The 55,167-nt window shown below is 70.5% G+C and carries 53 protein-coding genes and 3 pseudogenes (2 of these 56 only partly in view); 31 read left to right on the forward strand and 25 right to left on the reverse strand.

From position 1 onward, the window contains the following. Nucleotides 1-1,003, forward strand: the 3' portion of a protein-coding gene (locus ACZ69M_RS25765) for a pirin family protein (RefSeq protein ID WP_470053289.1). It extends 275 nt beyond the left edge of the window; only the last 1,003 of its 1,278 coding nucleotides appear in the window; its start codon lies off the left edge, out of view; it ends in the stop codon at nucleotides 1,001-1,003. 267 nt (nucleotides 1,004-1,270) lie between these two features. After that, a pseudogene (locus tag ACZ69M_RS25770) lies at nucleotides 1,271-1,653 on the forward strand (maleylpyruvate isomerase N-terminal domain-containing protein); the annotation flags it as partial. Between the two features lie 51 nt (nucleotides 1,654-1,704). On the opposite strand, the gene ACZ69M_RS25775 reads toward ACZ69M_RS25770, so the two are convergent. Continuing rightward, complete coding sequence (locus tag ACZ69M_RS25775) at nucleotides 1,705-2,841, reverse strand: FAD-dependent oxidoreductase (RefSeq protein WP_470053291.1); 1,137 nt, start codon at nucleotides 2,839-2,841, stop codon at nucleotides 1,705-1,707. A gap of 139 nt (nucleotides 2,842-2,980) precedes the next feature. Between ACZ69M_RS25775 and ACZ69M_RS25780 the strand changes: the two genes are divergently transcribed. Beyond that, nucleotides 2,981-3,694, forward strand: coding sequence for a TetR/AcrR family transcriptional regulator (locus ACZ69M_RS25780; RefSeq protein ID WP_470053293.1), 714 nt, complete (start codon nucleotides 2,981-2,983; stop codon nucleotides 3,692-3,694). 33 nt (nucleotides 3,695-3,727) lie between these two features. Here the strand turns inward: ACZ69M_RS25780 and ACZ69M_RS25785 are convergent, their stop codons facing one another. Continuing rightward, nucleotides 3,728-5,338 carry an FAD-dependent monooxygenase gene (locus tag ACZ69M_RS25785; RefSeq protein ID WP_470053295.1) on the reverse strand — a complete coding sequence of 537 codons (1,611 nt, stop codon included), beginning with the start codon at nucleotides 5,336-5,338 and terminating at the stop codon, nucleotides 3,728-3,730. A 50-nt stretch (nucleotides 5,339-5,388) separates the two neighbouring features. Here ACZ69M_RS25785 and ACZ69M_RS25790 point away from each other — a divergent pair, with 50 nt between their 5' ends. Next, the gene (locus ACZ69M_RS25790; RefSeq protein WP_470053297.1) at nucleotides 5,389-6,111 is read left to right on the forward strand and encodes a TetR/AcrR family transcriptional regulator; all 723 of its coding nucleotides are present in this window, start codon (nucleotides 5,389-5,391) and stop codon (nucleotides 6,109-6,111) included. A 32-nt stretch (nucleotides 6,112-6,143) separates the two neighbouring features. Here ACZ69M_RS25790 and ACZ69M_RS25795 read toward each other — a convergent pair whose 3' ends face one another. Next, nucleotides 6,144-6,494, reverse strand: a complete 351-nt coding sequence (locus ACZ69M_RS25795; protein ID WP_470053866.1) for an oxidoreductase C-terminal domain-containing protein — start codon at nucleotides 6,492-6,494, stop codon at nucleotides 6,144-6,146. Nucleotides 6,495-6,515: 21 nt separating this feature from the next. After that, nucleotides 6,516-7,346, reverse strand: a pseudogene (locus ACZ69M_RS25800) (FAD-dependent oxidoreductase); the annotation flags it as partial. A 53-nt stretch (nucleotides 7,347-7,399) separates the two neighbouring features. On the opposite strand from ACZ69M_RS25800, the pseudogene ACZ69M_RS25805 reads away from it, so the two are divergent. After that, nucleotides 7,400-7,549, forward strand: a pseudogene (locus ACZ69M_RS25805) (ATP-binding protein); the annotation flags it as partial. A gap of 137 nt (nucleotides 7,550-7,686) precedes the next feature. Here the strand turns inward: ACZ69M_RS25805 and ACZ69M_RS25810 are convergent. Next, the gene (locus ACZ69M_RS25810) at nucleotides 7,687-8,139 is read right to left on the reverse strand and encodes a MarR family winged helix-turn-helix transcriptional regulator (RefSeq protein WP_470053299.1); all 453 of its coding nucleotides are present in this window, start codon (nucleotides 8,137-8,139) and stop codon (nucleotides 7,687-7,689) included. A 99-nt stretch (nucleotides 8,140-8,238) separates the two neighbouring features. Here ACZ69M_RS25810 and ACZ69M_RS25815 point away from each other — a divergent pair, with 99 nt between their 5' ends. Continuing rightward, the gene (locus ACZ69M_RS25815) at nucleotides 8,239-9,150 is read left to right on the forward strand and encodes an alpha/beta hydrolase (protein WP_470053301.1); all 912 of its coding nucleotides are present in this window, start codon (nucleotides 8,239-8,241) and stop codon (nucleotides 9,148-9,150) included. A gap of 19 nt (nucleotides 9,151-9,169) precedes the next feature. Here the strand turns inward: ACZ69M_RS25815 and ACZ69M_RS25820 are convergent, their stop codons facing one another. Continuing rightward, entirely contained in the window at nucleotides 9,170-9,622 is a 453-nt protein-coding gene (locus ACZ69M_RS25820) for an Lrp/AsnC family transcriptional regulator (protein ID WP_054233896.1), read from the reverse strand. Between the two features lie 112 nt (nucleotides 9,623-9,734). On the opposite strand from ACZ69M_RS25820, the gene ACZ69M_RS25825 reads away from it, so the two are divergent. Genes ACZ69M_RS25825 through ACZ69M_RS25835 form a run of 3 tightly spaced genes read left to right on the forward strand, consistent with a single transcriptional unit; the run spans nucleotide 9,735 to nucleotide 11,830 of the window. Continuing rightward, nucleotides 9,735-10,352: a LysE family translocator gene (locus ACZ69M_RS25825; RefSeq protein WP_470053303.1), complete on the forward strand. Its 618-nt coding sequence runs from the start codon at nucleotides 9,735-9,737 to the stop codon at nucleotides 10,350-10,352. Between the two features lie 51 nt (nucleotides 10,353-10,403). Continuing rightward, nucleotides 10,404-10,859 (forward strand): PaaI family thioesterase, encoded by a 456-nt coding sequence (locus tag ACZ69M_RS25830; RefSeq protein WP_470053305.1) that lies wholly within the window; start codon nucleotides 10,404-10,406, stop codon nucleotides 10,857-10,859. Then, the gene (locus ACZ69M_RS25835; protein WP_470053307.1) at nucleotides 10,856-11,830 is read left to right on the forward strand and encodes an MBL fold metallo-hydrolase; all 975 of its coding nucleotides are present in this window, start codon (nucleotides 10,856-10,858) and stop codon (nucleotides 11,828-11,830) included. Before ACZ69M_RS25830 ends, ACZ69M_RS25835 begins: the two co-directional genes overlap by 4 nt. An 87-nt stretch (nucleotides 11,831-11,917) precedes the next feature. Here ACZ69M_RS25835 and ACZ69M_RS25840 read toward each other — a convergent pair whose 3' ends face one another. Continuing rightward, a complete protein-coding gene (locus ACZ69M_RS25840) occupies nucleotides 11,918-12,820 on the reverse strand; it encodes a polysaccharide deacetylase family protein (protein ID WP_470053309.1) in 903 nt (300 codons plus the stop codon). 191 nt (nucleotides 12,821-13,011) lie between these two features. Continuing rightward, a complete protein-coding gene (locus ACZ69M_RS25845) occupies nucleotides 13,012-14,391 on the reverse strand; it encodes an ADP-ribosylglycohydrolase family protein (protein WP_470053311.1) in 1,380 nt (459 codons plus the stop codon). A 282-nt stretch (nucleotides 14,392-14,673) separates the two neighbouring features. Here ACZ69M_RS25845 and ACZ69M_RS25850 point away from each other — a divergent pair, with 282 nt between their 5' ends. Continuing rightward, nucleotides 14,674-15,138 (forward strand): DUF5709 domain-containing protein, encoded by a 465-nt coding sequence (locus ACZ69M_RS25850; protein WP_470053313.1) that lies wholly within the window; start codon nucleotides 14,674-14,676, stop codon nucleotides 15,136-15,138. Between the two features lie 121 nt (nucleotides 15,139-15,259). On the opposite strand, the gene ACZ69M_RS25855 is transcribed toward ACZ69M_RS25850, so the two are convergent. Then, nucleotides 15,260-16,645, reverse strand: a complete 1,386-nt coding sequence (locus tag ACZ69M_RS25855) for an FG-GAP-like repeat-containing protein (protein ID WP_470053315.1) — start codon at nucleotides 16,643-16,645, stop codon at nucleotides 15,260-15,262. Between the two features lie 221 nt (nucleotides 16,646-16,866). On the opposite strand from ACZ69M_RS25855, the gene ACZ69M_RS25860 reads away from it, so the two are divergent. The 3 genes from ACZ69M_RS25860 (at nucleotide 16,867) to ACZ69M_RS25870 (ending at nucleotide 20,810) form a co-directional block, all read left to right on the forward strand. Further along, the gene (locus ACZ69M_RS25860) at nucleotides 16,867-18,606 is read left to right on the forward strand and encodes a hypothetical protein (RefSeq protein ID WP_470053317.1); all 1,740 of its coding nucleotides are present in this window, start codon (nucleotides 16,867-16,869) and stop codon (nucleotides 18,604-18,606) included. A 158-nt stretch (nucleotides 18,607-18,764) separates the two neighbouring features. Next, nucleotides 18,765-18,983, forward strand: a complete 219-nt coding sequence (locus ACZ69M_RS25865) for a hypothetical protein (RefSeq protein WP_470053319.1) — start codon at nucleotides 18,765-18,767, stop codon at nucleotides 18,981-18,983. 354 nt (nucleotides 18,984-19,337) lie between these two features. Then, the gene (locus ACZ69M_RS25870) at nucleotides 19,338-20,810 is read left to right on the forward strand and encodes a dihydrolipoyl dehydrogenase family protein (RefSeq protein ID WP_470053321.1); all 1,473 of its coding nucleotides are present in this window, start codon (nucleotides 19,338-19,340) and stop codon (nucleotides 20,808-20,810) included. 198 nt (nucleotides 20,811-21,008) lie between these two features. On the opposite strand, the gene ACZ69M_RS25875 is transcribed toward ACZ69M_RS25870, so the two are convergent. Then, nucleotides 21,009-21,722: an SDR family NAD(P)-dependent oxidoreductase gene (locus tag ACZ69M_RS25875; RefSeq protein ID WP_470053323.1), complete on the reverse strand. Its 714-nt coding sequence runs from the start codon at nucleotides 21,720-21,722 to the stop codon at nucleotides 21,009-21,011. A gap of 295 nt (nucleotides 21,723-22,017) precedes the next feature. On the opposite strand from ACZ69M_RS25875, the gene ACZ69M_RS25880 reads away from it, so the two are divergent. From ACZ69M_RS25880 to ACZ69M_RS25895, 4 genes are all read left to right on the forward strand, one after another. Further along, nucleotides 22,018-24,879: a SpoIIE family protein phosphatase gene (locus tag ACZ69M_RS25880; protein WP_470053325.1), complete on the forward strand. Its 2,862-nt coding sequence runs from the start codon at nucleotides 22,018-22,020 to the stop codon at nucleotides 24,877-24,879. A gap of 199 nt (nucleotides 24,880-25,078) precedes the next feature. Continuing rightward, nucleotides 25,079-26,626 (forward strand): sugar ABC transporter ATP-binding protein, encoded by a 1,548-nt coding sequence (locus ACZ69M_RS25885; protein WP_470053868.1) that lies wholly within the window; start codon nucleotides 25,079-25,081, stop codon nucleotides 26,624-26,626. Continuing rightward, nucleotides 26,623-27,759, forward strand: a complete 1,137-nt coding sequence (locus tag ACZ69M_RS25890) for an ABC transporter permease (protein WP_470053327.1) — start codon at nucleotides 26,623-26,625, stop codon at nucleotides 27,757-27,759. The genes ACZ69M_RS25885 and ACZ69M_RS25890 overlap by 4 nt, the downstream gene beginning before the upstream one ends. A 70-nt stretch (nucleotides 27,760-27,829) precedes the next feature. Further along, nucleotides 27,830-28,993: a substrate-binding domain-containing protein gene (locus tag ACZ69M_RS25895; RefSeq protein ID WP_470053329.1), complete on the forward strand. Its 1,164-nt coding sequence runs from the start codon at nucleotides 27,830-27,832 to the stop codon at nucleotides 28,991-28,993. Between the two features lie 13 nt (nucleotides 28,994-29,006). Here the strand turns inward: ACZ69M_RS25895 and ACZ69M_RS25900 are convergent, their stop codons facing one another. Continuing rightward, a complete protein-coding gene (locus ACZ69M_RS25900; RefSeq protein WP_470053331.1) occupies nucleotides 29,007-31,097 on the reverse strand; it encodes a SpoIIE family protein phosphatase in 2,091 nt (696 codons plus the stop codon). Between the two features lie 177 nt (nucleotides 31,098-31,274). After that, nucleotides 31,275-32,321 (reverse strand): NAD(P)-dependent alcohol dehydrogenase, encoded by a 1,047-nt coding sequence (locus ACZ69M_RS25905; RefSeq protein WP_470053333.1) that lies wholly within the window; start codon nucleotides 32,319-32,321, stop codon nucleotides 31,275-31,277. Nucleotides 32,322-32,417: 96 nt separating this feature from the next. On the opposite strand from ACZ69M_RS25905, the gene ACZ69M_RS25910 reads away from it, so the two are divergent. Next, nucleotides 32,418-33,017, forward strand: a complete 600-nt coding sequence (locus ACZ69M_RS25910; protein WP_470053335.1) for a TetR/AcrR family transcriptional regulator — start codon at nucleotides 32,418-32,420, stop codon at nucleotides 33,015-33,017. A gap of 201 nt (nucleotides 33,018-33,218) precedes the next feature. Further along, on the forward strand, nucleotides 33,219-34,391 hold the full coding sequence (locus ACZ69M_RS25915; protein ID WP_470053337.1) for an FAD-dependent oxidoreductase: 1,173 nt from the start codon (nucleotides 33,219-33,221) through the stop codon (nucleotides 34,389-34,391). Between the two features lie 91 nt (nucleotides 34,392-34,482). Here the strand turns inward: ACZ69M_RS25915 and pgm are convergent, their stop codons facing one another. Further along, nucleotides 34,483-36,123 carry a phosphoglucomutase (alpha-D-glucose-1,6-bisphosphate-dependent) gene (pgm, locus tag ACZ69M_RS25920; protein ID WP_470053339.1) on the reverse strand — a complete coding sequence of 547 codons (1,641 nt, stop codon included), beginning with the start codon at nucleotides 36,121-36,123 and terminating at the stop codon, nucleotides 34,483-34,485. A 232-nt stretch (nucleotides 36,124-36,355) separates the two neighbouring features. Here pgm and ACZ69M_RS25925 point away from each other — a divergent pair, with 232 nt between their 5' ends. Further along, nucleotides 36,356-37,174, forward strand: coding sequence for an SAM-dependent methyltransferase (locus ACZ69M_RS25925; protein ID WP_095850350.1), 819 nt, complete (start codon nucleotides 36,356-36,358; stop codon nucleotides 37,172-37,174). An 81-nt stretch (nucleotides 37,175-37,255) separates the two neighbouring features. On the opposite strand, the gene ACZ69M_RS25930 is transcribed toward ACZ69M_RS25925, so the two are convergent. Both ACZ69M_RS25930 and ACZ69M_RS25935 read right to left on the reverse strand, forming a co-directional pair. Further along, entirely contained in the window at nucleotides 37,256-38,176 is a 921-nt protein-coding gene (locus ACZ69M_RS25930; protein WP_470053342.1) for a helix-turn-helix domain-containing protein, read from the reverse strand. 98 nt (nucleotides 38,177-38,274) lie between these two features. Beyond that, nucleotides 38,275-38,484, reverse strand: coding sequence for a DUF397 domain-containing protein (locus ACZ69M_RS25935; protein ID WP_470053870.1), 210 nt, complete (start codon nucleotides 38,482-38,484; stop codon nucleotides 38,275-38,277). Nucleotides 38,485-38,851: 367 nt separating this feature from the next. Here ACZ69M_RS25935 and ACZ69M_RS25940 point away from each other — a divergent pair, with 367 nt between their 5' ends. From ACZ69M_RS25940 to ACZ69M_RS25960, 5 genes are all read left to right on the forward strand, one after another. Beyond that, nucleotides 38,852-39,298 carry an ATP-binding protein gene (locus ACZ69M_RS25940; RefSeq protein ID WP_470053344.1) on the forward strand — a complete coding sequence of 149 codons (447 nt, stop codon included), beginning with the start codon at nucleotides 38,852-38,854 and terminating at the stop codon, nucleotides 39,296-39,298. Beyond that, on the forward strand, nucleotides 39,295-39,837 hold the full coding sequence (locus tag ACZ69M_RS25945) for a hypothetical protein (protein ID WP_470053346.1): 543 nt from the start codon (nucleotides 39,295-39,297) through the stop codon (nucleotides 39,835-39,837). Before ACZ69M_RS25940 ends, ACZ69M_RS25945 begins: the two co-directional genes overlap by 4 nt. 120 nt (nucleotides 39,838-39,957) lie before the next feature. Continuing rightward, the gene (locus ACZ69M_RS25950) at nucleotides 39,958-40,593 is read left to right on the forward strand and encodes a nucleotide-binding protein (protein WP_470053348.1); all 636 of its coding nucleotides are present in this window, start codon (nucleotides 39,958-39,960) and stop codon (nucleotides 40,591-40,593) included. Beyond that, nucleotides 40,590-40,814, forward strand: coding sequence for a hypothetical protein (locus ACZ69M_RS25955; RefSeq protein ID WP_470053350.1), 225 nt, complete (start codon nucleotides 40,590-40,592; stop codon nucleotides 40,812-40,814). Before ACZ69M_RS25950 ends, ACZ69M_RS25955 begins: the two co-directional genes overlap by 4 nt. 87 nt (nucleotides 40,815-40,901) lie before the next feature. Beyond that, entirely contained in the window at nucleotides 40,902-41,342 is a 441-nt protein-coding gene (locus tag ACZ69M_RS25960; protein ID WP_470053352.1) for an OsmC family protein, read from the forward strand. On the opposite strand, the gene ACZ69M_RS25965 is transcribed toward ACZ69M_RS25960, so the two are convergent. The 6 genes from ACZ69M_RS25965 to ACZ69M_RS25990 form a co-directional block, all read right to left on the reverse strand. Beyond that, nucleotides 41,317-41,790 carry a (2Fe-2S)-binding protein gene (locus tag ACZ69M_RS25965; protein ID WP_470053354.1) on the reverse strand — a complete coding sequence of 158 codons (474 nt, stop codon included), beginning with the start codon at nucleotides 41,788-41,790 and terminating at the stop codon, nucleotides 41,317-41,319. The genes ACZ69M_RS25960 and ACZ69M_RS25965 overlap by 26 nt on opposite strands. 21 nt (nucleotides 41,791-41,811) lie before the next feature. Beyond that, on the reverse strand, nucleotides 41,812-43,899 hold the full coding sequence (locus tag ACZ69M_RS25970; protein ID WP_470053871.1) for a xanthine dehydrogenase family protein molybdopterin-binding subunit: 2,088 nt from the start codon (nucleotides 43,897-43,899) through the stop codon (nucleotides 41,812-41,814). A gap of 116 nt (nucleotides 43,900-44,015) precedes the next feature. Continuing rightward, nucleotides 44,016-44,996: a LysR family transcriptional regulator gene (locus ACZ69M_RS25975; RefSeq protein WP_470053356.1), complete on the reverse strand. Its 981-nt coding sequence runs from the start codon at nucleotides 44,994-44,996 to the stop codon at nucleotides 44,016-44,018. Beyond that, entirely contained in the window at nucleotides 44,989-45,918 is a 930-nt protein-coding gene (locus tag ACZ69M_RS25980; protein WP_470053358.1) for a DMT family transporter, read from the reverse strand. Before ACZ69M_RS25980 ends, ACZ69M_RS25975 begins: the two co-directional genes overlap by 8 nt. A 117-nt stretch (nucleotides 45,919-46,035) precedes the next feature. Next, a complete protein-coding gene (locus tag ACZ69M_RS25985) occupies nucleotides 46,036-46,521 on the reverse strand; it encodes a hypothetical protein (RefSeq protein ID WP_470053360.1) in 486 nt (161 codons plus the stop codon). An 83-nt stretch (nucleotides 46,522-46,604) separates the two neighbouring features. Then, nucleotides 46,605-47,393 (reverse strand): ArsR/SmtB family transcription factor, encoded by a 789-nt coding sequence (locus ACZ69M_RS25990; RefSeq protein WP_470053362.1) that lies wholly within the window; start codon nucleotides 47,391-47,393, stop codon nucleotides 46,605-46,607. A gap of 317 nt (nucleotides 47,394-47,710) precedes the next feature. Between ACZ69M_RS25990 and ACZ69M_RS25995 the strand changes: the two genes are divergently transcribed. Both ACZ69M_RS25995 and ACZ69M_RS26000 read left to right on the forward strand, forming a co-directional pair. After that, nucleotides 47,711-48,139, forward strand: coding sequence for a VOC family protein (locus ACZ69M_RS25995; RefSeq protein WP_470053364.1), 429 nt, complete (start codon nucleotides 47,711-47,713; stop codon nucleotides 48,137-48,139). Between the two features lie 60 nt (nucleotides 48,140-48,199). Then, nucleotides 48,200-48,547: a VOC family protein gene (locus ACZ69M_RS26000; protein WP_470053366.1), complete on the forward strand. Its 348-nt coding sequence runs from the start codon at nucleotides 48,200-48,202 to the stop codon at nucleotides 48,545-48,547. Nucleotides 48,548-48,594: 47 nt separating this feature from the next. Here ACZ69M_RS26000 and ACZ69M_RS26005 read toward each other — a convergent pair whose 3' ends face one another. Genes ACZ69M_RS26005 through ACZ69M_RS26015 form a run of 3 tightly spaced genes read right to left on the reverse strand, consistent with a single transcriptional unit; the run spans nucleotide 48,595 to nucleotide 51,298 of the window. Beyond that, nucleotides 48,595-49,119 (reverse strand): hypothetical protein, encoded by a 525-nt coding sequence (locus tag ACZ69M_RS26005; RefSeq protein ID WP_470053368.1) that lies wholly within the window; start codon nucleotides 49,117-49,119, stop codon nucleotides 48,595-48,597. Further along, a complete protein-coding gene (locus ACZ69M_RS26010) occupies nucleotides 49,116-50,603 on the reverse strand; it encodes a sensor histidine kinase (protein WP_470053370.1) in 1,488 nt (495 codons plus the stop codon). Before ACZ69M_RS26010 ends, ACZ69M_RS26005 begins: the two co-directional genes overlap by 4 nt. Continuing rightward, entirely contained in the window at nucleotides 50,600-51,298 is a 699-nt protein-coding gene (locus ACZ69M_RS26015; RefSeq protein WP_351537154.1) for a response regulator transcription factor, read from the reverse strand. Before ACZ69M_RS26015 ends, ACZ69M_RS26010 begins: the two co-directional genes overlap by 4 nt. Before the next feature lie 160 nt (nucleotides 51,299-51,458). On the opposite strand from ACZ69M_RS26015, the gene ACZ69M_RS26020 reads away from it, so the two are divergent. After that, nucleotides 51,459-52,412 (forward strand): DUF3152 domain-containing protein, encoded by a 954-nt coding sequence (locus ACZ69M_RS26020; protein ID WP_470053372.1) that lies wholly within the window; start codon nucleotides 51,459-51,461, stop codon nucleotides 52,410-52,412. Between the two features lie 73 nt (nucleotides 52,413-52,485). Here the strand turns inward: ACZ69M_RS26020 and ACZ69M_RS26025 are convergent, their stop codons facing one another. Beyond that, entirely contained in the window at nucleotides 52,486-53,391 is a 906-nt protein-coding gene (locus ACZ69M_RS26025; protein ID WP_470053374.1) for an AraC family transcriptional regulator, read from the reverse strand. Nucleotides 53,392-53,589: 198 nt separating this feature from the next. On the opposite strand from ACZ69M_RS26025, the gene ACZ69M_RS26030 reads away from it, so the two are divergent. From ACZ69M_RS26030 to ACZ69M_RS26040, 3 genes are all read left to right on the forward strand, one after another. Then, nucleotides 53,590-53,907, forward strand: coding sequence for a putative quinol monooxygenase (locus ACZ69M_RS26030; RefSeq protein ID WP_470053376.1), 318 nt, complete (start codon nucleotides 53,590-53,592; stop codon nucleotides 53,905-53,907). 94 nt (nucleotides 53,908-54,001) lie between these two features. Continuing rightward, a complete protein-coding gene (locus tag ACZ69M_RS26035) occupies nucleotides 54,002-54,970 on the forward strand; it encodes an alpha/beta hydrolase (protein ID WP_470053378.1) in 969 nt (322 codons plus the stop codon). 40 nt (nucleotides 54,971-55,010) lie between these two features. Continuing rightward, nucleotides 55,011-55,167: the start of an SDR family NAD(P)-dependent oxidoreductase gene (locus ACZ69M_RS26040; RefSeq protein ID WP_470053380.1), read on the forward strand. The gene runs 602 nt beyond the window's last position; only the first 157 of its 759 coding nucleotides appear in the window; its start codon is at nucleotides 55,011-55,013; its stop codon lies beyond the right edge, outside the window.

Genomic DNA, 55,167 nt, shown 5'->3' on the forward strand with positions numbered 1-55,167 from the left:
GAACCTCATGACGGGCGGGCACGGCATCAGCCACTCGGAGGTGTCCACGCCGGGCACCACGGTCCTGCACGGCGTCCAGCTGTGGGTGGCGCTGCCCGAGGAACACCGGCACACCGAGCGGGACTTCCAGCACTACGTCCCCGAGCCCCTGCGCATCGACGGGGCCGAGATCAGGGTCTTCCTGGGTTCCCTCGCCGGTCAGGAGTCCCCGGTGCGCACCTTCACACCCCTGCTCGGCGCCGAGGTCGTCCTCGAGCCGCGCGCGACGATCACATTCGCCGTGGACCCCGGCTTCGAGCACGGGCTGCTCGTCGACCACGGAGACGTCCGCATGGCCGGCACCTTGCTGCGTCCGGCGGAGCTCGGCTATGCCCAGGCCGGAACCGCGGCCCTGACGTTGGTGAACGAGTCGGACGACCCCGCTCGCACCGTACTGCTCGGCGGAACCCCGTTCGAGGAGGAGATCGTCATGTGGTGGAACTTCATCGGCCGTAGCCATGAGGACATCGTCCGCGCCCGGGAGGACTGGGCGAACGCCTCCGATCGCTTCGGCGCCGTCGAGGGGTACCCGGGGGACCGACTTCCCGCTCCCGTTCTTCCGCATGCCACCATCTCGCCGCGCGGCAACCCGCCGCGTCGCCGACCCACATCCGAAAGGCACCTCATGACCGAGTCTCCCGCCGCTCCGACCGTCGAGCGGAACGACGCCAGGCATCGCTACGAAATCCTGGTCGACGGCAAGCGCGCCGGTCTCACCGCCTACCGCGACCGCGGTGAACAGCGCGTCTTCTTCCACACGGAGATCGACGACGCCTTCGCCGGGCAGGGCCTGGCCGCGCGGTTGGTCGAGTACGCGCTCAACGACGTGCGCGACATCGGTATGCGGATAGTGCCCGTGTGCCCCTACGTCGCGAAGTTCCTGAAGAAGCACGACGAGTTCGCCGACATCACCGACCCCGTGACCCCCGAGGTCCTGGCGTGGCTGGACACGGAACTGGGCTGACCCACGCCCCCTGTGGTGCCCCGGGCGGACAACGTCGACAGCACCGCCTGGACGAGCCACCGCTCCCCGGCCGAGCCGCCGCGCAGGCGCGAGGCGGGGGGCGGAAGCCGGCACGACCGGGGTGCTGCCGGCATCCGGCGTGGCCACCTCCAGCTCGTCTTCCAGAACCCGCACGCCTCCTCGACCCGCGCCAGACGGTCGGCGACGGTGTCGTACCGACCTCGCCGGAGCACCCGTACACCCACCACGTGCTCGCGTCCGTCCCCTGTGGCTCTCTTCTCACTCTCGTGGCAAGCGTTGCGCACAGCGGTGGCCGAGCTCCGGGACGAGGATTTCACCCAGCCGTCCGGCTGTACCGGCCGGCTCGTACGGGCCCTGATCTGCCACCTGCTCGTCGACGCACAGAACGGGGACGTCGCCGAACGCCAGCGACCGGTGGCGCGGAGCCGCGGCTGCTCAAGTTCCACCTGGACGAAGTCGGTTCCGCCGCCGGTCGCGCCGCCGAACTCGCCGACCCGGGCCTCCGGGTCAGCACCTGCGCCGAGGTCCTCACCGCAGGCGATCACCTCTCCGCGTACGTACTGGCGTTCCCTCCGTCGTTGTCCGACAAGGACGCGCTACTGGTCGGCACCGGACGGCGCGCCCCGACCGTGACTGCCCGCAGGCCCCGCCTGCCGCAGGACCGCTGGAGCGGCCGAAGTTCACCCGACGTGCTCGTGGTGGGTGAAGAGGCCGAGGAGGCTGTGTGGGGCGTTGTCGTCGAAGCACAGCTCGTGGTTCTGGGCAGCCTCGGTGGCGGCAGCGGCGCTCCGTGGGAAGAGGGCTTCCTCGTACGCGGTGAGTGCGGCCTCGATGTTGTCCGGGTGCGCGGCGAGGGCCTTGCCGAGTTCGGCGCCGTCGTACATGGCGAGGTTCGCGCCCTCGCCGGCGAACGGTGACATCAGGTGGGCGGCGTCGCCGAGCAGGGTCACACCGGGCACGCGGTCCCACCGGTGCCCGATCGGCAGGGCGTTGATGGTCCGCGGAACCGGTGCGGTCTCGCCGTCGGTGATCAGCGCGGTGAGTTCCGGGGCCCAGCCGTCGAACTCCTCGGCGACCCGGGCCGTAGCCGCGCCCGCGTGGGTGAAATCGATGGCGGCGATCCACTCCTGCGGCTTGTTGAGCGCCACGTAGGTGTGCAGGACGCCGCCGGGCTCCCGGTGGGCGAGGATCCCCTTCCCGGGTGCGAGTGCGAAGAGCGCGCCGCCGCCGACCGCCTGTGCGCTGGCCGGGTGGCGGGTGTCGCCGTCGAACAGGTACGTCTCGATGAAGGATATGCCGACGTACTCGGGGGTGGCGTCGGACAGCAACGGCCGGATCCGCGACCACGCGCCGTCCGCGCCGACCAGGAGACCGGTCGCCACGGTCGCCCCGTCCGCGAACGTCACTTCGTGCCGGCCGTCCCCGAGAGACCGGACCGCGGTGACCTTGCGCCCCCACTTGATCGTGTCGGCCGGCAGCGAGTCGAGCAGAATCTGCCGTAGGGCGCCGCGGTGGACCTCCGGACGCCCGCCGGTGCCGTCGTCGGGTTCGTCGAGGAGCACGGTTCCGTCCCGGTCGAGAACCCGCGACGCCTCACCGCCCTTGTGGACGAGGCCGCGGAACTCCTCGAGGAGGCCGGCCGCTTCGAGGGCGAGCTGCCCGTTGTAGTCGTGGATGTCGAGCATGCCGCCCTGCGTGCGGGCGGTCGGGGAGATCTCCGCCTCGTAGACCGTCGCGGGAATGCCGTGGACGTGGAGGACGCGGGCGAGGGTCAGTCCTCCGAGCCCGGCGCCGATGATCGTGACGTCAGTGGTCATGGTGGTTCCTTGCCTGTCGCGGCCCGCCGGGCGGACACCCGGCGGGCCATCTCTGGAACATTGTTCCAACGCAGCCTGGAACGGTATTCCAGAGATGTCAAGATGGAACAGCGTTCCAGGCGTGTGTCAGGATGTACACATGGCAACCAGGACACGCCGCCCGGAACGACGCGAGGAACCACTCTCCCGTCAGCGCATCGTCGAGGCCGCGATCGGCCTTCTCGACACCGCCGGCGAGGGCGCACTCACCTTCCGCGCACTGGCCGAACGCCTCGCCACCGGACCCGGCGCGATCTACTGGCACGTCACGGGCAAGGACGAACTCCTCAACGCCGCCACCGACGCCGTCATCGCCACCACCATGACCGCCGAAACCACCGACACCTCCGGCAGGACCGACGCAACGCCGCAGGAAGCGATCCGCACCCTCGCACTCGGCGTGTTCAACGCGATCGACGCCCACCCGTGGGTCGGCACACAACTCTCCCGCGCCCCGTCCCAGTCACCCGTGCTGCGCGTCTTCGAACACCTCGGACGCCACATCCAGACGCTCGGCGTACCCCACCCCACCCAGTTCACCGCCGCCTCCGCCCTGCTGAACTACATCCTCGGAGTCGGCGGACAGAATGCGGCCAACGCCCGCGGACACCACCCGCACACCAGCCGGGCCGAGTTCCTCGACACCACCGCGACCGCATGGGCCGACCTCGACCCCGACGAGTACCCCTTCACCCGCACCGTCGCGGACCAACTACGCGACCACGACGACCGAACGGAGTTTCTCGCCGGTCTCGACCTCATCCTCACCGGAATCACCACACACCAGAACCCGGCCGACCCGACACCGCCGTAACCCACCCCCGCCCAGCCCGGGTTCAGCCCGGATTCAGCCCATCGGCGCGTGCTCGGGTGAGGGCGACGGCGCGCCGGTCCATCCGTGCAGGGCGGCTTCGAGGCCGGTGACGGCGGCGGCGTCGGTGGTGTCGGAGGCCCAGGCGACCACCCCGTCCGGGCGCACCAACACCCCGGTCGGCGTCGCGTGGTCGTCGGTCACGCTGCTCACTCGCCCGGCCCAGGCCGCGCCGACGCGGGCGAACGTGCCGTCCGGAGTGCGGTCGAGCAGCAGGAACCCGCCGCCGTGACCGTGGTCGGACAGACGGGAACCGTCCGTCAGCCACAGGTCGGGGACATAGCGGCCGACCAGCGGATGGTCGCCGGGCAGGTCGATACGCTGTGTGACACCGGAGATGTTCTTGACCGCGTAGGTCGCGCCGTCCCGGGTGCTCAGCAGATCGGCGACGACCTCCCGGAGCGCGGCCGACTTGGCGTCCCCGCGCAGCACCCCGATCTGGGCCCGCGTCCAGTCCAACACCCAGGCGCCCAGCGGACGGCGCTCGGCGTCGTAGGTGTCGAGCAGCCCTTCGGGTGCCCACCCTGCGACCACGGCGCCGAGCTTCCAACCGAGGTTCATCGCGTCGCCGACCCCGAGATTGAGCCCCTGACCGCCGAACGGCGAGTGCACGTGCGCGGCGTCGCCGGCCAGAAGCACCCGTCCCGACCGGTAGGTCGCGGCCTGGCGGGCGTTGTCCGTCCAGCGGGTCGCGGCACCGCACAGCGCGGTCAGCGTCACGTCCGTGCCCGAGACCCGGCGCAGGCCGGCCTGCAACTCCGCAAGGGTGACCGGCGCCATGGGGGTCCCCCCGCGCGAGCGAAGCCGAGCGTGGAGGTCGGCGGGAGCGCCGAACTCCACGGTGACCACCTGCCCGGGTTGTGGCCCGTAGCGGTAGGCCCCCCGAGTCGACCACACCCATCCGTTCGCGAGCTTCTCCGGGTCGGCGATGTCGGCGACCGCCAGGTGTCCGGTGAGTTCGGGGTCGGTGCCGGGGAAGCCGATGCCCGCGAGGCGGCGTACGGTGCTGCGCCCGCCGTCGCACCCGACCAGCCACCCGGTGCGCACCGTGCCGGCCGTGGTGCCGACGAGCACGCCGTCGCCGGTGTCTTCGAGCGTGGTGACCTCCACCCCGCGACACACCGGTACGCCGAGTCGCGCGACATGGTCGGCCAGGAGCTCTTCCAGCTCACGCTGCGGCACCAGTCTCGCTCCGTCGACCGCGGCGTGCGCGGCGAGGTCGGCATCGGACCAGTCCACGAGGCCGGCGTCGAGGACCATCCCCGCGAAATGCCCGGTGAACCGCGACTCGTACGCTCGCCCGCCACCCCCGGGCCGTTGGTCGTCGGTCGTGCGAGCGAACGACCCCACCCGCTCGAGCATCTCTCGCTGCACGCTTTCGGCGGCAGGCAGCAGGCCGCGGCGGTCGAGCGCCTCGGCCGTCGGCACGTTGATCGACCCCGCCTTCATCGCGTCGGACGGCTCGGCCAGTCGCTCGAGCACCTGCACCGTCGCCCCGGAGAGCGCCAGCTCGGCGGCGAGCACGAGGCCCACCGGCCCGGCTCCGACCACGGTTACGTCCACATCCTGGTTCACATCGATATTCACGAACGGTGTTCTATAAACGAACGCTGTTCGTGTCAAGTTATAGTGGTCGGGTGAACCCGAGAGAACGACGCGCAGCGCGCCACCAACTGCCGAATCCCGAGGTCGAGCCCGCCCCCAGACAGCGGCGACGCAAGGCCCCGATCACCGTGCAGCAGGTCATCGACACCGCGCTGGGCGTCATCGCCACAGAGGGCTACGAGGCACTGACCATGCGCCGACTCGCCGGCGCGCTCGACACCGGACCCGCCTCGCTCTACGCCCATGTGGTCAACAAGGCCGACCTCGACGAACTTCTCATCGCGCGGCTGTGCGCCGAGCTCGTACCGCCCGAGCCCGACCCCGCGGCCTGGCGGGAGCAGATCCGCAGCGTGTGCACCCAGATGCGCGACCAGTACCTGAAATACCCCGGGATCTCCCGCGCCGCGCTCGCCATGGCCCCCACCGACCTCGAGACCCTGCGCGTCAGCGAAGCGATGCTGGCGATCCTGATCGCCGGCGGCGTCGCCCCGCAGACCGCCGCCTGGGCCATCGACGCCCTCCTGCTGTACGTGGCCGCCTACTGTCTGGAGATCTCCATCCTGAATCAGCGGAAGGTCCACAACGCGGCGGACTGGGTGGTCGACACCGACGAGCTCCAGCGCCGACTGACCGCCCTGCCGGCCGCGGCCTTCCCTCACACCACCCGCTACGCGGCCGAGCTCACCGCCGGCGCGGGCCATGACCGGTTCGACTTCACCCTCGCCCTGATGATCGACGGCCTCGCCCACCGCTAGCCAGACATCACCGCTGTGTGACGGGGAGCAGTTCACGTGTGCCGGGCCGAGCGCGGGTACGACCGTGAAGGCTGTCCATGACGCGCGTTCGACGACCAGGCGACGCAACGTGCGTATCTGGCGGGGGGGGGGGTGTTCCAGCTGAGTACGCCGACCACCCTCCCGTGGTGGCCGTGGACGGCGGCGAAGTAGCCGCCGGCCGGGTCGCCGTGGACGATCCGCACCTCCGCGCCGGGTGGGAAGATGCCGTACGCCTGGATCCTGGTGTCGTACTGGCCCGTCCAGAAGTAGGGCACGGGAGCGAACGGTGTGGCGTCGCCGAGCAGGTTGCCGGCCGCGGTCATGGCCTGTTCGGTGGCGTTCATGCGGTGTTCCAGACGCATGCGGGCGCCGAAGTGCGGGTTGTGCCAGGAGGCGAGGTCCCTGGCGGCGTGGATGCCGGGTGCGGCCCGGCACAGCGCGTCGCACTCCACCCCGTCCCGCAGTCGCAGGCGCGAGCCGGTCAGCCGGCGGGTCGCCGGCGTGGAGCCGAGGGCCAGGACGACGACGTCGGCCGACAGCGTGGTGCCGTCGCTGAGTTCCACCCCGGTCGCCCGGCCGCCTGCTCCGCGCAGCGGGCGCACCGGTATCCCGCAGCGCAGACGCGTGCCGTGGTCGCGGTGCGGACCGGCGACGAGCGCGCCGATGAGGTCGCCGAACGGACGCCGTACAGGGACGGGCTCCGGCTCGGCCACGGTCACCTCCAAGCCCATGATCCGGGCTGCCGCGGCGACTTCGGCGCCGAGGAATCCGACGCCGACCACGACCACCAGGGCCCGGTGAGCAGTGCGGCGCATAGGCCGAGAGCGTCGTCGAGCGTGCACAGGACGTGGACTCCGGCGAGATCGCTGTCAGGAAGGCGCTGGGGGCACACCGGTAGCGATGACGAGACCGTCGAAGCCGATGCTCTCGCCGTTGCCTAGGCGCACTTGGCCGCCCTCCACATCGAGGGCGGTGGCGCGCTGTCCGAATCGCAGGTCGGCCTCGAGCCCTGCCAGGTCCCGCAGGGAGCGCAGGGTGGCCCGTTCGGAATTCCAGACGCCGCTGAGGATCTGCTGGGACAGCGGCGGTCGGTCGTACGGCGGATGTGGCTCCTCTCCGACAGGGGTGAGGTCGCCGCCCCAGCCTCGGCGGCGGAGGGCCTCGGCCGCGGCCAGGCCTGCGGCCGCGGCTCCGACGACGACGATCCGCCTCACGCTCGAAAAGGGTCCTGACTCGGTGGAGGGTCGCCGATGAGGCGGCCGACTCGGTGCTGCTGACCGTCTCCGAACTCATCACCAACGCCGTGGAGCATGCACGGCCCCGACTGAACCTCGACCTGAGCCGCGACCCGGGCACCCGGTGCGTACACACCGAAACCTCCGACGGCGGCCCGGCCACCACGGGCGGCGACCGCGCAGCCAGCTGCACCCGTGGCGAGCACGGCCGCGGGCTGGAGATCATCGACCAGCTCACCACCGCACATGGCGACCGCCCGGAGCCCGGACATCGGGCACACCCTCCGAGCCGTTCGGCGTCGACGGCTGCCACGATCGCTCAGCCCGTGGGCATGCCGACACGTGCGCCCTCGAGGGTCCCTCGCAGCCGGGCGAGGGCGGTCGCCAGCTGTTCGAGTGACCGTGCGGTCAACGGGTCGGCCAGCCATGTGCGCAACTCGTTCTCGAAGGTCGGTGTGGCGGCGTCCAGGAGTTGCCGACCCGCCTCCGTCAGAGCGAGCAGCGACGAGCGGCGGTTCTGCGGGTTGGGACGGCGGCTCACCCACCCCGCGGCCTCGAGTCGGTCGACCCCTTTGCTGGTCGCGCCCACGGTGATGGCGACCTCGTGGGCGAGGTCGTTCACCCGGCAGTCCTCACGGCCACCGATGATCCGCAGGAACTCGAACTGGCCGGCGGTCAGGCCGTGCTGGGCCCGCAGCCGCTCACCGAGGACGTTGTAGAGCCTCGTCTCGTACCGGACGAGGTCGGCGAACACCTGTGCGTGATCGGTCACATGGCTCTCCATCTTCTCAAGAAGTATCTTCTTTGGAATATAGTTGGGCTCCTGCCCAGCGGGCCATGATCCCGCACTCGTCTCGATACGGAGGACAGCATGAGCAAGGAACAGCGCGCGACCGTCGACGCCTTGCTGCGATCGGCGGCGTTCGATGCCGACCGCACGCCCGAGGAACTGCGCGCGGCTTTCGCTGCGATGATGGCCGGCAGTCCATCGCCGATCGGGGTCACCCTCGCCCCGAGCACCCTCGGTGGCCGCCCGGCGCTGGAGATCGAGCCGCAGGACGGGGCGACCGGCGGGACGATCCTCTACTTCCATGGTGGGTCCTGGGTGTTCGGCTCGCCTGCCACGGTCCAGCACATCACCGCGGCGCTCGTGCGGCGTACGGGTGCCCGGGCCGTCTCGCTCGACTACCGGCTCGCACCCGAGCATCCGTTCCCGGCCGCGATCGACGACGGTGTCGCGGCCTACCGCGACCTGCTGGAGCAAGGCGTGTCGGCCGATCGGATCATGCTGGCGGGGGACTCGGCGGGCGGCGGGCTGAGCATCGTGACCGCGCTCGCCGCGCGTGACGCCGGTCTGCCGCGACCGGCCGGGGTGGTCGCGTTCTCGCCGGGGCTGGACGCGACCCGCAGCGGCGAGAGCATGACGACCAAGGACGGGATCGACCCACTGTTCACCCGCCAGTCCCTGGTGCGTCTGGGCGTCCACTACCTCGCGGGCCAGGACCCGCGGCAGCCGCTGCTGAGCCCCGCCGTGCACGCCGACCTCACCGGGCTGCCGCCGCTTCTGCTGCAGGCCGGGTCGAACGAGGTACTGCTCGACGACTCGACCCGACTGGCGACCCGTGCGGCCGCCGCCGGTGTCGACGTGATCCTCGACGTCACCGCCGACGTGCCCCACGTCTTCCAGTCGTTCACCGGCTCGCTCGACGAGGCGGACGCGGCACTGGACCGGGCCGGTCGCTTCATACGCGACCGGCTGGCGACCGCCCCAGCCGCGCTCTGACGGCCGCGCCGTCCGAGGCCTACTCGGGCAGTGGGCGATCGTCGACGACGTGCTTCATGACAAGGGTGGAGGTCAGGCGCTGCACCCCCGGCAGAGTGGCCAGCCGCTGGTCGTACAGCTGCTGGAAGGCGGACAGGTCGGCGGTGGCGACCCGCAGAAGGTAGTCGGGCTCACCGAACAGGCGCTGGGCCTGGATCACATGCGGGACGGCGGCCACGGCCTCCTCGAACGCGGAGACGGTGTCACGGTCCTCCCAGCCCAGGGTGACGAAGACCAGGGCTTCGAAGTCGAGACCGACGGCGGCCGGGTCGACGACCGCACGGTAGCCGCGGATCGCGCCCTCGCGTTCGAGGTCACGCAGGCGGCGATGACAGGGCGAGATGCTCAGCTTCACGCGGGCGGCCAGCTCGGTCACCGTCAGACGGCCATCCAGCTGCAGCTCGGTAAGAATCTTCCGGTCCAGGGCATCCATGAGGAAGATTCTCCCCCACTAGGCTCGATCATGGAGCAAAGACAGAAACATTTGCGGGCAATATGCGCCTAATCTTCCCTCTCAGGGCAAGGAACGTGAGAGGGAAAGATCGATGGACACGACGACGGTGGCGGCTTTTCTGGCGGTGGATCTGCTGCTGGTGTTCACGCCGGGCGCGGACTGGGCCTACGCGATCACGGCGGGGCTGCGCGACCGGTCGGTCGTCCCGGCGGTCGCCGGACTGATAGCCGGATACGTGGGATACACGGTGCTCGCCGTGGCCGGCCTGGTGGTGATCGTGGCCAACTCGGCCACCGTTCTCACCGCACTGACCGTCGCGGGGGCCGCCTACCTGATGTGGCTGGGCTGGGGTGTCCTGTCGCGCCCGTCGGTACTGGGCGCGTCCACGCAGGCCATGCCCTCCTCGCGCCGGCAGATCATGCTCAAGGGAGCCGGGATCAGCGGCCTGAACCCGAAGGCGCTGCTTCTGTACTTCTCGTTGTTCCCGCAGTTCATCGACCCCGGGGCGGGCTGGCCGGTCGCCGCGCAGACCGGTCTGCTCGGCACGCTCCACATGACCGCCTGTGCCGTCGTCTACCTCGCCGTCGGCGTGCTGGCCCGCACCGTGCTGAAGACCCGGCCCTCGGCGGCCCGGGCAGTCACCCGCGCCTCCGGTGCCATGATGATCGTCATCGGAGGGGTCCTGTTGGCGGAACGCCTGGCCGGCTGACGGACCCGCCCGACCCCGTTCGACCCCGTGATGTCCGCAGAAGGAGAGCACATGGAAGAGCAGGCGCAGCGGGAACAGGCGAGCCCCGAGGTACAGGCGCGCGTCCGGACGAGTTTCGACCGGCAGGGGCTGATGGGCCTCCTCGGTGCACGGATCACGCGGATCGCGCCGGGCCGTGTGCACATCGTCCTCCCGAGCCGGCCCGAAGTGACGCAGCAGCATGGCTACTTCCATGCCGGCGCCACCAGCGCGATCGCGGACACCTCGGGCGGCTACGCCGCGTTCACGCTCTTCCCGGAGAACACCGACGTACTCACGGTCGAGTACAAGATCAATCTCCTGGCGCCCGCCGTCGGCGACCACATCGAGGCGGTCGGAACGGTCCTGAAGTCCGGACGCACCCTGACCGTGTGTCAGTTGGAGGTGTTCGGCGTCCAGGACGGCCGACGGTCGCTCGTCGCCAACGGCCAGCAGACGCTGATCCGCGTGAACAGGCCCGAACGGTGAGCCCGCAGCCGCTGCCGTCCTGGGTGACCTGGCAGCAAAGGCCGTTTCCCGACGCCAACCTACTTCTGCTCCACGGAAGCCAACCGGCCCTGGTCGACAGCGGATTCGTCGGCCACGCCGAGGACACGGCCGCCTGGGCCCGCGCCCACGCCGGAGACGTCGGCCTGGTCGTGAACACCCATTGGCACTCCGACCACGTCGGTGGCAACGCCCTTCTGCAAGCGGGTGGCGCCGGCATCGCCGCCGGTGCCCCGGAGGCGGACGCCGTCGCCCGCCGGGACCCGGGCTGCTGCGCTGCGGAATACCTCGACCAGCCCGTGAGCCCGTACACCATCGACATGGCGCTCGACGACGGTCAGGTCCTCCGCCTCGGTGAAGCCGACTGGGAAGTGGTCCGCACCCCCGGACACACGCCAGGGCACCTCGCGCTGTGGCAGCCGGAGGAGCGGCTCCTCGTGGTCGGGGACGCGCTGTCGGACTACGACGTCGGCTGGGTGAACCTGGCCCTCGACGGGCCCGACGCGGCCGCCACCGCTCTCGCCTCCCTGAAGCGGATGGCCGACCTCGCCCCGCGCGTGCTGCTCCCCTCTCACGGGCCGCTCCCCGCCGACCCCGGTACGGCCTTCGTCACCGCGCTGCGCCGCGCGCGGCGTCTCGTCGACGACCCCGACGGAGCCATCTGGTACGGGGCCCGGCGGATCTTCGCCTTCGCCCTCATGATCCGCGGCGGGATCCCCACCGACGAGGTCGAGCCGTACCTGCACGCGCGCGCCTGGCTGACCGACGCCGCGCGCCTTCTGGGCCTCACCCCGGAAGCACTCGCCGCCGAGCTCATCGCCATCATGCTCCGCAGCGGCGCCGTCGTCCTTCGGCACGAGCGCCTGCACGCCGCCGCCGAGCACACCCCGGTCGGGGCGGAGACGCTGCGCGTGCCGTACCCGCGTGCGTGGCCGACGCCGCAGCCGCGCTGACTCCCGGGCGACCCCGTCTCGTCGACCGAGTCGACCGCTGTACGAACCGGGCCTCTCGACAGTCGCCGCCCCAGCCCGGACGCGCCGTCAGTGGAGGGCGTCGGAAAGGCGGGTGAAGCTGTGGCCGGTGGCCAGCAGCTGGGGGACGGCTGCGGTGATGCCTCGGGCCGTGCCGCCCCGGGGGTGGTTCATGTGGCAGATGACGATGGACCCGCCGGGGGCGGCGGCGACCGTCGTACGGACCTGTTCGGGGGTGAAGGTGGCGCCGCCGTCGCCGTTGACCGAGAAGCTGACGAAGCGTTCTCCCAGGGCGGTGACGATCCGTGCCGCGACGTCGTCGCAGTAGGCGGTGCCGGAGCGGAAGAAGCGTGGCGGCGTGCCCAGCAGCCGGGTGAGCTTGGTTTGGTTGCCGGAGATCTCGTCGTACACCTCGGCGGCGCTGCGGGTGCCGGGGATGCCGTAGGCGGAGCGGCCGGTGACCGAAAGCGGGCGGTGACGGGTGCCGTGGTTGGCGATCTCGAACAGCGGCTCGGCGGCCAGCCGACGGAAGATGGCGGGGTTGGCGTCGATCCAGCGGGAGTTGATGAACAACGTCGCCGGTATCTCCCGTCGACGCAGGAAGTCGATCAACGCACGGTCGTAGCCGCTGCCCCCCGGGCCGCCGCAGGCGTCGAAGGTCAGTGCGATCACGCGTTTGTCGGTCGGCAGCGCGTGGACCACGCCGGGTGCGTCGAAGCCCCAGGTGTGCGGCACCGCGTGCCCGTAGCGGGTCACGATGTCCGCGCGGGTGACGGCGCGGGACGCGGTGGCGGTCGGCGCGATGGCCGACGGGCTGGAGCCCGGGGTGCTTGTGCCGGTTGCGATCGCCGCGGTTGTGGAGGGGGAACCGGTGGCGGAAGCGCTGCGGTCGACCGTGCTCTGGGGGCCCGCACAGCCGGCGAGCGCGCCTCCCGCCATGGCCGCCAGCAGCGCCCGGCGACTGGGTGTCATCCGTTCCCCTTGTTCGAAGATCCTCGACGGGACACCCCGCTACGGGAACCGTACGCGAACCGTACGCGGCGGAAGGGGCATGATCAGTAAGAAGGCGGCAAGGGTTCGCCAACAATCCCTTGTGGGTCATTTGCCGCGCCGGCCACGGGACCCGGCGTACTCAAGCGGCGGCGGCATCGCGCGCTCGCCGCTCAGGTGGTCCTCTCGGCCTCGGCCGACGCCGCCTTCTTCTCGGCGCGGCGCAACTCCTGGTAGCGATTCCACAGTGCGGGCCGGGAATCGTCCATGTACCAGGCGCGCAGGAAGAGTTCGAGGAAGGCGCTCTCCGTCTCGTCGCCGCCGCGGCGGTACAGCTCCGGGTCCGACTCGACCAACGCAGCGGCCGGCCGCCGGCCGGCCGGGCCCTGGGCCACGGTCACCCGGAAGATGGCACGACCGGTCCCACTGCGATGCAGCGTCAGCTGGTCGCCCTCCAGGTACGCGTCCCACTTCTCGTCCATGCTCAGCGCCCGCACACCGTGCCGGACACGCTGCCACTGCCCCGGAGTCCACACCAGCTCCGGCACTGGAACCGGCTCGGGACGGCGCAGCGGCGTCACGTCGCGGCCCAGCCCGGCGCGGTTGAGGTCCTCGCCCGGTTCGCCCTCGCGCACCCACTCCGGTAGCGCCTCCGACGCGGCCCGCCACGCGGCAGGTATCCCCGCCGTGCCCACCCGAGCCGCGACGATTCCGCCGACAATGGCGCAGGTGGTGTCGACGTCCCCGCCCACCGACGCGCACGCCCACAACGCCTCCGCGAAGTCCTCCAGGTGCCGGGCCGCGCACCACAGGGCGAAGGGCACCGTGTCCGCCGCGCTCACCCGCCGGCCGTTGCCCAACCGGTGCGCCGCGTACTCGGCGTGCGGCTGGCCCAGCAACTCCCGCGCCTCGGCCACCCCCGAACGGACCCGTCCCTGCGGTGTCAGCTCCTCCACCGCCGCCAGCAACTGGGCTCCGGTCACCGGCCGAACGCGCCCGCGGGCGGCGCACGCGGCGCCCACCGCCACGGCGACCGCCCCGGCCACCGCCTCCGGATGGGTGTGCGTCACCCGCGCCGACCGCCCGGCCTGCGCGGCTGCCTCGGCGAGATCCACGGCGAACCAAGCGCCCAAAGGCGCCACCCGCATCGCGGCCCCATTGCCCCACGACCCCTGGCCGTCGAACAGTTCCGCGACCAGTTCCTGCCACCTGCCGCCCTCGCGTACCAGGCGCAGCAGCCGGTTCATCGCCGGACCGTAGCCGCGGTCGAAGTCGTGCCTGTGGGCGAAGCCGTGCGCAAGTTCATGCTGGTCCACGCTGCCGCGTCGGCGCAGCACGTCGAAGACCGAGCAGGCCATCTCCGTGTCGTCCGTCCACGGCCATTCCGCGGCAGGCAATCGCCGCTCCCGCAGGCCGGGGAGATTGTCCGGTACGAAGAACTGGGCGCCGAAGGCGTCACCCACCGCCACGCCGTGCAGGGCGTCGCGGGCGGCGGAGCGGTGGTCGAAGGAAGAGCAGGCGGAAGGGTCGAGGAAGGGGATTTCAGCGGGCATCTCCCCCATCCTGCCAAGCCGACCTGCCGCAGGGCCACGGCAATTGCCGGCGTCCAGGTGTTCTGCCGACCGGGCACTCCCCCCGGCGAGCAGCCGGGAGTGGCGGATGGGACTTCTGGGCATGGTGCGTTGGGGGAACAGACCCGGTGCGCGGAGAGTCAGACTTGCCTCGATCTCTGGTCCTAGGCTGGGTTTCCCACTCCGCCCAGGAGAGTTCCTCCGGTCCGGACAACCGTGTTCCCGTCAGATCCCTGGCAGGGAGCACCCAACAATGGAGCGCGCATGGCCTACGAGGCGATGGGTGATGACGTCTACCAGCCGGACGGGTCGGAGGTACAGGACGACGCCGGGCTGCTGGACGTCTCGGACACCCTCGACGACCGCGGTATCGACGAGGCTCTCGACGAGGGCTACTCGCCCCCGGAGAGGCCTTGGGGCGTGGAGCACACCGGTGTCACGGCGGCGGAGCGGCAACGAGGGGAGAGCCTGGACGAGCGGCTTGCCGAGGAGGTCCCCGATATCGCCGGCCAGGACGGCGACGGTATCGGGGACCTTTGGGACGGCGACGGGGAAGTCATCGACGACGAGGTGGGAGACCTGCGGGCGGGCCGCCTCATCGCGCCGGACGAGGGCGCTCACGAGGACACCGAAAAGGACCTGATCGCTTACGACGTCGGCGTCGACGGGGCGGGCGCGTCGGCCGAGGAGGCCGCGATGCACGTGATCCCCGACTCCGAGTCCTTCTAGCCTGCTCGGTTCGTCGTCTTTCTGGCCTGCCCGGTCCGTCGACCTCCTGGCCTGCCTGGTTCGTCTCCACCGACGGGGACAGGAACAGGCGTGCGGACGTCGGTGCGTCGCGAAGCGGCCGTCAGCGGTGGAAGGCGGCACCGAAGTGTGCGCCGGACACGGGCGCGGCCAGAGTGTGAGGTCCGAAGCTCACCGACCTGGTCGCGGTGACACCGGAGGCGGTGCCGCGGAAGACCCACACGGCTCCCGAGCCGCTGTTCTCCTCCGGTGCCGAGACGGCGACGTGCCCGCCGACGACGGCGGTGCGGCTGCCGAACCGGTCACCCTTCTCTGCCGTACCGGGCACCCCGGCCGTGTTCTGGCTGAAGACTTGGACCCTGGTGCCGGAAAGACCCGTCGGACCGCCCCTGAGAACGGCGAAGGTGCCGGCGTCGGTCCGGCCGGCGAGGTCCTCACCGGGGACACCGGTGACGACGTCGGCGTAACCGTCGCCGGTGATGTCGCCGACGGAGACGTCGGTGCCGAAGCGGTCGCCGCTCTCCCCCGCCCCGGGGACACCGGGGGTGTTCTGGCCGATCAGCGTGGCGCGCGCCGCGAACCCGTTCGCCGTGCCGCGCACCACGCCCACGAGACCGCCCCCTGCCGCCGTGCTGCGGCCGAAGACGACGTCCGACCGGCCGTCCGCGTCGATGTCACCGAGGGCGATGCTGTCCGCGGACACGGTGTCGGGGTAGGCGATGAACGGCCCTGCCACCAGCCCGTTCTCAGTCCCCTTCAGCAGTCGCAGTCGGGGCGGCGCGATCGCCCCTCCGTCGTCCGAGTCCCACGGACCGCTGCTGACCACCAGGTCGGTGGTGCCGTCGCCGTCCACATCGCCCGCCTCCATGGCGTAGACACGGACGTCGAGGCCGACGAGGGGGCCGGTGCGGGCCGCGGAACCGCTTCGGCTGAAGGGCCCGTACCGCATCTGATAGGCCGTCGCCAGGTCCAGGTGCCCATCGCCGTCGAAGTCACCGGCGCGGATCTCCGCCCGGCCGTGGCCGACCGTGGTGGCGGTGGCGAGCCCGCCCACCCCTCCCCACACGACGGTCTGCAGACCGACGTCACGCGCACTGCCGATATCCTCGCCCGGGGCTCCGACCACCAGGTCGGTGAAACCGTCGCCGTCCAGGTCGGCGGCCGTGAGCGGGCCGCCGAAGTGGTCACCCGCCTCCGCCGTGCCGGGTATCCCGTAGCGGTCCTGGCTGATCACCTGGCGCTTGACACCGTTGGGGCCCTCGGCCATGCCGTAGACGACAGCGACGTATCCGGCGCCCGCCTTCCCGTTGACAGTGCCGCCCGGGGCGGCGATCGCGACGTCGGTGTATCCGTCACCGTCGAAGTCGGCACGCACGGACGCCGCGGCATCGGCGGCGAGGGCGCCCGCGGGGGCGTCTTCGGCGTAGGACACCGCTGTCCCCGTCCCCGTCACGGCCATGACGGCGGCGGCGACAGCGACGGCGGACACCTGAAATCTTCGGGAGGACATGGCAAACCCCTAGGAATGGAGGGCAGTGGGCCCGCACTTCTCACGCGCACGGCAACCACCAAGACCCGCACGGGGCGCCAACGGTTGTACGCCGCCCCTTCACCTCGGATTCACCCCGAACAGTCCGCGCGTATCCCGGGCCGTTCCATCTCCGGGATCTCCAGCGGAAATAGACTCGAGCGGACTGTCAGGAGATCCTCATGGACTACTTCGACCTCGGGACCTTGACCCGGCCCGTATCGACCCGTTCGCCGGAAGCACAGCGCTGGTTCGACCGCGGTCTGGTGTGGAGTTACGCGTTCAACCACGAAGAGGCGGTCACCTGCTTCGAATCGGCGGCCGCTGCGGATCCCGACCTGGCCATGGCGTACTGGGGTGTCGCATACGCGCTGGGCCCCAACTACAACAAGCCCTGGGAGTTCTTCGACGACATCGATCTGCGGCACACGGTGGAACGGACGCACGCCGCCGTCGAACGGGCGCACGCGCTGTGCGGCACGGCCACGCCGACCGAGCGCGCGCTCATCGGGGCGCTGCGCGAGCGCTATCCCGCCTCGCGCGCCGTCGAGGACTGCTCCGTCTGGAACGAGCCGTACGCCGAGGCCATGCGTGCCGTGTACGAACTCGCGCCCGACGACCCTGATGTCGCCACGCTCTACGCGGACGCGCTGATGAACCTCACTCCGTGGCAACTGTGGGACCTGCGCGCCGGCGAGCCCGCCCCCGGTGCGCGCACGCTGGAGGCGAAGGCCGTCCTCGACCGCGCGTTGCTGACCGAGGCCGGCGCCGGTCACCCGGGCATCCTGCACATGTACATCCATCTGATGGAGATGTCGCCGACGCCGGAGGAGGCCCTCACTGTCGCCGACCGGCTGCCGGGACTGGTACCGGACGCGGGGCACCTGCGGCACATGCCCTCCCACCTCGACGTGCTGTGCGGCGACTACCGACGGGTCGTGTCGGCCAACAGTGCCGCGATCAAGGCCGACGAGAAGTACCTGCGACGGGCCGGCGCGATGAACTTCTACACGCTGTACCGCTCGCACGACTACCACTTCAAGATCTACGGCGCGATGTTCCTCGGCCGGTCCAGGACGGCGCTGGAGACGGCCGCGCAGCTGGAGGCGTCCATCCCCGAGGATCTGCTCCGTGTGGAGAGCCCGCCCATGGCCGACTGGCTGGAGGGGTTCCTCGCCATGCGAGTGCACGTACTGATCCGGTTCGGCCGGTGGGAGGAGATCCTCGCGCTGCCGATGCCCTCCGATCCGCTGTTGTACTGCGTCACCACGGCGATGCTGCACTACGCGCGCGCGGTGGCGTACTCCGCCACCGGGGCGACCGCCGAGGCCGAGGCCGAACGCGAGCTGTTCCACCGCGCGGTCGCACGGGTTCCCGGGACGCGGACGCTGTTCAACAACACCTGCCGGGACATCCTGGCCATCGCCGCCGCCATGCTCGACGGCGAACTCGAGTACCGCAGGGGCGAGTACGACCTGGCGTTCGCCTCCCTGCGGCGCTCCATCGAACTCGACGACCACCTGCCCTATGACGAACCATGGGGCTGGATGCAGCCGACCCGCCACGCCTACGGGGCGCTCCTGCTCGAACAGGGCCGAGTCGAGGAGGCCGAGGCCGTCTACCGGGCCGACCTCGGACTCGACGACACGCTGCCCAGGTCCTCACAACACCCCGGAAACGTCTGGGCACTCCACGGCTTCCACGAATGCCTCGTGCGCCTCGGCAAGGCGGGGGAAGCCCGCATCATCGCCCAGCAACTCACTCTGGCCACCGCACTCGCGGACGTCCCCATCGAGGCGTCGTGCTTCTGCCGACTCGACACCGCGGGCCCTACGAGCCCTTGCTGTGCCGAACAGCCGAGTGGGAACGGCTCAGTGACCGGCCGCGGGGACCAGACTCTTCGATTCCGGTCCCCGCGCTGAGGAAACAGCGCAATGGTGGGTTCAGCACTGCCACGAAGTCGAAGAGCGGCACACCGACGTTCCCCGCGCCCTGTTCGAGATCGGCGAGGACCGGGACGACCGGGTCCTGGTGCTGACCGGCACCGGGGACCGCCGGGTGACCCAGGGCCATCGGCATATTGCCCGGCGACGGCATCCAGATCGCCTGGACGGAGGCCATCGGCGTCAACCGCACCCGCTACCTCACCCTCACCCAGGGCTCGTTCACCGCCGACCAGGCCGAACGGCGGGGCGCCGTCGCCGCGATGCTGCCGCCGGAGCGGGTGCTGCCCCGGGCCCAGGACCTCGCGGAGCGGCTCGCCGCCGACCTCGCGTACGGAAGCGGGGACGAAGCGTGACCGCCGCCGACGGCTGGACCGGTGCACTGCACGAGTCGTCCCAGCGGCTGGGGCACGTCGTCCCGTACTTCGCCAGCCTGGTCGATCTGGCATCATACATCGACTACCGGCTGTCCGAGCCGACCCCCGCCAAACGCTGCTCCTCGACCCCGAACTCCACCTCTCCCCCCTCCTGCCCGGCCCCGCGAGTCGGCACTGCGGCTCGTCCACGGCCGCCATCGCCCCCAGGACCCCCTCACCGCCACCGGCTCGGTCTCCCTCGAGCCGTCACCGCCCACAGCGGAGCCAGCGATCCGCGACGCCCCGCCGGCCGTGAGCCGAGCGGATCGCCACGTCCCGAGGAACGATGGAAACATGAACACTTCTCCCGAAATCACCCCAGAAGCTGCCGCCGGCGACACCGCGGAAGACACCTACGACGTGATCGTGCTCGGGGCCGGCCCGGTCGGCCAGAACGTCGCCGACCGCGCCCGCGCGGCCGGGCTGAGCGTCGCCGTGGTCGAGCGTGAACTGGTCGGCGGTGAGTGCTCGTACTGGGCCTGCGTGCCCAGCAAGGCACTGCTGCGGCCGGTCATCGCCATCTCGGACGCACGCCGGGTCGACGGTTCCCGCCAGGCGGTCACCGGACGGCTCGACACCGCCAGGGCCTTCGCGCGGCGCGATCACTACGTCAGCGACTGGGACGATTCCGGGCAGGCCGGCTGGGTCAAGTCCATCGGCGCCGATCTGTTCCGCGGGCAGGGCCGGATCGACGGACCGCGCCGGGTGACCGTGACCGCCTCCGACGGCGGGCGCCGCACCCTCAACGCCCGCCACGCGGTCGCCATCGCCACCGGCAGCCGCCCTGTACTGCCCGAGGTACCAGGCATCGAGGAAGCCCGTCCGTGGACCAACCGCGAGGGCACCGACTCCAGCCAGGTGCCGGGCCGGCTCGCCGTCGTCGGCGGTGGAGGGGTGGGCGTGGAGATGGCCACCCTGTGGCAGGGCCTCGGCGCCCAGGTCACCCTGCTGGCCCGCCGCCGGCTCTTGCCACGGATGGAGCCCTTCGTCGGCGACGTGGTCACCCAAGGGCTCACCGAGGCGGGCGCGGACGTACGCATCGGCGTCTCGGTGACCGGGCTGAGCCGCCCCGATCCGGCGGGCCCGGTCACCCTGAGCCTCGACGACGGGAGCCGGCTGGAGGCCGATGAAGTCATGTACGCCACCGGTCGGGCGCCGTGCACCGACGACATCGGCCTGGAGACCGTGGGCCTGGCCCCCGGATCCTGGCTCGACGTCGACGAGACCTGTCTGGTCAGAGGAATGGAGGGCACCTGGCTCTACGCTCTCGGCGACGTCAACCACCGCGCCCTGCTCACCCACCAGGGCAAGTACCAGGCGCGGACGGCGGGCGACGCGATCGGCGCCCGCGCCGAGGGGCTGCCGCTCGACAACGGGCCCTGGGGTGACCATGCCACCACCGCCGACCAGCACGCCGTGCCGCAGGTCTTCTTCTCCGACCCCGAGGCCGCTGCCGTGGGCCTGTCCGCCGAACAGGCCACCGGAGCCGGCCACCGCATCTCCGTGGTCGACGTGGACTTCGCCCAGGCCAAGGGGGCGGTCCTGTACGCCGACGGCTACCACGGCCAAGCCCGCATGGTCGTCGACCTCGACCGTGAGGTCCTCCTCGGGGTGACCTTCGTCGGCCCCGGCGTCAGTGAACTGCTGCACTCCGCAACCATCGCCGTCGCGGGCGAGATCCCCCTCAAGCGACTACGGCACGCCGTCGCCTGCTTCCCCACCATCAGCGAAATCTGGCTCTTCATGCTCAAGGCCTACGAGGGCTGACGCGCACCGCCAACGGCCTGTCGGCAGTGGCGCGCACGACCATGAGCGTGTGCGCGACCTGCGCCGAAGCAGGAAGTCATCCAGGCATACGTTGCCGGACCCCGCCCGTGTCCACGGGCGGGGTCCGCGTCACGACAGTCTTGGACCCGACGGTCGCCAAAGCCAACCAGTGCCGACTGGGGCGCAGCACACCGCCGCTCAGCGCCCCGCGCTCTGGCCCCCGTCGACGTGCAGGATCTCTCCGGTGACGAACGAGGCGCTCTCGAGGTACAGGATCGCGTCGACCACGTCGTCGATCTCGCCCACCCGGCCGATCGGCTGCAGCGCGGCGAGAGCCTCGTACTCCGCGGTCGGGTGCATCGGGGTGCGGACCGTGCCGAGCGCGACGGTGTTGACCCGGACACCGCGGGACGCGTACTCGATCGCCAGTGCCTTGGTGACCGCGTTCAGCCCGCCTTTGGTCAGCGACGCGAGCGCCGCGGGCACCCGCGAGTCGGCGTGGTCGACCAGGGTGGTCGAGATGTTCACCAGGTGGCCCCCACCGGCCCGGGTGAGCATGGCGGCGACGGCGCTGCGGGAGACCTCGAAGAAGCCGCGCAGGTTCACCCCGGCCACGGCGTCGTAGTCCTCGTCGGTGTATTCGGTGAACGGCTTGGCGATGAAGATTCCGGCGTTGTTGATCAGCGTGTCGATCCGGCCGAACCGCCCGAGGGCCGCGTCGACGATGCGAGCGCCGACACCCGGCTCGGCCACATCGGCCCGCACGGCCAGTGTCTCGGGGTCACTGAAATCGCCGATGGAGCGGGAGATCGCCACGACCCCGTAGCCGAGCTCGCGGTAGGCGGTGACAAGGGCGGCGCCGATGCCTTGCGAAGCGCCGGTGACAAGGGCGACCTTCTGCACGGTGTTCACGATGCGAGGAGCACTTTCTTCATCGCGCCGACCGCGCCGACGAGACCGAGAACGGGGTGGCGACGGAAGGAAGGCACGACGTCATAGCTTGCTCACCTTCGAAGGACGGCGGGATGTACGTCAGCCTGCCCCGGCTGCGCCGCACGCGCGCTCAAGGAAAAGCAGACGAGTGATGCGCTGGGACGGGTCCTCATGAACCATGGCCGATATCACCAATAACCACATTCTCGGTATTCTCTTGCATAGCAGGTGATTTTCGGCGAATGGACTGTCGAAGGCGCGAGTGAGGCGAAGCGTGGTTCTGGCCGGCGGGGAACCGATGCCGACAGGGCACGCGACAGGCGGCACAGGGCCTGCCCGTTCCCGTGAGCGGTTTCTTCAGGGTGAGCCCGTCGAGGCGGGCGTGCGCACGTCGATCCTGAGTTCGTGGCAGCGCAGCCGCTCCCTCGGCCTCTCACCGGATCAGGCCGACCTGCCCTTCCGGGACGATTTCGACCGGGACGCCCGGATCGTCCGCGCGGCCGTCCCCGTGCTCGACCGGCTGCAGGCCAGGTTCGCCGGCAGCAAGATGAACATCTCCGTAGCCGATGCGAGCGGTACGGTCCTCCTGCGCCGTTTCGGAGAGGCGTCACTGGCCAGGAGTCTTCCGGCGTTTCAGCGCGTTCCGGGATTCGTGTTCGCCGAGCGGGTCGCGGGTACCAACGGCATCGGTCTCGCACTGGCGGAGCGACAACTCATCCGGGTTCACGGTGCCGAGCACTTCGCCGAGCGCTCCCAGCGAAGCGCCTGCCGCGCGCTTCCCGTCCGCGATCCGCTCAGCGGTCGTATCGAGGGCGTCCTGTGCTTCGGCTATCCGAGCAGCACCGAAGACCCCGCGCTGGGGATCATGATACGTAAGGCGGCGCAGGCCATCGAGCTGCGGCTGCTGGGGCAGAGTTCCGCGCGTGAGCGCGCTCTGTTGCGGGCATACCTGGACACCGGAGCCGCGGCCTCCGCCGGCCTTCACCGCAGCATCGGCGTGGACGAACTGGCTCTCGAACTGCACCCCCGCGACCGGGCGGTCCTCATGGAGAAGGCCGCCGAGCTGATCTCTCGCGGACAGCGGGCCGCCGCCGTCGTGTCCCTGTCCGACGGCCGGCGGGTCACTCTCATGAGCCGTCCGGTGAGAAGCGGCTCAGGGGTGGAAGGCGTTGCCATCGAGGCCGTCCTGCCCGGCCCCGCACTGCGCGAGCCCCTCGCCGTCCCGGCCCAGGTCGACGCACCGCCGGACTTCTCCGGCCGGCTCGCCGTGGTCACCGCCGTCCGGCCGCCCCGGCTCGTTCCGGCCGCGGCGGCCCCCGGGCGTCTGCCCGTCGCCGCGCTGTCCAGGCACCTTCCCGACATCGCCTACGGCCCGTTCGGCAGCGTCGGCATGGGTGACATGGCGGACGATCACCTCGACGCCCCGCCCCGGACACGAGGGCTCGTGATGGTGGGGGAACCGCGCGTGGGGACGTACGCCCTGGCCGCGCGCCGCCGTCTGGAGCTGCTGTCCGAGGCCAGCGCCCGCATAGGTACCACCCTGGACGTGCGCCGTACCGCCCAGGAACTCGCCGAGACGGCGGTGCCACGACTGGCCGACTTCGTCACCATCGACCTGCCCGAGGCCGTACTGCGCGGCGAGGAGTCCGCCAACCCCCGCACCGACCTGCACCGCACGGTGGTGCACGGGATCCGCGACGACCTTCCCTTCAGCCCGGTCGGCAAGCAGGTCGACTTCGGCCCGACCACACCGCAGATACGCTGTCTGACCAGCGGGCAGGCAGTGCTGGAACCGGACCTGAAGGCCGCCGCGGGCTGGCTCGCCCAGGATCCCGAGCACACCGAACGGCTGCTCACCGAGGTCCACTCCCTCATCGCGGTCCCCCTGGTGGCCCGCGGCGTGATCCTGGGCATCGCCAGCTTCTACCGTGCGCGGGACCCCGCCCCCTTCGGTGACGACGACCGCTCGCTGGGCCTGGAACTCGCCAGCCGTGCCGCCCTGTCCATCGACAACGCCCGGCGCTACACGCGCGAACGCACCATGGTCCTGACCCTCCAGCGCAGCCTGCTGCCGCACGATCTGCCCGACCAGGACGCCGTGGAGATCGCTCATCGCTATCTGCCCGCCGAATCCGACGTGGGCGGAGACTGGTACGACGTCATCCCTCTCTCCGGCACCCGTGTCGGCCTCTTCGTCGGGGACGTCGTCGGACACGGCATGCTCTCCGCCGCCACCATGGGCCAGCTGCGCACCGCCGCGCGCAGCTTCGCCGAACTCGACTTCCCCCCGGACGAGGTCCTCACCCACCTCGACAACCTCGTGGGACGCCTGGACCGGGAGGAACCCGCCGCCGGCGCCGGTGTCATCGGCGCGACCTGCCTGTACGCCATCTACGACCCGACCTCGCAGCAGTGCACCCTGGCCCGGGCCGGCCACCCTCCGCCCGCGCTGGTGCGGCCCGACGGCACGGTGTCGTTCCCCGACCTGCCCGCCGGGCCCCCTCTCGGCCTGGGCGGCCTGCCCTTCGAATCCGCCGAGATCCACCTCCCCGAGGGCAGCCGGCTGCTCCTGTACACGGACGGACTCATCGAGGACCGGCACCGCGACGTCGACGTGGTCCTCGATCAGCTGCGCGGCGCCCTGGCCCACCCCGAGCACACGCCGGAGCAGACCTGTCAGGCGGTCCTGGAAACCGTCGCGCCCGCCCACCCGTGCGACGACATCGCCCTGCTCGTCGCCCGCACCCACGCGCTGGACCCTCACCGGATCGCCGCCTGGGACCTGCCCGCCGATCCGGCCCGGGTCAGTGACGTCCGCGCCGCCGCCCTGCGGCAACTGGCCGACTGGGGACTCGACGAGGCCGCGTTCGCCGCCGAGCTGATGCTCAGCGAGCTGGTGACCAACGCCATCCGCCACGGTGCCGGGCCCATCCGGGTACGGCTGCTCCACGGCCGGACCCTGATCTGCGAGGTTTCCGACGCCAGCAACACCGCCCCGCACCTGCGCCGGGCGGCCAGCACCGACGAGGGCGGCCGTGGCCTGTTCCTCGTGGCGCAGCTGTCACAGAGCTGGGGTACGCGCTATCTGCCCGAGGGCAAGGTCATCTGGGCCGAATGCGGGCTCGCCGACGGCTGAAGAACCGCGTGCGCGGTCCACCGGACGCGACCGTCGGACAGGGGAGAGGCGAGCGCGGGACACGCGGATCGCCCGGCCGGCCCACTGACCCGCTGGAGTCACAGCAGCACGCAGGATGTCTGAAATACTCGGATTCACCCCACTGATGACGACGATGAAGGTCGGGAAGAACTCGCCAGACGACCCCTCGGAGATGTCCGTGCATGACGCTCCCGACACTTCCCCGAAGGACGTCCCGCCCTTGGGGGCGACGCCTCTGGTCCGCATCCGCGGGCTCGACAAGCGGTTCGGCGGGACCCTCGCGCTGGCCGGGGTCGACCTCGATGTCCACACCGGTAGTGTCCTCGCCCTTCTGGGGCCCAACGGTGCGGGAAAGTCCACGCTCATCAAGGTGCTCGCCGGCGTCCATCAGGCCGATGCGGGACAGATCACGGTGGACGGGCACCCACTCGGAAGTCATGCCGCCTCCCGCAGCATGTCCTTCATCCACCAGGACCTCGGACTCGTGGAGTGGATGACGGTCGCCGAGAGCATCGCTCTGAGCATCGGGTACCCCCGACGCGGCGGCCTGATTTCCTGGCGGCGGACCCGGGAGCGCTGCGCCGACGCCCTGAAGGTCGTCGCCGGACATCTCGACCCCGACGCGCCGGTCGCCCGGCTCTCCCCCGCCGAGCGCTCGCTGGTCGCCATCGCCCGTGCCCTGGCGGCACACGCGAAGCTCATCGTCCTGGACGAGCCCACCGCCCGACTCCCCGCCGCGGACTGCGCCCGGCTCTTCCGCGTGCTCCACGCCCTGCGTGACCAGGGGCACGGCATTCTCTACGTCAGCCACCGGCTGGACGAGGTGTACAAGGTCGCCGACACCTTCGCCGTACTGCGCGACGGCCGCCTCGTCAGCCACGGCCCCCTGGCGGGCCGTGGCCCGGCCCGTCTGGTGCACGACATCGTCGGCGAGGAACTGGCCGGCTACCGGCCCGCCACGGTTCCGGCCGACGGCCCGGCCGTCCTGACCCTCGACGCCGTACGGACCGCCGGCGCGGGACCCGTCAGCCTGGACCTCGGGCCCGGAGAAGTCCTGGGCCTGGTCGGACTCTCGGGCGCGGGGCACATGGACCTGGGCCGAGCCCTCGCCGGTTCCCGTGCCGTCCTCGACGGGCGCGTCCTGCTCGGCGGTCAGCCGTACAGCCCGCGCACGGTCGCCGACGCCGTCCGCCTCGGGGTGGGCTTCGTGAGCGGCGACAGACAGCGGGAGGGCTGCGCCGCCGAGCTGACGGTGCGCGAGAACCTCCTGGCCAACCCCGCCGCGGGCGGCCTGTCGGCGCTGAGCTGGATCAGCCCCCGCCGCGAACGCGCGGAGGCAGCCGATCTGATCGAACGGCTCTCGGTGCGGCCCCAGGACAGCGAGGCCCCCCTCGCCACCCTGTCCGGCGGAAACCAGCAGAAGGTCGTGATCGGCCGGTGGCTCCGGGTCGGCCTGCGCCTGCTGATCCTCGAGGAGCCGACCGCGAGCGTGGACATCGGCGCCAAGGCCACGGTCTACCGCCTGCTCGACGACGGGCTGGCCGAAGGCCTCGCGGTCCTGCTGATCTCCACCGACTTCGAGGAGGTCGCGGGCGTGTGCCGACGCGCCCTCGTCTTCGTGCGCGGGTCCGTGACGGCCGAGCTGAGCGGTCCGGACCTCACCGTCGCCGGGCTCACCCGGGCGGCGTCGGCCATGCCCCTCTCCGGAACCGCGACCCACCCATGACGGACTCCTCCCCACCCCGACCCCGGCCGCAGCGACCGAGGCCGCCGCGCCACCTCGGCCGACCGGGCGGGCCACGGCGACCGCGCGGTCCGGGCGGGCACCTCATCGGCAGGTACGGGCTCCTGGCGCTCACCGCCCTGCTCTTCCTGGTCTTCTCCCTCGCCCTGCCGCGCACGTTCCCCACACTGGGCACCGTCGACTCGATCCTGTCCACCCAGTCGATCCCGGCCGTCCTCGCGCTCGCCGCCATGGTCCCCATCGTGACGGGCAACTTCGACCTCTCCCTCGGCTACGGCCTCGGCCTGGCGCACGTCATGGTGATGCAGCTCGTCGTCAACAACGGCTGGCCCTGGCCACTCGCCTGCCTCGCGGTGATCGTGGGTGGAGCGGTCGTGGGCGTCCTCAACGGTGTCATCGTCGAATTCGGCCGGATCAGCTCCTTCATCGCCACGCTCGGGACCGGCAGCATGCTGTACGCCGTGACCGGCTGGGTCACCGACGGTGGTCGGATCGTCCCAGGCCCGCAGGGGCTCCCCCTCGCCTTCACCGACCTCTACGACTCGATGTTCCTCGGCCTTCCCGTCCCCGCCTTCTACGTGCTCGCTCTCGCCGTCGCGCTCTGGCTGGTGCTGGAACGGCTGCCGCTCGGCCGCTACCTGTACGTCATCGGTGCGAACCGGCGCGCCGCGAACCTCATCGGCATCCCGACGCGCAGGTACTCCGTCTACGCGTTCACGGCGTCGGGACTGATCGTCGGCCTCGCCGGCGTCCTGCTCGCGGCCCAGCAGCAGATCGGCAACCCCAGCGTCGGCCTCGACTACCTGCTGCCCGCCTTCGCCGCCGCTCTCCTCGGTTCCACCGCGATCAGACCCGGCCGCCCCAACGCCATGGGCACCGTCGTCGCCGTCGCCGTCCTGGCCGTCGGCCTCACGGGCATCGGTCAGATGGGCGCGGGCTTCTGGACGATTCCGCTGTTCTACGGCGGCACCCTGCTCGTGGCTGTCGGTCTGTCGGGCTACTCCGCCCGCCGCCTTCGCACCGGCGCGGCGGCGGCCCGCGACTCGCCCGACGCGCCGCCTCCCCCACCCTCCTCCACGACGCGGGGCGGTGGTGCGGCGGGCACCGCTCCATGACCCGCGCCACGGGGACCATCTGTGTGTTCTCGTCCGCATCGTCCCGCCCCTTCCTCCGCGAGGAGCTCCCGTGCACGGCAACCGCAAGGCCACTCCCGCCGTCATGAGGGCGCGGTCCGTCGCCACCGCGGTGGTCATCGCGGCCATGGTCCTCGCGGGCTGCGAACGCGGCTCGTCGCGCAGCCGGGGAGCCTCCCCCACGGGTCCTGGCGGCTGCCCCGCGATCCAGGACCGTGCCGAGACCGCCGTCAGACAGGCGGAAAGGACCGACATCCCCTGGAGCGGGCCGACCAGCGGCCCCAAGGCCGTCCCCGGCAAGACCATCGTCTACGTCGCCCAGAGCATGACCAATCCCGGCGTCGCGGGCGCCGCGAACGGGGTGCGGGACGCCGCACGGGTCATCGGCTGGAACGTCAGAGTGATCGACGGCGGGGGCACACCCGTGGGCGTCCAGGCGGCGATGAGCGCGGCCTTGGCGCTCAGACCCTCGGGCATCGTCATCGGCGGCTTCGACCCCAACTCGACGTCACGGCAGGTCTCCCAGGCCGAAGGGGCAGGCATCCCGCTCATCGGCTGGCACGCGGTCGCCGCCCCCGGACCCAGCCGAAGGCCCCGGCTCTTCACCAACGTCACCACCCGGGTCGAGGACGTGGCGGCAATCAGCGCCCAGTGGATCATCGCGCACTCCGACGGCCACGCCGGGGTCGTGCTCATCACCGATGCCTCGATCCCCTTCGCCAGGAACAAGTCCGAGCTGATCAGGAGAGACCTCTCCACCTGCTCGGGCGTGCGGCTCCTGTCGTACGAGAACATCCCGATCTCGGACGCGAGCAGCCGCATCCCCCGGGAGATCTCCTCCCTCCTCTCCCGCTTCGGGAGTACGTGGACCCACTCCGTCGCCATCAACGATCTGTACTTCGCCGACGCCGCCCCGGCCTTCCGTGCCGCCGGCAAGAACGGCGCCGGCCCGCCCTTCAACATCGGCGCAGGTGACGGCGACCCCTCCGCCTTCCAGCGCATCAACGGCGAGCAGTACCAGGCCGCCACCGTCCCCGAGCCGCTGTCCCTGCAGGGCTGGCAGATCGTCGACGAGTTCAACCGTGCCTTCTCCGGTCGGCCCGCCGGCGGATATGTGGCCCCCGTCCACATCACCACGGCCGACAACAGCCACGGGGCCACGACCTGGGATCCGTCGGGCTATCGGGAGGCGTACCGGAAGATCTGGGGCAAGTAGTCCCGCGTCCTCGTCACGGGGAACGTACCGCGCGGGCGATCAGCAGAGCGACGTCGTCGCGGTCGCGCGGATGTCGCAGCCCCTCGAGAAGGCGGTCGCACGTCTCCTCCAACGGGCAGTCGGCCACCTCCAGGGCGTGGACCAGGACGGCGAGGCGTTCGTCGATGGAGTCATGTCGGGTCTCGACCAGACCGTCCGTGTACAGGACCAGCTTGTCGCCCAGGCCGAATTCGACGGCGGTCGCTTCGAACGGGACACCTCCGACTCCGAGCGGGATACCTGCGGGCAGGTCGAGCAACCGGGGGCGCTCGCCACTGCGCACGAGGACAGGAGGCAGGTGGCCGGCGTTGGCGATGCGGCACTCGCCGCGGTGCGGATCGTAGGCCGCGTAGAGGCAGGTGGCGATGTACTGCTCCAGCCCGGATGTGATCGAGTCGAGCTGCTCGAGAACCCTGGCCGGCTCCAGGTCCAGGCTGGCGAAGGCGGCCGTGGCGGTGCGCAGGCGCCCCATGGCCGCGGCGGCGTCGATGCCGCTGCCCATGACGTCGCCCACGACGAGGGCCGTCTTGTCGCCGCCGAGCGGGAGCACGTCGTACCAGTCGCCGCCGATCTCGTAGGCGGCCTGTGCCGGGACATAGCGGGAGGAGACCTGCAGGCCGGGAAGGCGGGAGGGGTGGTCGGGGAGCAGGCTGCGCTGGAGGGTCTCGGCGGCGGTGCGCACGCTTTGGTGCGTGCGGGCGTTGTCGATGCACACCGCGGCGCGGAAGGCGAGCTCGGTGGCGATGGCGAGGTCGTCCTCGTCGAAGGGCCGTGGATCCCGGGCGCGGGCAAGCCCCAGGAAGCCGAGGACGGCACCCCGTGCGGTCAACGGGATGGCCATATAGGAGTGCACCCCGGCCCGGGCCAGCAACGTGGCGGCGCGGTCGTCGCGGGCGATGCAACTCAGGTCGTTCCCGTCGGCGTGTGCGATCAGGATGGGCCGGCCCGTGCGCACACATCGAGTGGCCACGCGATCGGCCTCGTAGGTGGTGATATGGCCCGGCGGATCGGCGGCCAGGACCGCTTCGGTGGGGTAGGCGGCCTTCACGGCGAGGGCGCGGAACAGCGCGGGGCCGTCGTCGGAGGCGGAGCGGTGCTCGTCGAGGACGGAGTCGAGCACATCGACGGCGACCATGTCGGCGAAGTCGGGAACGGTCACCTCGGCCAGCTCCCGGGCTGTCTCCTCGACCTCCAGAGTGGTGCCGATACGAGCGGAGCCATCGGCGATCAGGGCCAGGCGCCGCCGGGTCTCGGTGGCCTCCATGGCCGACCGGTACCGCTCGCTGACGTCCACCACGAGTTCGGCCACCCCGAGAACACGGCCCTGGGTGTCCTCCAGCCGGTACACCGAGATCGACCACGCGTGCCGTTGTTCCGGGTCGGCCGGGGTGAAGCCGACGACGGTGGACTCGTCGACCAGGGGGACTCCGCTCTCGAGGACCCTCCTCATCGCGACCTCGATCACCTCGAACTTGTCGGGGCTCATGATCTCGCGGTAGTGGCGGCCGAGGTGCTCTTTCGCGGGGAGGCCGTGCATCCGCTCCAGCGCGGGGTTGACGGCCAGGTATCTGAGGTCGTTGTCGAGGATCGCCAGCCCGAAGGGGGACTGGGAGATCAACCGGGTGGACAGGGCGACGTCCCGCTCCACCTCGCGCAGCGTGGGTGAGTCGGTACCGAGCCCGAGGGCGTAGAAGTCGCCGTGGTCGTCCAGAAGCCGGGTGTTGCGCAGCTCCACCAGCCGGGTGCTCCCGTCCTTGCAGCGGATGGGAAACGTGCCGCCCCAACCCTGGCCGGTCTCCATGACCTCGGCGAACTTCTTGATCACCCAGTCCCAGTCCTCTTCACGGACGAGCAGCAGCGCGGCGTACTGCCCGAGCGCCTCCTCCGCCGTGTACCCGTACAGCTCCTCTGCCTGCGGACTCCACAGGACGATCCGTCCTTCCGCGTCCAGCAGTGTCGCCGCGACGCCGAGGAGGTCCATCAGCCCGCTCGGCTGCGCCGGCTCGCTGTCCCGGCGGGGGCGAGCCCAGTCGATGCCCGACGGACACCATTCGGCTTCGCTCATCACAGGCACTCCTTCCGCGGTCGGCGGCATGCGAGGCCAGCCGCCGGCCTGGAGCGCGGCCTGCCCGTCTCCACAGGCGCGTCGCCTTCCATGGTCCCCCAGGACCCCCGGACTACACACCCCGACGGCACGACACGGCCCGCCAGGGATGATCGGGACAGCGGGTCGGCACCTGCTTCAGGCTGCCAGGTCGGACATGTCGAGGACGAAGCGGTAGCGCACGTCGTTGCGGCCGAGGCGTTCGAGGGCCTCGTTCACACGCGCCGAGGGGAGGAGCTCGATGTCGGCGGTGATGCCGTGCTCGGCGCAGAAATCGAGCATGGCCGTGGTCGCGGGCCTCCCACCGCTGCCCGCGGAGCTGAGCTTCTTGCGTCCCACGAGAAGGTCGATGGTCTCCACGGTGACGGGTCCGAGGTGCCCGAGGTGGCTGAGCGTCCCGTCCATGGCGACCAGGCGCAGGTAGGGGCCCAGGTCGTGCGGGGCGGAGATGGTGTCGATGACGACGTCGAACCGGTCACGGGCGTCGGCCATCTGTTCCTGGTCCGTCGAGACGATGAGAGCGTGGGCGCCGAGACGACGAGCGTCGTCGGCCTTGTCGGGTGAGCGGCTGATGACCGAGGTGTCGGCCCCGAGCGCCACGGCGATCTTGACCGCGAGATGACCCAGGCCACCCAGCCCCGCCACGGCGACGCGACTGTGCGGCCCCACGCCCAAGGTGTGCAGCGGTTCCCAGACGGTGATCCCGGCGCAGAGCAGAGGAGCGGCGGCGGCCGGATCCAGACCGGCGGGAAGAGGGTGGGCGAACCGGTCACGGACGACGTACTCGCGGGAGTAGCCCCCCAGGGTGGTCGATCCGTCGTGCCGGTCGACGCCGCCGTAGGTCAGGGTCGGGAAGGCATGGCAGAAGTTCTCCTGGCCGGCTCGGCACATCGCGCACTCCCCGCAGGAATCGACGATGTTGCCGACCGCGACAGGGTCGCCGACGGAGAAGCGGGTGACGGCGGGCCCGGTTTCGGCCACCACGCCCGTGAACTCGTGTCCCGGCACCAAGGGACGGCCCTCCGCGCCGTCGTGGCTGCGGACGGCGTGCAGATCGGTGTGGCAGACACCGCAGTAGTCCACTCGGATCGCGAGGTCGTCCGGGCGCAGGTCGCGCCGTTTCAGCGACGTCCTTCGCAGTGTCGCCGTCGGCCCGTCCGCCTGCCAGCCGGTCGTTGTCCGCATCGCACATCTCCTTAAACAGACTGTTCGGTCTATCTCAGCGTAGACGCGTCGGCGACTCAAGGCAAACCAACTGTTCTGTTTGGTACCCTGACAAACATGACGGACCGGCCCCTGACCTCGCGCGGAGCGGCGACGTACCAGCGCATCCTCGATGTGGCGACCCAGGAGTTCGCCGAGCACGGGATCGCCGGCGCACGCGTCGAGCGGATCGTGGCCGCCGCGCGCACGAACAAGGCACAGCTCTATGCCTACTTCGGCAACAAGGAGGGGCTCTTCGACGCCATCTTCTTCGGCTCGCTGGAGCGGATCGTGAATGTCGTCCCGATCGACGCCACCGACCTCGCGGACTGGGCCGTACGGCTCTACGACGAGTACCTCCGCCGGCCCGACCTGATCCGGCTGGCCACCTGGGCTCGCCTGGAGCGCCGCCCGACCGGGCACCTGGTGGACGACCCCGACCGCCTCGACGACCGCAAGTTGCGGGCCATCGCCGACGCCCAGGCCGCCGGATCGGTGCGCCAGGGGGACCCGTTCGACGTGATGGCCATGGTCATCGCCATGTCCATGGCCTGGTCACCGGTCAGCAACGTCTACGCGGCAACCGCCCAGGAGCCCCCCGAAGTTCACGAGCAGCGTCGCTCCCTGCTCCGCGAGAGCGTCCACCGCGCCGTGGCAGCCGACCGCAGGGAGGGCTAGAACACCGGCACGGCCATGCGACCGCAGCCCGTCGACAACTGCTCGGCCAGGAACGGCAGCAGCACCACATCGGTCACCCCTCCAGCTTCTTCTGACACCGGAAGTTCGAGGGACCGGTCGGGAACCCCTCGCGCTCGCCCGCGCGTTGGGCACGGGGCAGGGACATCGCGCGAGAGCCCTACGGGTGCCGGGGGATACGACATGACGGAGATCATTGTCATCGGAGGCGGTATCGCCGGTACGGCGACGGCCCTGGCCCTGCACAAGGCAGGGTTCGACGTCACCGTGTACGAGGCACACCCCGAGTCGGCCGAGGACATCGGTGCCTTCCTCACCCTGGCGAGCAACGGCATGCGTGCCCTCGCCCAGATCGACGCCTCCGCCGCGGTCACCGAGGTCGGCTTCCCGCTTCGTGCCATGAGCGTGCTCGACGCAGCGGGCACCGAGGTGGCACAGATGCCGCTCGGAGAGGCCCACGACCCGCTTCTCGCTTACCGCTGCCTGCGCCGTGGCGAGTTCAACGCCGCTCTGCAGGCGGAGGCGGCACGCCGGGGCATCGGCCTCCGGCGCGGCACCCGGCTCGCCTGCGTCGAGAGCGGTCGGGACGGCGTCACCGCACGATTCACCGACGGCTCCACCGCGACCGGTGACCTGCTGATCGGCGCCGACGGGCTGAGCTCGACCGTCCGGGAGTCGATCGCCCCTCGGACGCGGCCCTGCTTCGCGGGTGAGAGCGTCTTCTACGGCTACGCCGGTGAGGCGCCCCTGGTCGCGGAGACCGGGCGTATCACCATGGTGAGGGGCGGCGCGGCCGCCTTCGGCTGTGCGGTCTCGCCCGGCGGAGAGACGTACTGGTTCGCACGTGTGGCCGGTGAGCCGCTGTCCGCCGACGACATCGCGCACGGCACGCCCGGCCACTGGCGTGAGCTGCTCCTGCCGTTGCTGCGCGGGGACGCCACACCCGCCGCGGACGTGGTCGCGGCCACCACCGACCGCATCATGGTCACCAACGCGACCGAGATCCCGACCGGCACACCATGGCGCCACGGACGGGCCCTGATCATTGGCGACGCCGCCCACGCGGCCTCCCCCGCGACCGGGCAAGGAGCGTCGATGGCGCTCGAGGACGCTGTCGTCCTCGCGAAGTCACTGCGGGACGCGCCCGACACCGAGTCCGCGCTCACCCTTTACGAGGCCCTCCGCCGCCCGCGCGTGGAGCACAACATCACGACCAGCGGCAAGATCTCCCGTGGCTTCCACACACCGTCACGCACCGGTCGAACGGCGCCCGCTCCCCGCCCCGGGGACAGCGACCTCCTCCAGCACCTGCAGTGGGACATCGACCTCTCGACCAGCGGCAGGAGAGGGCGGTAGGGACGCCGGTTGACGGACTGAAGCACCCCCGCAGGCAAGGGCCGTTGTGGCAACAGCCCTTGTCCGCATCCGTCGGATCACACACGTGGCGTCAGGCGCTCAACGCCGCCGAGACCACGCCCTTCGCCTCCTCCTGCACCTGGCGCAGATGATCGGCTCCGAGGAACGACTCGGCGTAGATCTTGTAGACGTCCTCGGTGCCCGACGGACGGGCCGCGAACCAGGAGTTGGCGGTGGTCACCTTGATGCCGCCGATGGGCGCGTCGTTGCCCGGAGCATGGGTGAGCACCGCGGTGACCGCTTCCCCGGCGAGGGTGTGCGTGCTGACCTGTGCGGGCGAGAGCTTCGCGAGGAGGGCCTTCTCCTCGCGGGAAGCCGGGGCGTCGATGCGCTCGTACGCGGGGGCGCCGAAGCGTGCGGTGAGCGCGGTGTAGTGCTCCGAGGGGGTCTTCCCGGTCACCGCCGTGATCTCGGAAGCGAGAAGGGCCAGGATGATGCCGTCCTTGTCGGTGGTCCACACCGAACCGTCGCGGCGCAGGAAGGACGCACCGGCCGACTCCTCCCCGCCGAAGCCGAGCGAGCCGCCGACCAGCCCGTCCACGAACCACTTGAATCCCACGGGCACTTCGACGAGTTGACGGCCCAGGCCGGCGGCGACCCGGTCGATCATGCTGGACGACACCAGCGTCTTCCCGATCCCCGTGTCCGCCGGCCACTGGTCCCGGTGGGAGTACAGGTAGGAGATGGCGGCGCTGAGGTAGTGGTTGGGGTTCATGAGCCCGGCATCCGGTGTGACGATCCCGTGGCGGTCGGCGTCGGCGTCATTGCCCGTGGCGATCCGGAAACGGTCGCGCTGCTCGATGAGCGAGGCCATGGCGTAGGGCGACGAACAGTCCATGCGAATCTTGCCGTCCCAGTCCAGCGTCATGAAGCGCCAGGTCGGGTCGGTGAGGGGGTTGACCACCGTCAGGTCGAGCGCGTGCTGTTCGGCGATGCGTCCCCAGTAGGCGACCGATGCCCCGCCCAGGGGGTCCGCGCCGATGTGCACGCCGGCCGTGCGGATCGCGTCCAGGTCCAGCACCTGCGGCAAGTCGGCCACGTAGGTGCCCAGGAAGTCGTAGCGACCGGTGCCGGGGGCGGCCAGGGCCCTCGTACAGGGGATGCGCCGTACGTCCTTGAGCCCGCCCTCGATGAGTTCGTTGGCCCGGTCCTGGATCCAGGATGTCGCCTCGGAGCCGGCCGGGCCGCCGTTCGGCGGGTTGTACTTGAAGCCACCGTCCGCGGGCGGGTTGTGGGAGGGGGTGACGACGACCCCGTCCGCGAGACCCGAGGACCGTCCGCGGTTGTGGGTCAGAATGGCGTGCGAGACCGCCGGAGTGGGCGTGTAGCCGTCCGCGCTGTCAAGGAGCACCGACACTCCGTTGGCCGCGAACACCTCCAGCGCGGTGACCTTCGCGGGCTCCGACAGGGCGTGGGTGTCGGCGCCCAGGAAGAGGGGGCCGTCGATGCCCTGGCCCTCGCGGTACTCGCAGATGGCCTGACTCGTCGCGGCGATGTGGTCCTCGTTGAACGCGGTCGCCAGTGACGACCCTCGATGTCCGGACGTACCGAAGGCCACGCGCTGGCCGGGTTCCGCCGGGTCGGGGTGCAGCGCGAAATACGCCGTGACCAGCCGGGCTACGTCGACGAGGTCCTCGGGACCGGCCGGAGTGCCCGCTCGTTCGTGCTGCATGTACCCGCACCTCCACCTCGGTTTTTCAACGCTTGCGGTCCCATGTTTCCTCACCGGGCGGCACGGCCGCACGGTGCCACGGCGAGGACTGGACACGCGCCGGGCCAGAGGGTCTCGAGGGTGCTGTCCCGGAGATCCTCGGTCAACAGGCTGGTGTCCCCAATTGCCCACTGCCTAGGATGTATTGTCTGTCAAGCCAAGCCACTGGAAGCAGCTTGGAGCTGGGGGAACGATGCAGGCTGGAAAGCAGTTGTCCACGAAGATCGACGCCACCGTACCCACGGCCGCTCGCATGTACGACCACTACCTGGGCGGCAAGGACAACTACGCAGCCGATCGGGCAGCCTGCGCCGAGCTGGACAAGGTCGTACCCAGCACGCGCGCCCTGGCGCTCAACAACCGGCGCTTCTTGCAGCGGGTCGTCGGGACGCTCGCAGCCGAGTACGGCATCAGGCAGTTCCTCGACCACGGGTCAGGCCTGCCCACCCAGGAGAACGTCCACCAGGTCGCGCAACGCGTCGATCCCTCGTCGCGCGTGGTGTACGTCGACAACGATCCGATGGTGCTGGTGCACGGACGGGCGCTGCTGGACCAGAATGACCGCACCACAGTCATCCACGCGGATCTGCGTGACACGGAGAAGATCTTCTCCCACCCGGACACCCAGCGCCTGCTCGACTTCTCGCAGCCGGTGGCCGTGCTGTTCAACTCGGTCTTCCACTGTATTCCGGACGGGGAGACCGACGGTCCGCTCGCCGTGGCCCACCGGGTGGCCGAGCGGCTCGTGCCCGGCAGCTTCATGGTGATGTGCCAGCTGGTCAGCGAGGACGAGAAGGTCCGAGAGTTCGTCACCGACTTCATGGATCAGGCGACCCAGGGGCATTGGGGCAGGGTCCGCCAGGAGAAGGACGTGGCGGAGTGGTTCGAGGATCTCGACGTCCTGGAGCCCGGTCTGGTGGAGGTGTCCACGTGGCGACCCGACAGCGAGGTCGCACCCCGTCAGCTCACCCAGGAATGGGTCGAGTTCGGCGGCGTAGGCCGAATCCGATGAGACCGTAAGACCACGGGACTGCTCCGCACGGGACTGCTCCCGTCGGCTCCACCGGGATCCGGCCGGTGGAGCCGGAGGCAGTCATGAGGCCGAATAGCGCCCCGCGTTCGTGTCCCGCAACAGCGTCAAGGAATCGCGCGGGGTGAGGGCTTCGTCTCCCAGACGGTCCAGAGCCAGTCGGTACTCTTCGGTCTCGTCCCGGTCCTCCAGGAAGTTCGCGCTCCTGATGTGCTCCAGGTAGACGATGTCGGGAAGATCGAGGCCGCCGAAGCGCAGGTAGGTGATGGGGATGGCGGGCGCGGAGGCGTGCGTCACGTCCAAGGGCACGATCTGCAACGTCACCTGGGGACGCTGGGCCATTTCCACGAGGTACTCGAGCTGCTCGCGCATCACCTCGCGGCTGCCGAGTACGCGCAACAGGACCGACTCATCGATGATCGCCCACAGTTGAGGGCCGTCCTCGCGGCGCAGCAGTTCCCGTCGGCGCATGCGCAGTTCGACACGGCGCTGCACCTCACCGGCCGGTGCCGTGGGCAGGCCGCGCTCCACGACCGCCCTGGTGTAGGCCGGAGTCTGCAGCAGACCGGGGACGTACTGGATCTCGAAGGTGCGGATGGCGGCAGCGGCCTCCTGGAGGCCTACCAGCCGATCGAACCACTCGGGCATCAGCCGCTTGTCGTAGCGCTGCCACCATCCCGGCTCACCGGCACGCCGCAGCAACTGGAGCAGAACCGACGACTCGTGGTCATCGGTTTTGTAGAGCTCCAACAGCGCGCGGACGTCGCCTTCCGTGGGCGGCCGACGGCCCTTGCCCGCTTCGATGCGCGACAGCTTCGCCGGACTGAACCCGATGGCGCGAGCGGCCTGTTCCTGTGCGAGGCCGGCGTCTTCGCGGATGCCCGCGAGCTGGACACCGACCAGCATCTTCAGCAAGGTCGGAGCGGGCTCGGTCCGCGTCAGATACGGTTCGAGACGGGAGACACGAGGTGACTCGGCGGACATCCTGACTCCCTGTAGAACGGCAGACGACGGAGTCCATCCTCGCATCCCGCGGCCTTCTGTCGCACGCGTCGGCAGAAGTGGAATCGCTCGACTCCGCTTCACACCAGATGGTCGAACTCCCCGTCCTTCGCCCCGGCCAGGAAAGCGGCCACTTCAGCCGCTGTGTAGATGAGGGCGGGCCCGTCGGGGTCGCAGGAGTTGCGCAGCGCCACGCCCCCCTCGGCCAGGGACGCCACCTCGACGCAGTTGCCCTCGGCGTTGCTGTGCCGACTCTTCAACCAGCGAACACCCAGTGAACTGGCCCGCATTCCGTTTCGCACTGACGGCACCGCACTCTCCTCGTTCACGTTCCACCACGGTGTACAGGTCGGCCGCCCACTGGAGCGGACCGAACCCGTGCGGCCTGCCCCAGCCATCCACTCGTGCAATTTCCCGTGAAATTGCACGACGGGCGCTGACAGGATGGATAATAGCTCGGGAGTCAACCGCACTGTTGCCGCACCGAACCTGACGTCGCATCAGGGAGATGTCGTGTCCTTACCTGCACGCGAAGCACCGAGCCTTGCAAGCGGCAGGGCTGCGCCATCGTCGGGTCGAGCCGCTCCGACCGGCTCGCTCATGGAAGAAGCGCGCTTCTCCGTCGCGGGGCAAGAGCGGCCCGCGGGGAGCGATCCCGTGTGCAACTCACCCAGATTCGCCAGCCTGCGCATCACCGACACCCGCCAGGGGCTCGCCCAGGCGCGCGCCTTCACCCGCCGCACCCTTGGCCACTGGGAGTTGGACCACCACAGTGACGACGCCGTCCTCATCGTCAACGAACTGGCCACGAACGCGGTACTTCACGCGGCACCGCACTCCGCCGCCGGGCAGAACGGCGTGCGACTGAATCTGACGCTTCGACGCACCCATCTCGTGTGCGCCGTCACCGATCAGTGCGAGAGCCCGCCGGTCTGCCCAGGCACGGACGCCCCGCTGGAAGTCCACGGCCGCGGCCTGCGCATCGTCGAAGAGCTGTCCGAGCACTGGGGCTGGACTCGCTCACGTGCAGGCAAGACCGTCTGGGCGATGCTGCCCACTCCCCCGTCTCGGCCGACATCACCGCCCTGGCAGGGTCCGACATGACGGCCGCCGCATCGGCAGAGCCGCCCGGCGCACGGCATCACGCAACGCCTCTCGTGGGAGCGGACATGGAGACAACCCTGAAGAACCTGAGAGACGTCCCGTGGCGCGAGCTCCAGGATTCCACCGGGTCCGCCACGGGCATCCCCTTCCTGCTCGCGGCCGTCACCACGGGCGACGAAGCCACCGCCGTCGCCGCGCTCGCGCGTCTACGGCAACGCATCTGCCAGTACGGCTTCGTCGTGGACCAGGCCACCGCCGCCACGGTCCCCTTCCTGTGGGAACTCGCCCAGCTCCCTCAAGTCCCCTGCCGTGTGCAGGTCCTTCAGCTGCTGAAGAGCATCGCCGACGCCCGGCAGTGGGAGAGCACGGCCGTCGCCTACCCCAAGCTGCTCAATCGCCGTGAGAACTACGTGGGCTGGGAACGCGAAGCACGCCGAGCCGTGCGCGCCCACCGCGAGACCATCCGGCGCCTGCTCGACGAACCGGACGAGGAACTCGTGCAAGCCGCGCGGGAACTGGCCTCCGCGCTGGCCGACTGACCCACCGTCGTCCTTCCGCGTTAGCCCCTACGAATGATTCACGGCGCCGCAGGGTGAAAAGGGAGAGCGCGTGCCGCGCCGACGGCAGTCGGCCGCTCGCGCCCGTTAGCGTTGCGTCTCGTGCCGCTGAGCTATGCCTTTGTGAATCTGAAACCCGGAGTGGGAAAGACGACCAGTGCAGTGTGGTTGGCCCACGCCCTGCACGAGTCGGGCGTCTCCCCCTTGCTGGTGGACAGTGACCCCGCCTCCTCCGCCTTGCGCTGGAGCGAATTGGCAGGAGGCTTCCCGTTTCCTGTGATCGCCTTTCCGGTGGGTGACGTGCACCGGCGTGTGAACGACTTTCTCGGCAGCCGACAGGCCGTGGTGTTCGACGCCCCGCAGTTGGAGGACCATGCCCACATCGCCCGGAGCATCATGAGATACGCGAGCGAGTGGATCGTGCCGCTGACCCCGGCCCCCATCGAGCTGGATCGCATGGCGCCCATCGGCAGCGAGATGAGCGACGTGCAGTCGCTGCGGGCTCAGCCGGCCCGTGCCGCTGTCCTGCTGAACCGCACCAATCGCCCCGATGCCACGCGCACCGGCCCCGATGCCGACGCTCGCGAAGCCCTCACCGAGCGGGGCTTCGACGTGTTGTCCACCCACATTCCCCGACTCGACCTGTACGCCCAGTCGTTCGGCAGCCCGGTCGAGGCGAAGGGCTCGGCGTACATGGACCTCGCAGACGAACTCATCAAACGTCAGGACAAGGCGTGAACCAGCGCAAGGACACCTACCGAGCGGCATTGCAGCGCGAACCGGAAGTCGCCGCACCCCGTCCCGTCAAGGTCACTCACCTGCACACCCGATACGTCCGGGTGACCATCGAGCTCGACCCCGCCCTGCAGCGCGAACTGACCCGATGGGTCGAGCCACCCCTGTCCGCACTCCAGCGGGTCGGCGCCGCCGTACTGCGCCCGCTGAGAAGCACCCCATAGGCCGGGCGGGGATGCGCGGGCGCAGTTTCTTCGCGTCGTACCGTCGCCAGGGCCAGGTCTCGCCACCTGCGGGTTAGTGTCGTCGGCATGACCGAAAACATCCCGCGCTCCGTCACCGTCGAGCGGACCGGCACCGGCCACTTCACCGCGACGAACCCTCGCGGCGGCACGATCAGCTTCGGCACCAGCTCCGATCCCCACGGCGGCACCGACTTCACCCCGGTCGAGCTGTTGCTCGCCGCGATCGGGGGCTGCACCGCGGCCGACGTCGATGTCGCCACCGCCCGCCACGCGGAGCCCACCGGGTTCACCGTCTCCGTCACGGGCGACAAGATCAATGACGAGTTCGGAAACCGGATGACCAACCTCGCGGTCACCTTCTCCGTCACCTTCCCGGACGGCGAACTCGGCGACCGCGCCCGCGCCATCCTCCCCCGGGCGGTCAAGACCTCCCACGACCGGCTCTGCACGGTCAGCCGTACGGTCGAGATCGGCACACCCATCACGGCGACGGTCGCGGACGCCTGACCTCGGAGGCTTTCTTGATCGCCTCGCGGATCCGGGAGTACGTGCCGCAGCGGCAGACGTTCTCGATACGGTCGATGTCGTCGTCGGTGGGCCGGGACGTCTTCTTGAGCAGGGCCGCGGCGGCCATGATCTGGCCCGGCTGACAGAAGCCGCACTGAGCGACATCGCAGTCGAGCCACGCCTGTTGTACGGGGTGCAGGGTGTCGCCGTCGGCCAGGCCCTCGATGGTGGTGACCCCGCGGTCCGCGCAGTCCGCGACCGGGACGACGCAAGGCTGGATCTCCGCCCCGTCCAGGTGGCTGGTGCAGGCACGGCAAACGCCCACGCCACAGCCGTACTTGGGCCCGGTGACGTGCAGCAGGTCGCGCAGTACCCACAGGAGCGGCATGTCGGCGGGGGCCTCGACGGTGACCGGCTTTCCGTTGAGAACGAAGGAATAGGAGGGCATCAGCACCTTCTCGGACAGCGATCAGAAGTTGATCGGGAAGCGGCGGGGTCTGGTACGGGTCGCACGGGCGTAGGCGTTCGCCACGGCACCGGCCGCCGCCGGCACGCCGAGTTCGCCGGCCCCGCCGGGCTCGCGCCGTGACGGCATGATGTGCGCCTCGAAGCGCAACGGGGAGTCCTGCTGGCGGGCGTAGCGGAAGTCGGCGAAGCTGCCCTCACGCACCGCACCCCGGTCGATGTGCAGTCCGGCCCGCAGCACGGTGGAGATGCCGTCGACGGCGGTGCCCATGAGCTGGGCCTCGAGTCCACGCGGGTTGACGGCCGTTCCGACATCGGCCGCCATCACCACCTTGGTCACCCGCGGGTTCTTCGGGTCGGTGGCGTCGATCTCGACCAGGCAGGCCACGCAGGAGCCGTATTCCTCGTGGACGGCCACACCCTGCGCCTGGCCGGACGGCAGGGGCCGACCCCAGTGTCCGGCCGCGGCGACCTTGTCGAGTACGGCTTTGACGGCCTTGTTCCTGAGCGTGCCGCGCCGGAAGGCCACCGGGTCCTTGCCCAGCTCGGCGGCGACCTCGTCGACGACGATCTCCTCCGCGGTGCGCATGGTCCCGGAGTCCACCGACCGCCAGGCTCCGAGCGGCATCGCCAGCTCGACCGAGCCCGAACTCCCTGAAACGCGCCCGAAGTTGTAAAGGCCGCTGTCGCTGGGCAGCGGGCCCGCGGCCACCGTGGTCACACCGCCCTGAGCGGCCAGGCCCTGCCCCTCGTACGACTCGCTCACCGAGGCCATCGCATGGCTGAAGGCCACCACCCTGCCCCACGCATGGCTGGCCCGGATCCGGTGATGTGAGGCCCCGCGCATCCGGCCGTGCCGGATGTCGTCCCCGCGGCTCCACATCAGCTTGACCGGTCGCCGTGCCGCCTTCGAGATCAGAGCGGCCTCGATCGCGGCATCGTAGTTCAGCCGCCGTCCGAAGGAGCCGCCGCCGCGCACGACATGGACGCGGACCTTCGACTTCGGCAGTCCGATCGCCGAGGCGATGCTCTCGCGCGCGTCCATCGGTGTCTGGGAGGAGAACCAGATCTCGGCCCGGTCGGCGCGTACGTCCGCCACCGCGGTCAGCACCTCCATCGGGGCATGGCTGACGAAGGCGAACTCGAACTCGCCCTCGACCTGCGCCGATCCGCGCGGCGGCGCTCCGGCCGAGGGAACGGCGGCCCGTAACCGGGACCGGATGGCGACGTCGGACAACGACGCCAGTGGCCCCGGCCTCCAGGTGATGCGCAGGGCGTCGCGGGCTTTGAAAGCGTGGTGGAAGGACTCCGCCACCACGGCGACACCGCCCGCGACCTTGACCACCGCGTGCACGCCGGGCATCGCGCGGGCCGCGCGGTCGTCGACGGTGACGAGTCGCCCACCGAGTGTCGGCGGCCGGGCCACCACGGTCGGCTTCGCCCCGGCCACCTCCAGGTCCCCGGCGTACTTCGCCCTGCCCGTGACGATGTCCCGCGCGTCGATCCGGCCCGTCGGCCGTCCGATCACCTTGTGCTGGGACGCGGGCTTGGGCTTGTCCGACACGTCGGGCCGGTGGATCCGGGCCGCGGCCGTCGTCAGCGATCCGAAGGTGGCCGTACGGCCGTCGGGGGCGACCACCGTCGTGTCCCGCGTACGCAGGCTTCGGGCGGGCAGGTGCCAGCGCCGGGCGGCCGCGGTCACCAGCCGGGCCCGGGCGGTGGCGGCGAGCGCGCGGGCGGGACCGTACAGGGAACGGACGGAACTCGAGCCGCCGGTGTACTGGTTGCCCTTGGTGCGGGCCTCGGCGAGCGGGATGTCGACGTCGACGAGCCGGGCGTCCAGTTCCTCGGCGATCAGCATGGCGACCGCGGTCGTGATGCCCTGCCCGACCTCGACGCGCGGCAGTCGTACGACCACCTTGTTGGCCGCGGTGACCTCCAGGACCAGCATCTCCTCGTCCGCGCCGGTCACCAGGACACGGGAGGGCCCGTGCGCCTCCGCCGCAGTGGGCTCGACGCCCTCCGCCGACGACGTGTCGCAGCCGAGGGGCGCCGCGAGGGTCAGTGTGGACGCCGCGAGCGAGTAGACCATGAACTTCCGGCGGGACAGCTGACGGGCCAACAGGTGCTCCTCTCCGAGTACCCGGGTGGGTTCCCCTGGTATGAGGGGACAGCGCTCTTCGAGGTTGCGTGGGGCGGTCGTCGCGGTCACCGGGGCCGGTCGGCGGTCCTGTCGTCGAGCGCCGTGGCCGTCTCGTGCAGGAGGTCGAGTACGGCCCTCAGGTCGGGGTGTTTGCCGGTGCCCGCGCGACTGACCGTGAAGACGGTCCGGGACACGGGACGGACCAGGTGGTGGAGGCTGAGGGGCGCGGTGTGGTCCGGCAGAGCCATGCGGGGCACCAGGACGGCACCGGCGTCGGCGGCGGCCAGAGCCGTCAGCACGGAGAAGTCGCTGCTGGAGGCCCGGATGTCCGGGACGAAGCCGGCCGCGCCGCAGGCCCGCTGGATCATCTCGTAGCAGGAGGTCTCCGGGCCGGGGGTCAGCCACGGCAGGTGCGCCAGACGGGACAGGTCCGCGGGCTGCCCTGCGGTGAGGCCCTCCCGAGCGGCCCGGTCGGGGTGCAGGGCGAGGAGGACCGGCTCTTCCATCAGGACTGTCTGCTCCCACGCCGCGGGGACACTGCGCGGCAGCACGGTGTAGCTGTGCACCAGGGCAAGGTCGGTCGAGCGTTTGTGGAGTTCGTCGAGGGCTTCGTCGGGCTCCTGGACGGAGAGCCGCAACGAGAGCTCCCGGGCGGCACCGCCACCGGTGCCGTTGTCGGGAGCGGGATCGGTGCCGGTGGCGTTGAGATGTTCGAACAGGGGCGGAACGAGGGTGCGGGCGGCGGAGGCGAAGGCGCTGATCCGTACCGTGCCGTGGCGGCCGCCTTTCATCGCGGCCAGGCCGGACTCGGCTGCCGCGAGCTCTGCCAGGATGACCTCGGTGTGGGCCACCAGCAGTTCCCCGGCGGCGGTCAGACGCAGCGTGCGGCCGTGTTTCTCGACGACGGGCGTGCCGGCCTCCTTCTGCAGGGCGGCGAGGTGCTGGGAGACGGCCGGTGCGGTCAGGTGCAGCGCGTCCGCCGTGGCCGCGACTGTTCCGTAGGCGGCCAGGTGCTGGAGGATGCGCAGGCGGCGTACGTCAAGCACAAGTGGCTCCTTGCGGCTCGGACGCGTCCACGGCGGGGACGGTGGTGGGGTGGTGGTTCCGCTTGTGCCGGCTGATGAGGATCACTCCCGCGACGCTGATCGCTCCACCGGCCAGCGCGACGGGGCGGGGCACCTCCGCCAGCCAGACGAAGGAGACGATCAGGGTCACCGGCGGCACCAGGTACAGGGCCGCCGTGGAGACGGCGAGCGGCAGCCGGGCGACGGCGTAGGCCCAGATGACGAAGCCGAGGGCGGAGGGCAGGAGGCCCAGGTAGGCGGCGGAGGCGAGTGCGGCGGCCGGGGCGTGGACGGTCGCGTGCCAGGTGGCGGGGATCAGGGGCAGCACGAAGACCGTACCGGCGACCATCGCGTACGTGGCGACCTCCAGACCGGTGTAGTGGCGTAGTAGGGGCTTGCTCGCGAAGTGGTAGACCCCTTGGACCACGGCGGCCGCCAGGATGACGAGGGCCGAGACGGAGAACCCGCTGGTGCCCTGGGCCAGGCTGACGACGGCCGCGCCCGCGAGCGCGACGACGCTGCCGACGACGATGTCGCGGGTGAGCCGCTCGCCGAGGAACAGGCTCCCCAGCAGCACACTGAAGACGGGGGCGATCGCGATGAGCAGGCTCGCGGTCCCGGCCTCCACGTGCACTTCACCCCAGTTGAGCAGGACCTGGTACGCGGTCATGCCGGTGGCCCCGCACAGGGTGATCAGTGGCAGGTCGCCGCGTCGCGGCAGCCGTACCTTCGCGAAGGGGGCCACGGCCAGCAGCGCGACGGCGGCGATCAGGAGCCGCAGGAACGACAGCGCCGCCACTCCCAGGCCGTCGATGCCGACCCTGATGGCGGGAAAGGCCGACGCCCACAGCACGACGGTGCCGACCAGGGCGAGGAAGCGGGGAGAGGCGATGCGTGCGGACATGACTTCACCATCGCGGACCAGAACAAGAAGTTCCAGTTAGCTTTTGTTTCAGAAAGCTTCAGTCCTACTTACTGGTCACCGTCTGACGGAGCACGGCTGCGGGAGAACTGGGGGCGCTCAGCCCAGGAGGGCCAGGAGCTGTTTGGCGTGGCCGGGCAGCTCCACTTCCGCGAGGCCGGTGATGAGGTCTCTCAGCGGCATGGGCTGATCGACCAGGACGGTGTCCTTGGACAGGAGACGGGTCGGCACCGGTGTGTCGAGTTCGGCGTCGCTCAGCATCGGTCCGCCGAGTGCGCAGAGGGCGTCCCCTTGGAGGCGGATGCGGTCCCGAAGCCCCGTGTTGCCGCCGGCGACCGCGATGAGGCGTTCGATGGTCCAGGTGTCGAGCGCCATGCGGTTGTCGTACGTCGTGTGCGATCCCGCGGCGACACAGGAGACCGCGGCGAGGGTGGCGGCGTTGACGAGGGCGACGTGCGCCAGAATCTGCTCGGCGTTCCATTCGCCGGGCGGCGGGACGGGGCTCGTGTCGCCGGCGTCAGCCACGGTGGCAGCTGCGTCCAGCAGCGCGCGGTAGGCGTCCCGCAGCGCGGTGGTGTCCAACATGTCGACTTCTTTCTGCGGTCGTGCGTGGGTTTCTGCGGACGTGCGCGAGGGCAAGTGCGGAAAGGGTGGTGGCGGGTGCCGCCTCAGGCGTGCCCGGGAGACATCTCCCATGGCGCCTGCGGGAGGACATCGCCGGTCTCGAGCAGCGACTTGAGGTTCGCCAGCACGGCCGGCCATCCGCGCGAGATGCCGTTGAGCATCTCCTGGTCGGGGAGATTCTCGTGGGTCACGGTGAGGCGGACGATGTCCTCGTGTGGTTCGACGAGGAAGGTGACGACCGACGGTTCCCTCGGCGTTTCGGCGTCGGGGGTGTCCTCGAAGGTGATGACCAAACGCGTCGGAGGCTCGGTCTTGATCACCTGACCGACGACATCGACGGCGCCTGAGCCGTCGACGCGTCGATGCTCCCAGGCCGAACCGGGTTGCCAGTCCGAGATGTTGGCGTGTCCCCAGTAGCGCGCTGTCAGGTCCGCGTCCGTCAGGGCTTGCCACACCTGCTCCGCGCTCGCACGGATGTAGGTGACATAGACATAGGTCGGCACGGACGTGGGTCCGTCGGTCATGGCGTACTCCTCTGCCTTGTTCTTGATGGCACTGATCGCTTGCAGACGGGGCTTGTCGAACCCCGATATCCAGCGCTCCTCCATCTCGTGGATCGGTGTCGGGTTGAGGTAGTGAAGCCGCTCCCGTCCCCGTCGCACGACGGTCACGAGGTTGGCCTGCCCAAGGATGTCGAGATGCTGTGTCGCCGACTGGCGCGTCATGTCCAACCGCTCGCACAACTCGCTCAGCGTCTGACCGTTCTGCTCGCGCAGACGGTCGAGCAGGAGTCGCCGGGTGGGGTCGGCCAGCGCTTTGAAGACCAAGTCCATCGCTCTACCTTCGAGGCTCACACCGACATTATGCAGGCACTTACCTGCATAATGTCAATGGCGGATCTTCGTGGCCCTTGATTCACCCGGGGGAACCATGAGCTCGGCGCGCCGTCGGACGTGATCGCCAATATCATCGGTCGTACGACAACTACCGCGTAGTCGGTCCATGGGTGACCCGGAGCCGGTGCTCGGGTTCCCGCCGGTGGGGGCCCATCCGGGGCCACAGCCGAACCGGGCGGCCGTCATGGGAGATCGCCATGAGCACCCAGCAGAGAGAACAGGACGGCGCAACGGACGTCGTCAGGGAGCCGACCATGAGCATGAGGCTCGAGGTCGCCGTCATCCCGGTCACCGACGTCAGTCGCGCCCTGGACTTCTATCAAAGCCTCGGGTGGCGGCTCGACGCGGACTTCGAGGCCAGTCCGAGATTCCGGCTCGTACAGCTCACGCCACCAGGGTCGGAATGCTCGATTCACTTCGGCCGCGGGATCACGCCCGCGGCGCCGGGCTCCGCCCACAACTACCTTGTGGTCTCCGACCTGGAGCAGGCCTGTGCCGACCTGGTCAGCAGAGGCGTCGAGGTGAGCGAGATCTACCACAACGTCTACGACGCGGGCGTACAGGACCAGGCGGACGGCCCCGATCCAGAGGGGCGCAGCTACGCCTCATTTGCCTCGTTCAGCGATCCGGACGGCAACGGGTGGGTGCTGCAAGAGGTCCAGGTGCGACTACCGGGGCGGTGACGAGCGACGTCATCGTACGGTGAGGCGTAAGGACAGATTCGCTCTCACTCGGAGTCGTCGATGGCCGTTCGCCGTGTCGTGCCCAATGTCCAGTCGGAAGTCGTGCGGGAGAGCCGGGAGTTCTACGGCCTGCTGGGCTTTGACGAGGTCATGAACCACGGCTGGATCGTCACCCTCGCCTCGCCGTCCCACCCGGCGGCACAGGTCAGCCTGATGACCAGTGACAAGACAGCACCGGTCACGCCCGACATGAGCGTGGAAGTGGATGACGTGGACGCGGCTTACGAGGTCATGCGCGGGAGCGGCGCGGAGATCGTGCACCCCTTGCAGGACGAGGAGTGGGGCGTGCGCCGGTTCTTCGTTCGTGATCCCAACGGGCGGGTGGTCAACGTACTGGGCCACCGATGACCCGCTCCGGCAGCCGCGTCGGCTGCGTGCCCGTGGGCCTCGCGGAATCAGTCGGCCCCCGTCATGGAGGGGCACGTGGCGCTTGAGCCTTCGGCGCGCCAGCCGCCGGGGCCCGTCACGGTCACGGTCACGTGCGTCGATGAGGTGTCGGCGTCCTGTGTCTCGACGATGCGGGCGTCGGCGGCTGTGCAGATCAGCTGGGCGAGTGCTGTCCCGGTCAGTGGCGCGGTCCGGTCCGGCAGTTCGATCGACAGCCGTGCGCCGTCCGTCCGGACCGTTGGGGCGCCCCTCATCGGTGGCAGCTCAGTGGTCATGCCCTCACTGCGTTCCTGGACTTCGGGACCCTGGAACAGCATCGCCACGGCCGTCTCGATGCCGCCAGGGCCGAAGACATGGTGGCGGACGCCGAGCAGGGTGCCCTCACCGACGAAGTAGAGGACGTAGCCCGGCCGGATGCCGGTGGCGGGCTCTCCGACCTCCACGACGCCGGTCTCGGGGATGCCGCACGAGGAGAGCAGGAAGGCGGTCGCGAGCAGCAGCGCGGTCCGCGACGGCCGACGCGTGCGGCTCATGAACCCTCCCGAAGCTGATTCCCGAGCCCTTGCCGGGGTCGTGTCAGGGGGATCCCGACCGTGAACACGGCGCCGCCCTCCGCGCGGTTCGCCGCGCGGATCGTGCCACCGTGCAGATGGACGTTCTCGGCCGTGATCGAGAGCCCGAGTCCACTGCCCTCCGTTCTGGTCCGGGCGGTGTCCGACTTGTAGAAGCGGTCGAAGACGTGCGGCAGGACGTCGGCGGGGATGCCGGGCCCGCTGTCCCGCACCTCGACGACCGCCCACCCCGTGTCGTCCGCATCCGGCGACTCCCGTGCGTACAGGAGCAGTTGTACGGGGCGTGCTCCGTGGCGGAGCGCATTGCCGACCAGGTTCGCGACGATCACGTCGAGGCGGCGCGGGTCGACCCTGCCGCGCAGTTCGCCTGGCTCGGGGAGCAGGGCGTCCACCGTGTCCAGCCAGGCGCGGGCGGCGAGGGTGCGGCGGAGGGATTCGGCGAGGTCGATGTCGTCCAGTTGCAGGGCCGCCGCACCCGCGTCGAAGCGGGAGATCTCCATCAGGTCGTCCACCAGGCGGGCCAGCTTCACGGTTTCCTCGCTGATGAGCCGTACAGCGGTGGCGGTGTCCGGGGTCAGCCCGGCCGCGTCCTCGTCGAGGACGTCGGTGACCGCCGACATCGCGGCCAGCGGGGTGCGCAGCTCGTGCGACACATCCGCGACGAAACGGCGGGCTCGGGCTTCCATGCGGCGCAGTTCGGCCACGGACCCCTCCAACGCGGCCGCGGTCTCGTTGAAGGTGTGGGAAAGGTCGGCGAGTTCGTCGGAGCCGTTGATGGCGAGCCGGGTGTCCAGGTGGCCCTCGGCGATCCTGCGAGTGGCGCGGCGCAGTTCCCGTACCGGACGCAGCACACCCCGGGCGGCCAGCAGGGCGAGCAGGACGGCCAGGCCCAGAGCGGGCAGGACGGCACGACCGATGGCGGCGACCAGGGCGTCGACGTAACCCTGTTCACCGGTCTGCGGCACCGTCAGGAAGACCGCTACCCCGGAGGCCGGGTGTTCGCCGGGGGTTTCGAAGGTGACCGGCAGGCCGACCACGAGCGAGGAGCCGCCGTGCGGCGACACCCGCTGGAAGACGGCGGCCCGGCGGGAGCTCACGGCCGACCGCATGGCAGGTGTCAGCTCGGTGAACCTGTCCTGTGGTGTGGAGGTGGCCCGCAGTTCGCGGTAGGTGGCCAGTACGCGCCAGTTCTGCGCGGGTTCCGCGCGGGCCACCTCGGCGGCGATCCACTCCAGGTCGGGCCGGGTCGGGGGGTAACTGACGCCTGCCGCTATGGCGTTGACGTGATACCGCAGGCGTTTGATGACGTTGTCCTGGCTCTGCTGGAGCACCCCGGTGCGGGCCTCCCGGAAGGTCAGGGCGCCTGTGGTCAGGGTGGCGACGGCGGCGACGAGCACGAACGCCACGAGCAGTCGGCCGCGCAGGCCACGCAGCGGTGGTTTCACCGGGACTGGAACCGGTAGCCGAAACCGCGCACGGTCTGGATGTAGCGCGGCTGCCCCGCCGGTTCGCCCATCTTGGTGCGCAGCCGCTTGACGCAGGCGTCCACCAGCCGCGAGTCGCCGTGGTAGCTGTGCTCCCAGACCGCCTCCAGCAACTGCTGCCGGGAGAACACCTGGCCGGGCGAGGCCGAGAGCGTGAGCAGGAGCCGTAGTTCGGAAGGGGCGAGGGAGACCGGCACACCCTGCCGGGTGACGGCCAGCCCGGAGCGGTCGATGGCCAGTTCGCCGTTCTCCCCGTGGGCCTCGATCTTCGGTATGCCACCGTCGGTGGGTGCTCCGCCGACCCGGCGCAGGACGGCACGTATTCGGGCCTCCAGGACGCGTGCCTGCACCGGCTTCACGACGTAGTCGTCCGCTCCGGCTTCGAGACCGACCACGATGTCCGTGTCGTCGCCCCGGGCGGTCGCCATGATGATCGGCACCTGGTCCTCGGTACGGATCCGGCGGCACACCTCGAGACCGCTCAGGCCGGGCAGCATGAGATCGAGCACGACGACGTCCGGCCGGAAGGACCGCAGCCGGGCCAGCCCGTCCTCGCCGGTCCCCACGGCGGCGACGTCGTGTCCCTGGCGGCTCAGCGCGAGCAGGACGCCCTCCCGTACGGCGCGGTCGTCTTCGATGAGCAGGACACGTGGCATGCACTCAGTATCCGTACGGATCAAGGGACTTGACGCGGAGACCGCGTCCGCCCAGGGAACTGTTACGGGACGATCACATAGCCCCGCCCACGATCGGGCGTTACGGTTTCGTCATCTTCCGATCCAGGTCCCATCACATCGTGTGCACAGCCTGACGGCCATGAACACGACCGCCCACCGTGCGACGCCCCCCACCCCGCGATCCCATCGTCGTCGCGGCGGCCCCGCGCACGCCGACGGGCGCGGGCGGACGGGGAAGGGGCCTCTGCTGGGGGGCGTCGCCGCGCTCGCCGTCCTCGTCTCCGTCGCCGCCCTCGCCATCAACCGGACGACGCCCACGGCCTCCGGAAGCGATGACCGGCCCATTGCCGCCGCACGGCCCTCCCGGTCTGCGCCGGACAAGCCCTCGAAGACACCGGACCGGTCGGCGAGGCCGAGCGGTCCGGCGACCGGCGCCGAGCACACCAAGGAACCGGGCTCCAGGACCAGCGGGATGGGCGCCCCGTCCGCGGGCTCCTCCTCCCCGTCCGCCTCCTCGGGCTCCGTCCCGTCCTCGGGCCCCGGCACGTTCACCACCGCGGGCGGCGGGAGCGGGACCGCGGGGCGGGGCAGTCGGCTGCTGCGCTACGAGGTCGTCGTCGAGGACGGCCTCAAGCAGTCGGCAGCCGACGTCGCCCAGCAGGTGGAGCGCATACTCGCCGACCCGCGCGGCTGGACGGCCGACGGCGAGAGCGCGTTCCGGCGTGTCACCGGCTCCGCTCCGGACTTCGTCGTACGGCTCGCCACGCCGGGAACGGTGGACAAGATCTGTGGCCGGTACGGGCTCGACACCGGCGGTGAGGTCAACTGCAGCGTGGGCAAGGACGTCGTGGTCAACCTCAGGCGGTGGCTGCTGGCCACTCCGGTGTACGCGCGCGACGTGGCGGCCTACCGGGCGCTGATCATCAACCATGAGGTCGGCCACTTCCTCGGCCACAATCACGTGACCTGCCCCGGCGTGGGCAGGCCGGCCCCCGTGATGATGCAGCAGATCAAGGGCATGCACGGCTGCGTCCCCAATGTCTGGCCGTACGACAGGAAGGGCCGGCTCATCACGGGACCTGCCGTGCCCTGACCGGCCTCCCTCACCGTCGGCGGGATCACCAACTGGGCCTGCTGCAGGCCGGAACCCGCGGAAACGGGAGCAGTCAGGGAAGAGCGCTCGCGGTGGTGTGCACGCTGTGACGCAGGCGGGCGGCGTCCTGGCTCGGGGGTGCGCCGAACTGGCGGCGGTATTCCCTGCTGAACTGTGACGCGCTGTCGTAACCGACGCGGTGGCCGACCGCGGTGACATCGTTGGGGTGGGTGGCGAGCAGCAGTCGGGCCTCCTGCAGCCGGATCTGTTTCTGGAACTGGATGGGGCTCATCGCGGTCACCGCCTGGAAGTTGCGGTAGAAGGCGGAGACGCTCATGCCGGACAACTGCGCCACGTCCTCGACCTTGAACGGTTGCGCGTAGTGCTCGCGGATCCACCGCACCGAGCGCGCGACGTGGCTGAGGCTGCTGTCGGCGAGGCCGAGCTGGCGCACGATACCGCCCTGTTCGCCGGTGATCAGCCGCCACAGGATCTCGCGCTTGACCAGCGGCGCGAGCACCGTCCGGTCGCGGGGCTCATCGAGCAGGCGCAGCAGCCGGACCACCGCGTCGAGCAGCGGATCCGGAGCGTCGCTGACGGCGATGCCCGGCAGCGCGCTGCCGCCCGCGCGAGGAGCGTCTCCGGGCCCGGCCTGCAGCAGCAGTTCGGCGACGACGGACGGTTCCAGCGTGAGACCGAAGCCCAGCGCCGGGTGCTGCGGGTCGGCGTCGATGAACTGGCCGGTGACGGGCAGGTCCACCGACGCGACGAGGTACTGCCCAGCGCCGTATTCGTACACCCGGTCCCCCAGCGCGAGGCGTTTGGCGCCCTGTGCGATGACCGCCAGCACCGTGCCGGTCATCGACGGCGCCGGCGGGTCGGACCGCTCGACCTTCGAGATGAGGACGCCGTCGATGGCGGTGGTCCACTCCGGCCGTGCATGTCGGGCCAGCAAGGTGCGGAGCTCTTCGAGGCACATGCCTCCATTGCAGCACACGCCCCTGTCGTCGTCTCCTGCACAGAAGAGGATTGTGCAAGGAGCCGACAGTATCGTTCTACCGTTTCCGCAGGTCAGGCCGCTTGAATGGAGTCACTGGAGTCCAGCGGAGAGCCAACGGGCCTTCTGCTCCAGGACCAGCACGCCTGCACGATCCGTCGATCGCGGAAGAAGGTAGTCATGATCGTCAACTACGGATTCAACGCCACCCTGACCGCCAGGCCCGGAAGGGGCGACCAGCTGGCCGACCTGCTGCTGACCGGCCTGAGCGACGGCAACCCCGGCACGAGTGAACACTGCCTCGTCTATCTCGTCTGCCGTTCGGCGTCCGACCCCGACGTCGTCCATGTCACCGAGGGCTGGACCAGCGAGGAGGACCACCACCGGGTCTTCGCCGGCGAAGCCGCTCAGGCCATCGTGCAGCGGTTCGAGGGACTGCTGGCGAAGGACCCCGAGTACACCGACTACGTACCGGTTCAGGGCAAGGCCGCCTTCTGAGGCCGCTGTTCGACTCCCGGCCCCTCCTCACGCCGGTGGGCAGGCGCCCTCCACCCCCCGACCATCCCGTACGACCCGACGAAAGGCAGTCACCGTGACTCTCGCACGACCCGCCCTGGATCCCGAGCTGGGTGCGCTGCTCGCCGGCATGCCGCTCATGACCCACCTCGGTCCCGAACTGCTCGCGCAGTTGCGTCTGCTCCCGTCGACACCGGTCGAGCCCCTTCTCGAAGGCCGCTCGGTCGACCGGCGCGAGGTCACCGTGTCGGGCGAGGACGGTGCACGGATTCCCCTGTCGGTCTTCAGCCCCGCCGGGACCGCGCACGCCACGGGGGCGCCGTGCGTCTTCTGGATACACGGCGGTGGGATGGTCATGGGAGATCGCTTCTCGCAGATCGACATCCCGCTGGAGTGGCTCGACCTGTTCGGTGCCGTCGTGGTCTCCGTGGACTACCGGTTGGCACCCGAAGTCAGCGGCACGACTCTGGTCGACGACTGCTACCGGGGGCTGCTGTGGGTCGCCGAGCACGCCGACGAGTTGGGCATCGACCCCGCCCGCGTCGTCGTGGCGGGCGCCAGCGCCGGCGGTGGCCTCGCCGCCGGGGTCACCCTGATGGCACGCGACCGCGGCACCCTGCCGATCGCCGCCCAGGTGCTCATCTGCCCCATGCTCGACCACCGCAACATCACCACCTCGAGCCGGCAGTATTCCGGCGATCCCGGTGTCTGGACCCGTGAGATGAACGAGTTCGGCTGGCGCTCGGTGCTCGGCGACCTCAGGGACGAGCGGGTGCCCGGCCATGTCTCTCCCGCGGTGGCCGACGACCTCTCGGGCCTGCCGACCACCTACGTCGACGCCGGCTCGGCCGAGGTCTTCCGCGACGAGGATGTCGCCTACGCCACCCGGATCTGGGCGGCCGGCGGCCAGGCGGAACTCCATGTCTGGGCGGGAGGCTTCCACGGGTTCGACGCCCTGTACCCGCAGGCGCGTGTCTCGGCCGAGGCCCGCCGCACACGCAACGACTGGCTCGCCCGAGTCCTGTCCCCAGCCGCTTTCGCATAGCGAAGCCAGGACGCCTCGACCACACCCCAGGAGAACCATCATGAAGGTAGCAATCATCACTGGCGCCAGCTCCGGTATCGGGCAGAGCGCGGCGATCCAGATCGCCAGGCGAGGAACCGGAGTCATCCTGACCTACGGCAACAATGCCCAGGGAGGGTTGGAGACGGCGGCCGCGATCGAGAAGGACGGCGGCACTG

The organism is Streptomyces sp. NPDC107454 (assembly GCF_055582885.1).

What these genes read in the sequence shown, in the direction of transcription:
- ACZ69M_RS25775 (WP_470053291.1), bottom strand. Translation starts at nt 2,841, where the DNA reads ATGACCACTGACGTCACGATCATCGGCGCCGGGCTCGGAGGACTGACC.
- ACZ69M_RS25780 (WP_470053293.1), top strand. Translation starts at nt 2,981, where the DNA reads ATGGCAACCAGGACACGCCGCCCGGAACGACGCGAGGAACCACTCTCC.
- ACZ69M_RS25795 (WP_470053866.1), bottom strand. Translation starts at nt 6,494, where the DNA reads ATGCGTCTGGAACACCGCATGAACGCCACCGAACAGGCCATGACCGCG.
- ACZ69M_RS25815 (WP_470053301.1), top strand. Translation starts at nt 8,239, where the DNA reads ATGAGCAAGGAACAGCGCGCGACCGTCGACGCCTTGCTGCGATCGGCG.
- ACZ69M_RS25820 (WP_054233896.1), bottom strand. Translation starts at nt 9,622, where the DNA reads ATGGATGCCCTGGACCGGAAGATTCTTACCGAGCTGCAGCTGGATGGC.
- ACZ69M_RS25825 (WP_470053303.1), top strand. Translation starts at nt 9,735, where the DNA reads ATGGACACGACGACGGTGGCGGCTTTTCTGGCGGTGGATCTGCTGCTG.
- ACZ69M_RS25830 (WP_470053305.1), top strand. Translation starts at nt 10,404, where the DNA reads ATGGAAGAGCAGGCGCAGCGGGAACAGGCGAGCCCCGAGGTACAGGCG.
- ACZ69M_RS25840 (WP_470053309.1), bottom strand. Translation starts at nt 12,820, where the DNA reads ATGACACCCAGTCGCCGGGCGCTGCTGGCGGCCATGGCGGGAGGCGCG.
- ACZ69M_RS25845 (WP_470053311.1), bottom strand. Translation starts at nt 14,391, where the DNA reads ATGCCCGCTGAAATCCCCTTCCTCGACCCTTCCGCCTGCTCTTCCTTC.
- ACZ69M_RS25850 (WP_470053313.1), top strand. Translation starts at nt 14,674, where the DNA reads ATGGCCTACGAGGCGATGGGTGATGACGTCTACCAGCCGGACGGGTCG.
- ACZ69M_RS25860 (WP_470053317.1), top strand. Translation starts at nt 16,867, where the DNA reads ATGGACTACTTCGACCTCGGGACCTTGACCCGGCCCGTATCGACCCGT.
- ACZ69M_RS25870 (WP_470053321.1), top strand. Translation starts at nt 19,338, where the DNA reads ATGAACACTTCTCCCGAAATCACCCCAGAAGCTGCCGCCGGCGACACC.
- ACZ69M_RS25890 (WP_470053327.1), top strand. Translation starts at nt 26,623, where the DNA reads ATGACGGACTCCTCCCCACCCCGACCCCGGCCGCAGCGACCGAGGCCG.
- ACZ69M_RS25900 (WP_470053331.1), bottom strand. Translation starts at nt 31,097, where the DNA reads ATGAGCGAAGCCGAATGGTGTCCGTCGGGCATCGACTGGGCTCGCCCC.
- ACZ69M_RS25905 (WP_470053333.1), bottom strand. Translation starts at nt 32,321, where the DNA reads ATGCGGACAACGACCGGCTGGCAGGCGGACGGGCCGACGGCGACACTG.
- ACZ69M_RS25910 (WP_470053335.1), top strand. Translation starts at nt 32,418, where the DNA reads ATGACGGACCGGCCCCTGACCTCGCGCGGAGCGGCGACGTACCAGCGC.
- ACZ69M_RS25915 (WP_470053337.1), top strand. Translation starts at nt 33,219, where the DNA reads ATGACGGAGATCATTGTCATCGGAGGCGGTATCGCCGGTACGGCGACG.
- pgm (WP_470053339.1), bottom strand. Translation starts at nt 36,123, where the DNA reads ATGCAGCACGAACGAGCGGGCACTCCGGCCGGTCCCGAGGACCTCGTC.
- ACZ69M_RS25925 (WP_095850350.1), top strand. Translation starts at nt 36,356, where the DNA reads ATGCAGGCTGGAAAGCAGTTGTCCACGAAGATCGACGCCACCGTACCC.
- ACZ69M_RS25930 (WP_470053342.1), bottom strand. Translation starts at nt 38,176, where the DNA reads ATGTCCGCCGAGTCACCTCGTGTCTCCCGTCTCGAACCGTATCTGACG.
- ACZ69M_RS25935 (WP_470053870.1), bottom strand. Translation starts at nt 38,484, where the DNA reads ATGCGGGCCAGTTCACTGGGTGTTCGCTGGTTGAAGAGTCGGCACAGC.
- ACZ69M_RS25945 (WP_470053346.1), top strand. Translation starts at nt 39,295, where the DNA reads ATGACGGCCGCCGCATCGGCAGAGCCGCCCGGCGCACGGCATCACGCA.
- ACZ69M_RS25960 (WP_470053352.1), top strand. Translation starts at nt 40,902, where the DNA reads ATGACCGAAAACATCCCGCGCTCCGTCACCGTCGAGCGGACCGGCACC.
- ACZ69M_RS25965 (WP_470053354.1), bottom strand. Translation starts at nt 41,790, where the DNA reads ATGCCCTCCTATTCCTTCGTTCTCAACGGAAAGCCGGTCACCGTCGAG.
- ACZ69M_RS25970 (WP_470053871.1), bottom strand. Translation starts at nt 43,899, where the DNA reads ATGGTCTACTCGCTCGCGGCGTCCACACTGACCCTCGCGGCGCCCCTC.
- ACZ69M_RS25980 (WP_470053358.1), bottom strand. Translation starts at nt 45,918, where the DNA reads ATGTCCGCACGCATCGCCTCTCCCCGCTTCCTCGCCCTGGTCGGCACC.
- ACZ69M_RS25985 (WP_470053360.1), bottom strand. Translation starts at nt 46,521, where the DNA reads ATGTTGGACACCACCGCGCTGCGGGACGCCTACCGCGCGCTGCTGGAC.
- ACZ69M_RS25990 (WP_470053362.1), bottom strand. Translation starts at nt 47,393, where the DNA reads ATGGACTTGGTCTTCAAAGCGCTGGCCGACCCCACCCGGCGACTCCTG.
- ACZ69M_RS25995 (WP_470053364.1), top strand. Translation starts at nt 47,711, where the DNA reads ATGAGCATGAGGCTCGAGGTCGCCGTCATCCCGGTCACCGACGTCAGT.
- ACZ69M_RS26000 (WP_470053366.1), top strand. Translation starts at nt 48,200, where the DNA reads ATGGCCGTTCGCCGTGTCGTGCCCAATGTCCAGTCGGAAGTCGTGCGG.
- ACZ69M_RS26005 (WP_470053368.1), bottom strand. Translation starts at nt 49,119, where the DNA reads ATGAGCCGCACGCGTCGGCCGTCGCGGACCGCGCTGCTGCTCGCGACC.
- ACZ69M_RS26015 (WP_351537154.1), bottom strand. Translation starts at nt 51,298, where the DNA reads ATGCCACGTGTCCTGCTCATCGAAGACGACCGCGCCGTACGGGAGGGC.
- ACZ69M_RS26020 (WP_470053372.1), top strand. Translation starts at nt 51,459, where the DNA reads ATGAACACGACCGCCCACCGTGCGACGCCCCCCACCCCGCGATCCCAT.
- ACZ69M_RS26025 (WP_470053374.1), bottom strand. Translation starts at nt 53,391, where the DNA reads ATGTGCCTCGAAGAGCTCCGCACCTTGCTGGCCCGACATGCACGGCCG.
- ACZ69M_RS26030 (WP_470053376.1), top strand. Translation starts at nt 53,590, where the DNA reads ATGATCGTCAACTACGGATTCAACGCCACCCTGACCGCCAGGCCCGGA.